Raw genomic sequence first — 55,231 nt, forward strand, 5'->3', positions numbered from 1 at the left:
ACGGTACGGGGCCCGCCCCTGCTCCCTCGTCGTCTGCCGCGGCTGCTGCTGCGGCGACGCCCGCAAGAACCCCGGCACCGACCACGCGGGCCAGCTCGCCCGGCTCCGCGAGGCCGCCGCGACCTCCGGCGGCCGGCTCGCCGTCCGTACGAGCGACTGCCTCGGCCCCTGCGCCCAGGCCAACATCGTCGTCGTCCAGCCCTCCACCGAGGGCCGCCGACGGGGCGGCCGGGCCGCCTGGATCGCCTTCACCCTCGACGACGACTGTCTTGACGACATCCTCACCTGGACGAAGGCGGGCGGCCCCGGCATCGCCGAACCCCCGGCCACCCTCACCCTCCAGATGATCGACCCCCCGAAGAACTGACCCCGTACCGCGTCGGGCGCGCCCCCGACTCCGCCTACACGGCGATCCGGTGCTCGCCCGCGTACACGTTCATGTCCGGCCCGCGCAGGAACCCGACCAGCGTCAGCCCCGTCTCGGCCGCCAGGTCCACCGCGAGCGAGGACGGCGCCGAGACCGCGGCGAGCACGGGGATCCCCGCCATCACGGCCTTCTGGGCCAGCTCGAAGGACGCCCGCCCCGACACCAGCAGCACCGCCCGCTCCAGGGGCAGCAGCCCCTCCCGCAGCGCCCGCCCCACGAGCTTGTCCACGGCGTTGTGCCGGCCCACGTCCTCCCGTACGTCGAGCAGCTCACCGTCCTCGGTGAACAGCGCCGCCGCGTGCAGCCCGCCCGTCGAGTCGAACACCCGCTGCGCCGCCCGCAACCGCTCCGGCAGCACGGACAGCAGCGCGGGCGCGAGCCGTACGGGAGGCGTGTCGGCGATCGGGAAACGCGCCGTCGTACGCACCGCGTCCAGACTGGCCTTCCCGCACAGCCCGCACGACGACGTCGTGTAGACGTTCCGCTCCAGCGAGATGTCCGGGACCACCACGCCCGGCGCCAGCTGCACGTCCACCACGTTGTACGTGTTCCGGCCGTCGTCCGTCGCCCCGGCGCAGTACACGATGTTCCGCACGTCCGAGGCGGCGGCGAGGACACCCTCGCTCACGAGGAAGCCCGCCGCGAGCGCGAAGTCGTCCCCCGGGGTCCGCATGGTGATGGCGATCGGCCGGCCGTTCAGCCGGATCTCCAGCGGCTCCTCCGCCACCAGGGTGTCGGGCCGGGCGTTCACCGCCCCGCCGCGGATCCGCATGACACGCCGCCGCTCGGTGACCCGTCCCATCGTGATCGCACTCGATTCTCTCGCGTGGAAGGCCGTGAGGCCGCGAAATCGCGACGGAATCGGCCCTGGTGGGGCCATTCTCCGTCACCGGGGACCCGTGCCCCACCCCGCCCCTTGTCATGGTCGGCCAAGCGGTACGGGTGAATGTTGGTGGTTTACGTCACCTGTTACCCATCAGTCGCTGGCAAGACTGGGGGATCCTGCCGGACGAACGAACCACCGAGGGGGTCCCGGTATGACGGGCACTCGCATCGCAGCGCTCGGGCACTACCAGCCCGCCAAGGTGCTCACCAACCACGACCTCGCGGAGCTGGTCGACACCGACGACGCCTGGATCACCAGCCGGGTCGGCATCCGCACCCGGCACGTCGCCGGACCGGACGAGCCCGTCGACGAGCTCGCCGCCCACGCCGCGGGCAAGGCCCTGGCCGCCGCCGGGCTCGCCCCCGAGGACATCGACCTCGTCCTCGTCGCCACCTCCACCGCGATCGACCGCTCGCCCAACACGGCCGCCCGTGTCGCCGCCCGCCTCGGCATGCCCTCGCCCGCGACCATGGACCTGAACGTCGTCTGCGCCGGCTTCACCCACGCCCTGGCCACCGCCGACCACGCCGTCCGGGCCGGGGGCGCCCGCCGGGTCCTCGTCATCGGCGCGGACAAGATGACCGAGGTGTGCGACTGGACGGACCGCACCACCTGCGTCCTCGTCGGCGACGGCGCCGGCGCCGCGATCGTCGAGGCCGTCGACGACGCCGAGGCGGGGGGCACCCCCGGCATCGGCCCCGTCCTGTGGGGCTCCGTCCCCGAGATGGGCAACGCCGTCCGGATCGAGGGCACCCCGCCCCGCTTCGCCCAGGAGGGCCAGTCCGTCTACCGCTGGGCCACCCAGCAGCTCCCGGCGCTCGCCCGCAAGGCCTGCGAGCGCTCCGGCCTCGCCCCCGAGGAGCTCGCGGGCGTGGTCCTGCACCAGGCCAACCTGCGGATCATCGAGCCCCTCGCCGCGAAGATCGGCGCCGTCAACGCGATCGTCGCCCGCGACGTCGTCGACTCCGGCAACACCTCCGCCGCCTCGATCCCGCTGGCCCTCGCCAAGCTCGTCGAGCGCGGCGAACTGCCCTCCGGCGCCCCGGTGCTGCTCTTCGGCTTCGGCGGCAACCTCTCCTACGCGGGACAGGTCATCCGGGTCCCGTAGGACCTGCCTTTCGGATCAGGCCGGGCTCGCGCGGAACACACGGCACGACCGGGCATCGGGGCCCGGGCCCCGACGCCCGGTCGTGCCCCGTTCGGCGGAGCCCGGTGGCGGCGCGCCGGGGGCGCACCTAGCTTCGATCGCGGTGAGGGTCGTCCAGCACCGGACGCGGAATCGCTCCGCCTCCGCACCCTCGCGTGACCGGGAGGACCGTCATGCGCGCGATACGTTCCGCTTCCGCCGCCCTGTTCGCCGCCGCGGCCCTGGGGCTCGCCGCGGCGCCGACGGCCCTGGCGGAGGAGAACGAACCGAACATCACGTCGTTCGGGTTCTCCGTCACGCCCGCGACGGTCGCCCCCGGCGGCACCGTCACCCTCACCTCCGACGGCTGCGAGGTGCCGACCGTGACGGTGACCTCCGGCGTCTTCGACACGGTGACCCTGAGCGAGGGCCGCTCGGGCACCGCCACGGTCGACGTCGACGCCGAGGCCGGCACCCGCTACGAGATCACCTTCGACTGCAAGGGCGAGCGCGGCACCACGAGCCTCACCGTCGCCGCGTCCGGAGGCCCGGTCCACGACACGGGGAACGTCGAGGGACCCGACACGTCCCCGGGTGCCCACAAGGGCGTGAAGGCCGGGTACGGCTCCGAGGCCGGCTCCGTCGACGAGGGACTCGGCGCCACCGAACTCGTCACGGGCGTCGTGCTGATCGTCGGAGCGCTCGGCGCGGCCGTCGTCCTGACCCGCCGCCGCGGCGCCGACGGCAGCCCCTGAGACTGCCCCTCCACCCCGGTGTGACGAGGACCGGGGCGGAGGGGCGCCACGACACCCACGCGGGAACGGCGGAACGGAGGAGCGCGGCGGTGCAGGGGTCGAACGGAACGGAGGCGGACCGGTCCGGGGCGGGGCGCGGGCCGGGTTCGCGCGGCGCCTGGGGCGTCATGGCCGTCGTCCTGCTGATCGGCGTCCACCTCGTGCGCGACGGCGCACAGGAGCTCCGGGCCGAAGGGCCCCCGCAGCCCCTCGCCGTCGCCGCGCCCGGCGTCGTCCGAGCGGCCGGCACCGGGCCCGCCCCCGGCTCCGTACCGGCACCGCTGGCCTCCTCACCGCCCGTCCGGGTCCGCGTCCCCGCGGTCGGGGTCGACGCGCCCGTCACGGAGGTCGGCCTCGACGCGGACGGCTGGATCGAGGCGCCGCCGCCCGAGGACGACCACCTCACGGGCTGGTTCACCGGCGCGGTGACCCCCGGCGAACGCGGCACCGCCGTCGTCGTCGGCCATGTCGACACCCCGGCCGGCCGGGCCGTCTTCTACGACCTCGGTGCCCTCACCGGGGGACAGCGGGTGGAGATCGTCCGCCGCGACGGACGGACCGCGGTCTTCGCGGTGTACGGGGTCGAGGTCGTCCCCAAGGAGGGCTTCCCCGCCGAACGCGTCTACCGCGACACCGGCCTCCCCGAGCTGCGGCTCATCACCTGCGGCGGCACCTTCACCCGGGAGGCCGGCTACGAGGGCAACGTGGTGGTCTCGGCCCGCCTCGTCGACGTCCGCTGACCTGACGGACTTCCGGGAAAGTATTGGCCTGGACCGCGTCGTGGTCGTCAGTGTGGCCTCCACGGAGCCGGCGTCGGGGGGCGTCGGGCTCCCACCAGGGCGCATCGCCACCATGTGTACGCGATGCGGAACGCATGGTGCACATCATCAGACAATTCGGACTGGATCATGGTGGCGTGGGTGACTCCACCCCGCTGACCAGGAAAACCCTGGTGAAGGGCACCTCAAACCCCTGGTAGAGTTATCTCTGTCGCCGCGGGGGAAACCCCAAAACGACAGACACCTGGTCCGGGTGGCGGAATGGCAGACGCGCTAGCTTGAGGTGCTAGTGCCCTTTATCGGGCGTGGGGGTTCAAGTCCCCCCTCGGACACCGAAGAGAAGTGGCGGGGGCTCTCGCAACGAACCCCCCCTCTCGTTTTTCACACGTGCCGCGGGGGCCCCCCGCGCCGCGGGTGGACTGGGCCCCCGCCCCCCCCCTGGTCGGGGCCCCCCCCCCCCCGGGGGGGGGGCCCCCCCGCCCCCCCCCCCCCCCCCGGGGGGGCCGCCCCCCCCCCCCCCCCCCCCCACTTCTCGTTTTCCACAGGCGAGCGGTCGACCCCCACGGCGGGGCCGTGCCGACACCTATCCTGGGGGAGTGATCGAGAACATTCCCCCCTGTCCTCAGTGCTCCAGCGAGTACACGTACGAGATGAACAACCTCGTGGTCTGCCCGGAATGCGGCCACGAGTGGGTCCCGGCCGCCGAAGGCGCGACGGACGGCGGCGACCCGGCCGCCGCGGGCGAGCGCGTGATCAAGGACGCCGTCGGAAACGTGCTGAACGACGGCGACACGGTCACCGTGGTCAAGGCCCTCAAGGTGAAGGGCAACCCCTCCGGCATCAAGGCGGGCACCAAGGTCCGCAACATCCGGCTCGTCGACGGCGTCGACGGCCACGACATCGACTGCCGGATCGACGGCTTCGGCGCGATGCAGCTCAAGTCCAGCGTGGTCAAGAAGGCCTGACCCGAGGCCTCCGCACGGCACCCCGGCCCAACACGTCCTAGGGCGTGTTGCGAAAGTCCCGCCTGCCCGACGGCGCCTGGCACGCACGCTCGCCGCGTTGTCGGGATCACCCCGATACATTCAGTATCGGGGCGACCCTCCGCCTTGCGATCGCACGCACCAGACGCCGTCGGGCCCGCCCTTCGGGCCCGCCCTTCGGGCGGCCGGCGCTACTTTCGCAACACGCCCTAGACCTTCCGGGCCACCACCAGGCGGCAGTGGGGGCTGCCGTCGGGGCGGGTGCCCAGGGTCGGGACCGGGGTCAGGGTGACCTCGAAGCCGGCCTCCTCCAGGCGGGTGCGGACGTCCCGGAGGCGGAACGTGCGGTAGTACATGACGAAGCGCGGGTGCCACAGGGCGTTCCGGACGCGCATGGCGGCGTCGAAGCCCCACAGCGCCCAGTAGAGGCGCGAGCCGACCCGGGGCGGGGCCGGGAGGGGGAAGGCGAAGGTGCCGCCGGGGCGGAGCGCGGCGTGGACCTGGGCGAAGAGGGTGCGCTGGGCGTCCGGGACGAAGTGGCCGAAGGCGCCGAAGCTGACCGCCAGGTCGAAGACCGGGGCGAAGGGCAGGGCCAGGGCGTCCGCGCGGACCAGGGTGGCCGTCGGGTGGGCCCGGCGGGCCCGGGCCAGCATGCCCGTACTGAAGTCGACCCCCGTGACGCGGCCCGCGCACACGGAGCGGAGGACGTCGAGTCCGGCGCCGGTGCCACAGCAGACGTCGAGCCCCGAGTCGAAGGGGCCGAGCTCCTCCAGGGTGTCGGCCACCGCGGTCAGGAGCCGGTCGGAGGTGCGGAAAGGGGTCGCGTCGAACTTGTCCGCGAGCAGGTCGTAACCGTGCTCGACCGAGGAGAGGGCCTGGACGGTCAGCTCACGGAGGCTGGGGCCCTGCGGGGTGAACATGGTCCCGAGCCTATGCCGTCACCGGCCCCGGACGTCAGAGCGCACTGCGCACGGGGGGCGCCGGGGGCGTGGACCACGCGGGGGCGATCCCGGTCAGCTGGCAGGTCAGCAGGTAGAGGGGGATCGGCGGCGTGTAGGGGGAGGTGCCGTCGGGGTGGTGGACGAGACGGGGGCCGCGGTCGGGGACCTCGGCGCCGCGCGCGTAACAGGCGGGCAGCGGCCAGGTGAGGTCCAGGTCGGAGCCGGCCGGGACGAGCCACCACCACCAGTCGGTGTCGGCGTACACGCAGCCCTTGGCGGGGAGGCGCGAGAGGATCTTGAAGCCGAAGCGGGCGGGGACCCCGACGGCGTCGCAACCGAGGCCCGTGCGCAGGCCGACGGGAACGGTCAGGCGCGTCGCGCCGAGTTCTGCGGAGTCGAGGGTCCCGGAGCCCGGCGAGGCCGTGCCCAGGGTCCTGGCCTGCGGTCCCTTGGGGTCCGAGGCGCCGCGCTGGCGCGGGACGGTGGTGTGGTCCGAGGGTTTGCGGGCCGAGCGGGGGATCAGCAGGGTGGCCATCGACCTCAGCACGGTTCCCCCATGCCGTGGGCCAGTTCCGCCCAGACGATCTGCGCCGTGCCGTGCCCGGTGCGCTCGGCGCCCCAGGCGGTGCACAGCGCGTCGACGATGAGGAGGCCGCGGCCGCGCTCCTCCTCGCCGCAGTCGCGCATCCGCGGGTCGGCCGGTCCGCCCTCGTCCCGCACGGCTATGCGAAGGGTGTCCTCGCCCTCGCGTATCTCGCAGATCACCCGGCCGCTCGCGGTGTGGACGACGGCGTTGGTGACGAGCTCGGAGACGACCAGCGCGACCGTGTCGCGAATGCCGGGGTCGCACCCCCAGAGGATGAGCCGCTCCTCCGACAGCAGGCGGGCGCGGGCCACCGACGAGGTCAGGGCCGGGAGCTCGAAGGCGAAGCGGCGCACGGAGTCGGCGCGGGTACCGGTCGTCCGGGTATCGGTCCGGGGTTCTGGGCGCTGAGCCATGACTCGGGGGCTCATGAGACCTGAAGGCTGCGCGTTACCAGAAGCCACGACCGGTTCCTCACAACAGTGGGCAGGACTGCCGTACGGCGCTGCCCCCATGGCGCGGTGGCGCGCGGCGGCAGCGTGTACTGGTTCACCGGAACACTGTCCTCCTGACTCGGACACTTGGCAAGTGGCACTCTGAAAATTGCAGAGTGCCGTGTTCTCTCTGGCTCGGCTTCGTGGCACACTCGTCGAAACAGTGCGTCGGGGAGGTCTGAGAGTGAGCGAGCCGCGGTCCGCCCCCACGGTGGGACAGGTCGTTCTCGGCAGGCGCCTGCAGGATCTGCGCGAGCGGGCCGGCCTGAAGAGGGAAGAGGCCGCCAAGATCCTCCGAGTGGCCCCGGCCACCGTCCGGCGCATGGAGACGGCCGAGGTCGCGCTGAAGATCCCGTACGTACAACTCCTGCTGAAGGAGTACGGGATCACGGACTCCGAGGCGGAGGCCTTCGTCGCCCTCACCGAGGAGGCCAACCTCCCGGGCTGGTGGCAGCGCTTCCACGACGTGCTGCCCGGCTGGTTCTCCATGTACGTGAGCCTGGAGGGGGCGGCCAGCCTGATCCGGGCCTACGAACCCCAGTTCATCCCCGGTCTCCTGCAGACCGAGGCCTACGCCCGAGCCATTCTGCGCAGCGGGGCGGTCGGCGGCAGCGACGCGGGGCGCCCCCAGGGTGCCGCCGCCGCGGAGCGCGCCGAGGAGACCGAGCGGCATGTAGCCCTACGGATGGAGCGGCAGTCCCTGCTCACGCGGGAGGACGCCCCGAAGTTCTGGGTGATCATGGACGAGACGGTGTTCCGCCGACCGGTCGGTGACGGGCCCGAAGTGATGCGCGACCAGCTCGACCGGCTGCTCGAAGCGTCCGAGTTGCCGAACGTCACCCTGCAGATCGCGGAGTTCGCGTCCGGCCACCACCCCGGCACCTACGGACCGTTCGTCCTCTTCCGCTTCGCCATGCCCGAACTCCCGGACATGGTCTACAGCGAGTACCTGACCGGCGCCGTCTACCTCGACGCGCGCCCCGAGGTGGCATCCCACCTGGAGGTCATGGACCGCATGGCGGCGCAGGCCGCGACTGCACAACGCACGAAGGAGATCCTCCGGGATCTCCGCAAGGAGCTGTGAATGGATCGCATATACAACGGCATGCCCGCCGCTGAGCTCGGTGCCGATGGCTGGCACAAGCCCTGGAGCGGCGGGAACGGGGGCAACTGCGTGGAGGCCATGAAGCTGGCCGACGGCAGAGTCGCCGTGCGACAGTCCGCAGACCCTGAAGGACCCGCGCTCATCTACACCCACGGGGAGATCGCCGCTTTCATCCAGGGGGCCAAATCCGGTCAGGCTGACTTTCTGCTCACCTGACCCTTCCGCCCCACCCGCTCCGTCGCGTAACTCTTGCTGAAATGCCACCCGTTCGTCCCGACCAGGAGAGCCGATGACCCAGGACCCCGCATCCGTGAGGATCGACACCAGCACGCCGCATCCCGCGCGCATGTACGACTGGTTCCTGGGCGGCAAGGACAACTACCCGGTCGACGAGGCCATGGCGAAGCAGCTGCTCACCGTCGACGCCCGGGGCCGTGACATGGCCCGCGTCAACCGGGCCTTCATGCACCGCGCCATCCGCTGGCTCAGCGCCAACGGCGTCCGCCAGTACCTGGACGTCGGCACCGGCATCCCGACCGAGCCCAACCTGCACCAGATCGCGCAGGACGCCGCGCCGGAGTCCCGGATCGTCTACTGCGACAACGACCCGATCGTGCTCGCGCACGCGGCCGCCCTGCTGCGCTCGACCCCGGAAGGGGCCACCGAGTACATCCAGGCGGACGCCCGCGACCCCGAGATCATCCTCGAAAGGGCCGGAAAGGTCCTTGACTTCGACCAGCCCATCGCGCTGTCGATGCTCGCCCTGCTGCACTTCGTCGGTGACGAGGACGGCGCCTACGAGCTGGTCGCCAAGCTCGTCGACAAGCTGGCCCCGGGCAGCTACGTCGTCCTCTCCCACGTCACCGGCGACTTCGACCCGGAGGGCGCGGCGAAGGCGAGCGCGATGTACAAGGCGCGCGGGCTGACCCTGCGGCCCCGCTCGCGTGACGAGCTGGCCGCGTTCTTCGAGGGCCTGGAGTTCGTCGAGCCGGGCGTCTCGCTCACCGCCGAGTGGCACCCGGAGCTGGGCGAGCCCGTCCCGGTCCAGGGCGACGACCCGATCCCGGGGTGGGCCGCCGTGGCCCGCAAGCCCTGACGGGACCTTTGAACAGCGCGACGCGAAGGCCCGCGGACCGTCAGGACGGTCCGCGGGCCTTCGTCTACGCGGGGCGCGACGGTCGGGTGAGCCCGCCGGTCACCGGGGACCGGCCGGTTCGAGCAGTGTCACGCGGAAGCTCCGGGCCGGGCTCACGTTGCCGGCCGCGTCAATCGTGCGGTGCTCGACCGTGTGCGTGCCGTAGTCCGGGGTGGCGTCGTCCCACGGCACCGCCCGGCTCCGGCCCAGTTTTCCGTACACGAGGCCGTCGATGACCGTGCCGCCCGGTGAGAAACGGAAGGGCGCGTCGGCGTCGGTCGGCCAGCCGTAGTACGTGTACCAGCCGTCGCCGTCGACACGGAACTGGCTCACCACGGCGCCCGCCCGGTCGTCGCGCGCGGTCAGCCGCATCGTGAACGGCCCGTCGTAGACGTACTCGACGGGGAGTCCGGGCCGGCGGACCGTGCGCAGCGGGGTGGACAGCTCGTACGAGGACGTCGCCGACCGGGCGTCCACCGTCCAGCTCAACTCCTCGGCCGTGCCCGGGATACGGGCCGTCAGCGTGTGCGTACCGGGTGAGAGGTCCAGCGAACCCAGGTCCAGGTCACGGTCGTTGCGGCCGGCCGGGTGGACAGGGCGGCCGTCCAGCCGCCAGTGCACGGCCAGGGTGCGGTCCGTCGGGTGCGTGGTGTCCGCGTGGACGACGGAACGGGCGCCGACCGGGTCGCCGGTGGGGGTGTGTCCGGTGAACGCGGCCTCCACCGGCGCCTTCCGGGTGGTGAGCGCGGTGTCCACGGTCCACTCGACCGTGCGGGTGAGCGCCGCCGAGGCGCGGACCGCCGGGTCGCGGACGAAGGGCGTCGGGTCGGTGACCGTCGCCGTGAGCGTGTGCCTGCCGGGGGAGAGGGTCTGCTTCCGCAGGTCGACCGTGCGGGCGCCGCGGGTCGCGAGGGCGCGGCCGTCCAGCCGCCAGGTCACGGCGAGCGCGCCGCCGACCGGGTGCAGGGTGTCCACCCACACGGTCCGGTCCGCGCCGATCGGCGCGGTGTCGGGCGTGTGGTCCTGGACCAGGCCGACCTTCGCGGAGATCGCCCGCACCATCACCTCGCGCTCCACCTGGTCGAAGGCGTAGCCGAGGGTCTTCATCAGGGAGTGCCGGCTGGGGCGCCAGACACCCTTCGTGCTGTACAGACCGCCCTCGTGGCGGCCGATGGTGCCGCCCGACTCGCTCTCCTCGCCGAGCCAGCGCCACCACTTGGCCCGCTGCTCCCGCATCCGGTCCTCCGTCAGGAGGGTGTGGTGGGCGGAGCCGGGTTCCGGTCCCGAGTAGGTCTCGCCCGGCACGCCGCGCGCGTAGTAGTCGTACTCGTCCTGGAGGCCGCCGAGCGAGTGCCCTATCTCGTGCGGGGTGATGAGGGAGGACAGGGCGTTGCCGCCGGACGCCGTGGCGTAACTCCCGCCCGCCCCGCCGTAGGTGGAGCTGTGGGCGAGGGCCACGATCTGCCGGTTGGCGCGGCTCGTGCCCGGGACGAGGTCGGCGAGCGCGCCGGCCTTCGCGCTGTCGACGGTGAGCAGCCGCTGCACGCTGCCGGGGTTGCACCCGCCCCAGAAGCCCATGTCGAGCGCGGTGTCGCGGGTGGGGGACCCCAGGCCGGGGTCGCAGTCGACGCCGGAGTCGGCCGAAGGGACCTCCACCGCCCACACGTTGACGTACGAGCGGTACGAGGCGAAGGGCTCGATGCTCCACAGCGTGTTCAGATGGCGTTCAAGGTCGGCCCGGAAGGCGGGCATCTCCGCGGCCGTGTAGCCGTCCCCCATGAACACCAGGTTGAACCGCCGGTCCGCCGGGCCGGTCGTCTGTACGGGGACGACGACCGGACCGTCGGCCGTCGTCGGGGTCTCGGCGGCCGCCGGTCCCGTTCCCACGAGTCCGGCGGCCAGCAGACAGACCGCGACGAGGCGGGCCAGGCCTCTCCGTGCTCCCTTGCGACGCTGTGAGGTCATGGGGCGCGAGCCTAGGCCGCGCCCCTGATCCCGTAAAGATGTTCGTCGGTCGTACGGCGGTCGTACACCGTGGTGTCAGCTCCGCAGGTAGGCCAGGCCCGGGTGCTCCGCCGTGTAGTTCTCCACGAGCCGCCGGGCCACCGACACCGAGTCGACCAGCGGATGCAGCGCGAACGCCTTGACCGCCGTCGCCCGCGAACCGCTCTCCACCGCCGAGAGGACCTCCCGTTCCACCGCCTTCACGGCGGTCACGAGACCGACGGCGTGGTACGGCAGCGGGGACACCGACACCGGATGGGCGCCGTTCGCGTCCACGAGGCACGGGACCTCGATCACGGCGTCCGCGTCGAGCGCGGCCAGCGTGGAGCCGTTGCGCACGTTCAGGATCAGCGTGGTCCGCTCGTCGCGCGCGATCGCCCGCATGAGGGCGAGCGCCACCTTCTCGTAGCCGCCCGACTCCAGGTCCTCCTCGTCGCGCTCACCGAGGCCGGCGGCCTCACGGTTGGCCGCCATGTACGTGGCCTCGCGGTCGGCGAGCGTCCGGTGCCAGGTGGCGAGGGCGGGCGTGTCCGGCTTGCCCATCTCCTCGTAGAAGCCGCCCTGTTGGTCGCGCAGATACGCGCCACGGGTGCGCTCGGCGGTCCGGTAGGCGTGCACCGCCTCCCGGTTGAAGTAGTAGTAGTGCAGATACTCGTTGGGGACGGCACCGAGCGTACGGAGCCACTCCGGGCCGAACAGCCTGCCCTCCTCGAAGGAGCCGAGCGCCTGCTCGTCGGCGAGGAGCCGGGGGAGTTCGTCGCGTCCGCCGATCCGCAGACCGCGCAGCCAGCCCAGGTGGTTGAGGCCCACGTAGTCGATCCACGCCTCGTCCGGGTCCGCGCCGAGGACACGGGCGACGCGGCGGCCGAGGCCCACGGGTGAGTCGCAGATCCCGACGACCCGGTCGCCGAGGATCCGTGACATGGCCTCCGTGACGAGCCCGGCGGGGTTGGTGAAGTTGATGACCCAGGCGTCGGGGGCGAGTTCGGCGACCCTGCGGGCGATGTGCTCCGCGACCGGCACCGTCCGCAGGCCGTAGGCGATGCCGCCCGCCCCCACGGTCTCCTGCCCGAGCACGCCCTCGGCGAGCGCGATCCGCTCGTCCGCGGCCCTGCCCGCCAGGCCGCCGACCCGGATCGCCGAGAAGACGAAGTCGGCCCCGCGCAGCGCCTCGTCGAGATCCGTCGTCGCCACCACCACGGGCGCGTCCGGCACCCCCGCGCCCTGCTCCACCAGCACCCTGGCGATGGCCGAGAGGCGGCCCTCGTCGAGGTCGTACAGGGTGACGTGGGTGACCCGCCCCTCGGCGTGGTCGCCGAGGAGAGCGCCGTACACCAGCGGCACCCGGAATCCGCCGCCTCCGAGAATCGTCAGTTTCATGCCCGTACGCTACTCGGGCGCACCCGCCCGGCAGCGGGACGACGGGCGGGCGTCCACCCCGCCGTCCACATGCCGGGCACGCCGCGGGCCCGATCGGCGGGCCCCGGGCCCGGCCCGGTCGGTGTGCCGGCACCTGAGGGAGAATGACGGCATGTCCCGACGCAAGACCCGCCCGTCCCCGGCCGCCGCCGTTCCGGCCGTCACCGCGGACTCCCCCTGCCCCTGCGGCCTCGACGCCGTGTACGGCGCGTGCTGCGGCCGTTTCCACAGCGGTACGGCGGGCACGGCACCGACGGCCGAGCTGCTGATGCGCTCCCGCTACAGCGCCTTCGTCGTCCGCGACGAGACGTATCTGCTGCGCACCTGGGCGCCGGAGACCCGTCCCGGCGAGGTCGACTTCGACCCGGCGCTGCGCTGGACCGGCCTGGAGATCCAGGCGGCCACCGACGGCACCCCCTTCCACCAGCACGGCACCGTCACCTTCACCGCGTCCTACGTCCACGGGGGCGAGACCGGCGCGATGCGCGAGCGGAGCCGCTTCGCCCGCCACGAGGGCGCCTGGGTGTACGTGGACGGCGACGTCGACGCGTAGGGGCTGTCCTTCGGATCGGGCCGTGGCCGCCGCCGACGTCACCGGAAGCCATGCGTCACGGCGTCGGGGCCGGACGGCCTCCCTGCCGCACCACGTCTCCGCCGTGCCCCGTCACCGCGTCACCGACACGGCCGTGTCCTCCCTCTCCCGCCTCGGAAGGCCGGTCGCCAGGTCCTCGGCCACGACCTTCTTGGCGATCGCGTCCGTCGCCACCCGCAGCTCCGGACCGCTCGGCCGGCCGCGCTCCTGCGCGATCCGGTCGGAGAGCCAGTCGCCCCAGGCCCGGGTGATCACCGTCGCCTCGCGCGCGCCCGCCGGGGTGTGGGAGAGCAGGCTGCCCTCCCGGGTCAGGAAGCCCTCGTCGACCATCCGGTCGAAGACCGGAAGGAGCACCTCGGGCGGCACCCGCCGGCCGGCCGAGATCAGGCCGAGGCTGGCGTGCCCGACCGTCCGGGTGTAGAGCTCGACCTGCATCACCGCCCAGGCGCCCGCCGTGTCGAGCCGGGTGTCGGAGGCGCGGACGATTCCGCGTGCGGTGTCCAGGTCGATGCGGCGCAGGAGCCTGCCGACGGAGAGTTCGAGAAGCTTCGCCGAGTCGCCGGACGAGGTGGGGGAGGCGAAGCCCTCGCCCATGTCCGGTGCGGAGGCACGGGCAGAGTCGCGGAGCGTCACCTGCTTGAGGAAGAGGGCCACGACGAAGCCGACGGCGGCCACCGGCACCGTCCACAGGAAGACGGTGTGGAGGGTGTCCGCGTAGGCCTGCACGATCGGTTCGGCGACCTCGTCGGGCAGTCCGTGCACCCCGGCCGGGCTCTGCGCGGCCTGGGCCAGGCCCGCCGGGTCGATGCCGAGGCCGTCGGCGACCGCCGCCGCCTCACCGACGCCGGTCGCGAGGTTGGGCGTGAGGGAGTTGACGTAGATCGTGCCGAAGACGGCCGTGCCGAAGGAGCTGCCGAGGGTACGGAAGAAGGTGACGCCCGAGGTCGCGGTGCCGAGGTCGGCGTAGTCGACGGTGTTCTGCACGGCGATCGTCAGGACCTGCATGCACAGGCCGATGCCGGTGCCGAGCACGAACATGTACAGCGACGCCAGCCAGGTGCTGGTCTCCGGCCCCATGAGCGAGAGCAGGAAGAGGCCGACGCCCATCACGAAGCAGCCCACGATGGGGAAGATCCGGTACTGGCCCGTCTTGCTGACGACGTTGCCGCTGAAGACCGAGGCGATGAGCAGTCCGACGACCATGGGCAGGGTCCGGATGCCGGAGACGGTCGCCGAGTCCCCGTCGACGTACTGGAGGTAGGTCGGCAGGAAGGTCATCGCGCCGAGCATCGCGAAGCCGACGACGAAGCTCAGCACGGAGCACACGGTGAAGACCGGGTTGGAGAACAGCCGCATGGGCAGCATGGGTTCGGCCGCCCGGGTCTCCACCCAGCAGAACAGGCCCAGTGCGAGGAAGCCGCCGACGAAGAGCCCGATGATGACGCCGGACGTCCACGCGTACTCGTTGCCGCCCCAACTGGTCGCGAGGATCAGGGCACTGGAGCCGACGGCGACGAACGCGATGCCGGCGTAGTCGATGACCGGGCGGCTCGCGGAGCGTACGGAGGGGATCGTGCGGGCGGCGGCGATCACCACGAGGATGGCGATGGGGACGTTGACGTAGAACGCCCAGCGCCAGCTCAGGTGGTCGGTGAACAGACCGCCGAGGAGCGGTCCGATGACGGTGGAGACGCCGAACACGGCGCCGATAGCGCCCTGGTACTTGCCGCGTTCGCGCAGCGGGATCACATCGGCGATGAGGGCCATCGAGGTGACCATGAGGCCGCCGGCGCCGACGCCCTGGAGGCCGCGCCAGACGATCAGCAGCGTCATGTTCGTGGCGAGGCCGCAGAGGAACGAGCCGGTGATGAAGACGACGGCCGAGATCTGGAAGACCACCTTGCGGCCGAAGAGGTCGCCGAACTTGCCGACGAGGACGGTCGCGACCGTCTCGGCCAGCAGATAGGCGGTGACCACCCAGGACATGTGGGCGGCGCCGCCGAGATCCGAGACGATCGTGGGCAGGGCGGTGCCGACGATCGTCTGGTCGAGGGCGGCGAGGAGGACACCCAGCATGATCGTGCCGAACACGATGTTGCGGCGGCGCTTGTCGAGCACGGGTGGCTCGACGGCGGCCGGGGGCGCGGGCACTGCGTCGCTGGTCGTGGTCACCTTCGCAGCGTCACACCGCCACCGGCCGCATGCATGCGGGGGACGGCCGAACAGGTGTACTGGGTCAGGGGGTGACGGTCAGCTGGGGATGGTGCCTGGCGAGGATCTTGTTGGCCCGCGCCAGGGCCGCGAGGGCGTGCTCGCGGTCCGCCCGGTCCTCCGCGCAGAGCGGGCCCCGGAACCGGTACACCTCGCGCGCCGCGCAGTCCGCGTCGACCTCGGCCTGGAGGACGTGCAGCGGGAGACAGGCGCCGATCAGAGCGGCGACGCTGTCGGGGATCGGTACGGGGACGAGGGGCGAGGGCGAGGCGATCACGGGGCAGTCCTTGTCGGTGCGGGGAGGGTGCGGAGTGTCTCCTCCTCCAATACGTACCGGATCGCGGTACGGGTTCCGGCACCGGGCTGCCGCGCCGACATGACGGCGGGACGCCCCGCCGACGGGGAAGCCGGCGGCAGGGGGAGCGGGGGACGCGCCGACGGCGGGTGCCCCGGGAGGCGTTCCCGCAGGTGCGGGGGCGGCCGACGGCTCACGCGCGGAGCGACGGCCCTCGCGCATCGAGAAGACGTTCGATGAACGTCTTCTCGATGGAGGGGTGTTGGGGAGATCATCGGACCGCGGAATGTGAAGCATCTCACTCGTCGCTCCGACGGGTTCCGCTCGCGACCGTTCCGTGGTCCGGGCGTCCGCGCGTCCTAGGGCGTGTTGCGAAAGTCCCGCCTGCCCGACGGCGCCTGGCACGCACGCTCGCCGCGTTGTCGAGATCACCCCGATACATCCAGTATCGGGGCGACCCTCCGCCGTGCGATCGCACGCACCAGACGCCGTCGGGCCCGCCCTTCGGGCGGCCGGCGCTACTTTCGCAACACGCCCTAGGCGAGGACCTCGGCCAGGTCGTACGAGACGGGCTCGTCCAACTGACCGTACCCGCAGGACCCGGGCGTCCGGTCGGGGCGCCAGCGCTTGAACTGGGCCGTGTGCCGGAAGCGGTCGCCCTCCATGTGGTCATACCCGACCTCGCACACCCGCTCCGGCCGCAGCGCCACCCACGACAGGTCCTTCTTGCCCGACCAGCGGCTCGGCGCACCCGGCAGCCGGGCCCCCTCGTGCGCGGACTCCTCCGTCCACGCCGCCCAGGGGTGCCCGTCCGGCGGGTCCATCCGCAGCGGCTCCAGCTCCTCGATCAGCTCGGCGCGCCGGGCGGCGGTGAAGGCCGCGCACACGCCGACGTGCTGGAGGGCGCCCCCGGCGTCGTACAGGCCGAGCAGCAGTGAGCCGACGACCGGGCCGCTCTTGTGGAGGCGGTAGCCGGCCACGACCACATCGGCCGTCCGCTCGTGCTTGATCTTGTACATGAGCCGGGCGTCCGGCCGGTACGGCAGGTCGAGCGGCTTGGCGATCACGCCGTCGAGCCCCGCGCCCTCGTACTGCTCGAACCAGCGGGCGGCGACCTCCGCGTCCCGGGTCGCCGGCGCCAGATGGACCGGCGCGTCGACCCCGTCGAGGACCCGCTCCAGGGCCGCCCGTCGCTCGCTCAGCCCCACCTCCAGCAGGGACTCGTCCCCGAGGGCGAGCAGGTCGAAGGCGACGAACCGCGCCGGAGTGGTCTCCGCGAGCATGCGGACCCGGGATTCGGCCGGATGGATCCGCTCGCTGAGCCGGTCGAAGTCGAGATGCCCGTCGTGCTCGATCACGATCTCGCCGTCGACCACGCAGCGCTCCGGCAGCCGGGCCGCGAGGGCCTCGACCAGCTCGGGGAAGTACCGGGTCAGAGGCTTGCCCGTCCGGCTCCCGATGACGAGCTCCGGCCCGTCGCGGTGGACGATCGCGCGGAACCCGTCCCACTTCGCCTCGTACTGCATCCCGGGCGGGATCTTCTTCACGGCCTTGGCGAGCATCGGCTTCACGGGCGGCATCACCGGCAGATCCATGGGGTCGATTGTCCGGTATGCGGGACTTGTCGGCGAACCCTAGGCTTGCCCGCATGGCAGGCAAGGCGGCAGCGGTGGAACTCGAAGTCGGCGACCGGACCGTGCGCGTGTCCAATCCGGACAAGGTGTACTTCCCCGAACCCGGCTACACGAAGCTCGACATGGTCAGCTACTACCTGGCCGTCGGGGACGGCGTCACCCGCGCCCTGCGCAACCGTCCCACCACCCTGGAGCGCTACCCCGACGGGGTGACCGGCGAGTCCTTCTTCCAGAAGCGCGCCCCCAAGTACCTCCCCGACTGGATCCCGACGGCCCACATCACCTTCCCCAGCGGTCGGTCGGCCGACGAGATGTGCCCCACCGAACCGGCCGCCGTCCTGTGGGCCGCCAACCTCGGCGCCGTCACCTTCCACCCCTGGCCGGTACGCCGGGAGGACACCGACCACCCCGACGAACTCCGCATCGACCTGGACCCGCAGCCCGGCACGGAGTACGCCGACGCCGTTCGCGCCGCCCACGAGCTGCGCTCCGTGCTCGACGAGCACGGGCTCCGCGGCTGGCCGAAGACCTCCGGCGGGCGAGGCCTCCACGTCTTCGTCCCGATCCTGCCGAACTGGACGTTCACGCAGGTCAGGAGGGCGGCCATCGCCTGTGGGCGGGAGCTGGAGCGACGCATGCCGGAGGAGGTCACCATCAAGTGGTGGAAGGAGGAGCGCGGGGAGCGGATCTTCGTCGACTACAACCAGACCGCCCGCGACCGGACCATCGCCTCCGCCTACTCCGTACGCCCGCGCCCGCACGCCCCGGTCTCGGCGCCGCTGCGGTGGGACGAGATCGACGACGCCGTGCCGCGCGACTTCGACATCAGGACGATGACGGCCCGCTACGCCGAACTCGGCGACGTCCACGCCGACATGGACGACGAGCGGTTCAGCCTGGAGTCCCTGCTCGAACTGGCGCGGCGGGACGAGGCGGACCACGGCCTCGGCGACCTGCCGTACCCGCCGGAGTACCCGAAGATGCCGGGTGAGCCGAAGCGGGTCCAGCCGAGCCGCGCGAAGAAGGAGCCGGGGGAGGCCTCCTCCGAGGGGGAGTCGCCCCGGGCGTGACGGGGCGGGCCGACCGTTCCGGGTGGGGTCGGCCCGCCCGCCTCTTCGACCATAAAACAACACGAACGGTCGTGCTAGCATTTTCTCGCATCCAGGCCGACCGAGGAGATCCGGCATGTATCCGATGGCTCCGCTCGTACGCACCGTCCTGAACACCGCCGCCCGCGTCGCCCCCGGGCCCGCCGGACACATGGCCTTCCACCTCTTCGTCCGCCCGCTCGGCCGGGCCCGGCCGCGACAGGAGGAGCAGGCGCTCTTCGCCGCCGCCCGCACCGGACGCCTCCGCGTCCGGGGCAAGGAGGTCGTCACGTACGCGTGGGGCGACGGCCGCCGGCCGGTCCTGCTCGTCCACGGCTGGTCCTCGCGCGCCTCACGGCTCACCGCCTTCGCCGAGGCCCTGCTCGAACGCGGCTACAGCCCGGTCGCCTTCGACGCCCCAGGGCACGGCGAGTCGCCGGGAAGGGCGAGCAACATCGTCGAATACCGGGACATCATCAGGGAGTTGCACGCCGAGCACGGGGACTTCGACGCCGTCGTCGCCCATTCCTTCGGCGTCCTCGCCACCCACCTCGCCCTCCGCGACGGCGTCGGCGAGGGTGAGGGCGCCCGTGCCGGGATCCGGGCCGGTCGCCTCGTGGGCCTCGGCGGGGTCGGCTCCTTCGGCATGCTGCTCGCGGGTTTCCGGGCCGGACTCGGCGTGGACGACCTGGTGGTCCGGCGCATGCGCGCACATGTCGAGCGGAAGGTCGCGCCGGACGAGCCCGGCGTCTGGGACCGGTTCGACGCCGAGGGGGCGGCCGCCGAACTCGGCCTCCCCGTCCTGCTGTTCCACGACGAGGACGACGACATGGTCCCCGTCGTCCAGGGCCGCCGGCTGGCCCGCGCCCACGGCGACCGGGCCCGGCTGGTGGTCACCCGGGGCCTCGGCCACCGCCGCATCCTGACCGACCCGGGGGTGGTGGCCGAGGCCGTGGAGTTCGTGACCGCCGGGCCCGGGCCGGAGCCGGCGGTCACCGTGCCCGCGATCAGGCCTGTTCGCCCTGGTCGGTCAGTGCCGCGCGGCCCCGGTCCGTGGCGGAGGAGCGCAGCCGGGTCGTGACCCCCCGCTCGGCGCGGTCGTACGCGCGGACGTCGCCGAGCAGTACGGACCGGGCGTTGGCCGCCTCCATGAGGGCGATCACCTCGAAGGCCAGCTGCTCCACGTCCAGGTCCTCGGTGAAGTCCCCCACGGCACGGGCCTCCGACAGGGTCCGCTCCATGTACGCGGACCAGTCGAGGCGCGCCCGGGCCACCGCGTCGTGGACCGGACCCGTACGGGCGTCGAACTCGGCCGAGACCGCGTAGAAGAAGCAGCCGCCCGAGAAGACCCGGTCCGAGGAGTACGCGAGCCAGTTCCGGCACAGCGCGCGCACACGCCCCGCTCCCGGGGGCACGTCCTTCAGGGGGGTGACGACCTGCTCCGCGAAGACGGCGACGGCGGCTCTGAGGGTGGCGAGCTGGAGCTCCTCCTTGGAGCCGAAGAGGGCGAAGACGCCGCTCTTGCTGAGCTCCAGCTCGGTCGCGATCCGGCCCAGGGACAGGCCTTCGAGCCCTTCGACGGATGCGATGTCCATGGTCCGGCCGAGCACGAGCCGCCGCGTCTGGTTGCCGCGCTCGACCCGTCCGTCCGGCTTGGTGTCGGTGCCGGCACCCGTGGTGCCGCGTCCGGTGCTGCCGCTCATGCCCTCATCGTACTGAACGCACGACCGTGCGGAAATCTCCGCCGGGCGCGTCCGGAAGCGGGGGCCGCCGTCAGCCCCGCTCCCCGGGGTCGCGCCGTTCCGTCGGGGCGAGCAGGAGGACCTCCAGCGCCCTGGCGCACTCCCGGGCCTGCGCCAGGTACCAGCCGAGCCGCGCGTCGGTGATCGACTCCGGCGCCGCGCGGACAGCGAGCGCGAACCGCGCGTGTCCCGCCCGCTCCAGGACCGGCACGGCCACGGTCCGCACCCCGTGGCCCGACTCGCCGTCGCCGAGGGCGTACCCCGTCTCCCGCACCCGCGCCAACTCCACGGCCAGGGCGGGGGGTTCGACGAAGAACCGGTCGGCGACCGCGGCCGGCGCCGGCAAGGAGGCCGACAGTGCGCGGGGGCCGTCCTCGCCCGAGCGCGGCCAGGCGAGCAGCACCTTCCCCAGCGCCGTGGAGTGCAGCGGCCGCCGCAGGCCGACCTTGGGCGTCACCGGACCGCCCGCCACGATCACCACGTGCGGACCGCTGCGCAGCGCCAGATCGGCGGTCGCGCCCGTGCGTTCGGCGAGATCGGCGAGCTCGGGCGTGGCCAGGTGCAGCCCCCGCTGGTGGTACGCGAGACGGCCGAGCTCGGTCATCGCCGGGCCGAGCCGGTAGCGGGCGGTCCGCGCGTCCTGCTCCAGGAAGCCCGCGCCGAGCAGGGTCCGCGCCAGCCGGTGCGCCGTGGAGGTGGCGAGCCCGAGCCGGCGCGCGAGGTCGGAGGCGCTGAGGTCGGGACCGTTGTCGTGGAAACAGTGCAGCACGTCCAGCGCGCGGCGGACCGCCTGGGCGCCGGCCGGGGGTCGGACGATGCCGGCCTCGGTCGTCATAGGGTTCGCTCCCCGTGGGTGATCGGGCTCCCACGCTGCCACATGACGGGAGCCGAACCGGGTGGCCTACGGGGTCGGAAACACTTTGTTCATCGACGGGCGGCGGTCGGGCGTCTGTCCGGTGCCGCGTATACGCCATTGATCGAACGTTGATGGCCTGTTTACGCCCGGCGGGCAACGTGTCGGTCATGCAGACGGATACCGACGTGCTGACCGCTCCCGACTTCTCCTGGCGTGAGAACGCCCTGTGCGCCCAGGCGGGCCCTGAGTTCTTCTTCCCGGCCCCCGGCTCGTCGACGCGCGAGGCCAAGCAGCTGTGCGGGGCGTGCGAGGGGCGCGTGGCGTGCCTGGAGTACGCGCTGGACCACGACGAACGCTTCGGGGTGTGGGGCGGGCTCTCCGAGAAGGAGCGCGTGCGGCTCAAGCGGCAGCAGGGCCGCCGCTGAGCCGCACGCGCTCCTCACCGGGACGCCGCGGGGTGGGTCAGCCGGCGGCGCGGGCCGCCATGCGGGCCTTGCGGGCCGCGAGCTTCTCGTCGAACTTGGAGGCCTCGCTGTCCAGGCCGTTCATGTACAGACCCAGCTCGTCCTGGGCCTGGAGGCCCTCGGGGCCGAGCCCCTCGATCTGCAGGACCTTGAGGAAGCGCAGGACGGGCTGGAGCACGTCGTCGTGGTGGATGCGCATGTTGTAGATCTCGCCGATCGCCATCTGCGCCGCGGCCCGCTCGAAGCCCGGCATGCCGTGTCCGGGCATCCGGAAGTTCACGACCACGTCCCGCACGGCCATCATGGTCAGGTCCGGGGCGAGCTCGAAGGCCGCGCCCAGCAGGTTCCGGTAGAAGACCATGTGCAGGTTCTCGTCGGTGGCGATACGGGCCAGCATCCGGTCGCAGACCGGGTCGCCCGACTGGTGGCCGGTGTTCCGGTGCGAGATGCGGGTCGCGAGCTCCTGGAAGGCGACGTACGCCACGGAGTGCAGCATCGAGTGCCGGTTGTCGGACTCGAAGCCCTCGCTCATGTGCGACATCCGGAACTGCTCCAGCTTGTCCGGGTCGACGGCGCGCGAGGCCAGGAGGTAGTCGCGCATCACGATGCCGTGACGACCCTCCTCGGCGGTCCAGCGGTGCACCCAGGTGCCCCAGGCGCCGTCGCGCCCGAAGAGACTGGCGATCTCGTGGTGGTAGCTCGGGAGGTTGTCCTCGGTGAGCAGGTTGACGACGAGGGCGATCTTGCCGATCTCGGTGACCTTGGACTGCTTCGGGTCCCAGGCCTCGCCGTCCTCGAAGAAGCCGGGGAAGTTCCGGCCGTCGGACCACGGCACGTACTCGTGCGGCATCCAGTCCTTGGTGACCTTCAGGTGCCGGTTGAGCTCCTTCTCCACGACCTCTTCCAGCGCGTAGAGCAGGCGCGCGTCGGTCCACTCCGCCGAGCTGCCGAGGTGGGGAGAGGTGAGCGTCACGGGGACTCCTGGGGACGGAGAGAAGGGCATACGGGATTACCTACGGATTCGTAGGTTACGAGACCGTAGGTTAAGGCTCCGTAAGGCGTCGGCCAAGCCCGTTCGGACGATGTCCGATTACGTTCCGTTATGCGCGCTGCTCCGTGCGGGTGGTGGAGACGCAGGTCACGTCCCGGCAGGTCGCTCCCCGGTCACTCCTGGTCGTGTGCCCGGCTACTCAGAGCAGGTGGTCGGCCGCGCCGGCCTTCACCGCGGAGATCAGGGCGCGGAGCGCCTCCACCGAGTCGCTGACGTACTCGCCGGGGGCCAGGGTCGAGCCGATGTACGCCCGCCCGGAGTCGTCCAGGCCGAACCGGAAACAGTTCGCGCCCTCGCTGCAGAAGGCCTCGTCCCAGTCGATGGAGACGGCCGGTGGCGCGGCGGCGCCGGGCGGGGTGGCGGTGGGGGTGGCGGCGGTGTGGGGGGTGGTGAAGTTCATGGTGCGGCGGTCCTTCACAGATCCTGGGCGATGGTGCGTATGAACGCGTGCGAGTCGGTCGTGGACAGGGCGAGCCCGCGCAGCCGGTCCAGGAGCCCCCGGTAGCGGCGGAGCTGCATGTCGGCGTCGAGGAGGATCGAGCCGTGGGAGGAGTCGAGCTGCACGGTGTCGAGCTGCGGCACGGGCGCGGACACATAGGTGAACGACTGGCCCGCTCCCGGGAAACCCCCCGCCGCGAAGGGGATGACGCGGACGGTCACGGTGTCCCGCTCGGAGCGCGCCAGGATGTGCTCCAGCTGCGCGCGCGCGACCTTCGGCCCGCCGAACTGCATGCGCAGCGCCGCCTCGTGGATCACGGCCTCGTAGAGCACGGGCCGGTCCCGCTCCAGGACCTCCTGGCGGCGCAGCCGCAGGGCGAGGCGGGCCTCCAGGTCGGGCCCCGGGAGGGGCGGGACGGCGGTGTCGAAGACGGCCCGCGCGTGCTCCTCCGTCTGCAGGAGACCAGGGATGTGCGTGGTGACGGCACTCTGCAACTCCGAGGCGTGGAACTCCAGTTCCGCGATGTCGGTGAGGGCCGGCGGCAGCAGGCCGCGGTGCTCCTCCCACCAGCCGCGGTCCCGCTCCTGGGCGATGCCGGCGAGCAGGTCGACGAGTGCCGTGTCGGGACAGCCGTAGTTGAAGGCGAGGGTGCGGACGCGCTCGGCGCTGATGCCGAAGCGGCCCGATTCGATGTTGGGGATACGGGTGCGGTCGACGCCCAGGAGGGCGGCGGCCTGCTGCGCCGACATGCCCGACTGCTCGCGCAGTCGGCGTAGTTCGCTCCCGAGGCGCTGCTGGCGTGCGGTCGGGCTGCTCCTGGGTGGCACGCGCGATCTCCCCTTGCGTTGCGTGACGGCGGCGAACCCCGTGGATCGCCGTTTCGGCCGGAATGGCACGACTACCCGCAAGTAGTAGCACTGTGCTCCGCTCGTGCGCTACGGTCGGTAGCGCAAGTCTCACACGGGGCAACCGAATCCGTGTGTGCGTACCCCCCCAATGCGCAAGAAATGTGAGCAACCCGATGAAGGGCGCACTGCGTTGCCACCCGTCCGCCGTCGCGGCCGGGCCCATACCTCCCGCCACGGAGAACCTCAGCTACTCGATGCTCCTCCCCGGAGGCGCCTACTGCGCCGGACTCGCCCGCGAGTCGGTCAGCACCCTCCTGGCGCGCCACGGCCTCTCCGAGCTCTGTGAGACCGCCGCGCTCGCCACCTCGGAACTCGTCGCCGCCGCGTACCGCTTCACACCCGACCGCGAGATGATCCTCCGCGTCCGCTGGCAGTACGAGGCGCTGCGGATCGTGCTCTACGACCAGCACCCGGCCCACGCCTCGCCCACCACCGCCGAGGAATGCCGCGACCGCCGGAGCCGCAGCATGTGGCTGCTGGCCGCGGCGGTCGACGCGCACGGAGGCGACTGGGGCCTCGCCCCCGTACTGACACCGGGCGGCGGCACCAAGTCCTGGGCGTTACTGCACCGTTGAGCAACCGGCACTCTGCCCCACCTGGACCGCCCGCCGCCCCGTCCCGGCGGCCTACGCCCTGGCGGTCACTCCCCGCACCTCCTCCGCCGTCGTCGGTCGCAGCTCACCGTCGAGCAGCAGCCAGCGCGTGATGCCCAGCGACTCCAGGAACGCCACGTCGTGGCTCGCCACGATCAGCGCCCCCTCGTACGCGTCGAGGGCGGCCGTCAGTTTCCGGACCGACGCCATGTCCAGGTTGTTCGTCGGCTCGTCCAGCATCAGCAGCTGCGGAGCCGGCTCCGCCAGGAGCAGCGCCGCGAGCGTCGCCCGGAACCGCTCCCCGCCCGAGAGGGTGCCCACGGGCTGATCCGCCCGTGCCCCCCGGAACAGAAACCTCGCCAGCCTCGCCCTGATCGCGTTCCCCGTCGCCGTGGGCGCGAAGCGGGCCACGTTCTCCACCACGCTCAGCCCGTCGTCGAGGACGTCGAGCCGCTGCGGCAGGAAGCGGAGCGGTACCCGCGCGTCCGCCTCGCCCGACAGCGGCTCCATCTCCCCCGCGATCGTCCGGAGCAGCGTCGTCTTGCCGGCGCCGTTCCGGCCGACGAGCGCGATCCGCTCCGGACCACGCAGCGCGAACTCGCCGCCGACCCGGGCCCCGTACCGCAGCTCAAGCTCACGCAGGAACAGCACCTCACGACCCGGCGGCACCGAGGTGCGGGGCAGTTCGACGCGGATCTCGTCGTCGTCCCGCACCGCCTCCACCGCCGCGTCGAGCCGCTCCTTCGCCTCGGACAGACGCTCCGTGTGCAGGGTGCGGTGCTTCCCGGCCGCGACCTGGGCATCGCTCTTGCGGCCGTTCGCCACGATCTTCGGCACGACCTTGTTGTCGTAGCTCTTCTGTGCGAACCGCTTACGGCGCGCCAACTTCGTCTGCGCGTCGCTCAGTTCACGCTTCTGGCGCTGGACGTCCGCCTCGGCGACCCGCACCATCCGCTCCGCCGCCTCCTGTTCGGCGGCGAGCGCCGTCTCGTACGCCGACCAGGGGCCGCCGTACCAGGTGACCTCGCCGTCCCGCAGGTCGGCGATCTGGTCGACGCGCTCAAGGAGTTCACGGTCGTGGCTGACCACGACCAGGACCCCGGACCAGCCCTCCACTGCCTCGTACAGACGGGCTCGGGCGTGCCGGTCCAGATTGTTCGTCGGCTCGTCGAGCAGCAGGACGTCCGGCCGGGCCAGCAGCAGCGCCGCGAGGCGCAGCAGGACGGACTCGCCGCCCGAGACCTCGCCGACGGTCCGGTCGAGACCGACGGCCGAGAGCCCCAGCTGGTCGAGGGTGGCGCGGGCGCGCTCCTCGACGTCCCAGTCGTCGGCGAGCGCGGTGAAGTGCTCCTCGGCCGGATCGCCCGCCTCGATGGCGTGCAGCGCGGCACGCTTCGCCGCGATGCCGAGAATCTCGTCGACCCGCCGCGAGGTGTCCAGGACGACGTTCTGCGGGAGGTGTCCGAGCTCACCCGTGACGCGGACCGTCCCCTCCGCAGGGGACAGCTCGCCCGCGAGCAGCTTCAGCAGGGTCGACTTGCCGGAGCCGTTGAGCCCGACGAGCCCGGTACGGCCGGGGCCGACCGTGAGGCGGAAGTCGTCGAAGACCTCGGTGCCGTCCGGCCAGGAGAAGGAGAGAGAAGAGCAGGTGAGAAAAGTAGGGTGATGCGCCATGGAGGCCTCCCGGTTGCGCTGGCGCGAGCATGGATGGGCGACGCGAGAACACCGGGGCGCGGGCAGTCGAAAGAACGGCTCGTACGCCGAGGTCGAGAACGGCACACGCGGCACAGGGGGCACGCGCGGCGCGGTGTCTCGCAACCTCAGACGAGCAACGTCCTTCTCCGATCAACGACAACAAGGTCAGGTACGACCGTACGACGTGGGCCTGACGGGGGCAAACGAATTAAGGGTGCTCGCGCAGGAGCTCCGCCAGGTCGTGGTCCCAGTCCAGGTAGTCGCGCTCGCTCCCGGCCGGCACCAGGTGCTCCGAGCGCGCCAGGAAACGGCGCAGCTCCGAGGTCCGGACGTGGACCATCGCCACCCCTTCCGGGGCGTGGAACTCGACGACCGTGCGGTCGTACCCGTACGGGCGCAGGCGGACGTCGCCGACCCCCGCCGGGCGGTCGACGCCCTGGACGAGCAGCTCTCGGGCGAAGGCCCAGGAGACCTCGACGCCCTCCAGGGTCGCCGGTGGCGGGAAGGCCATGCTCACGGCGTACGGGTCCTCGCGGTCGTACCGCAGGGTGGCGGGGACCGTCTCCATCCGGGGGGCGGATGCGACCAGACGGGCCTGGACGGACTGCTCGATGACGGCGGGCAAGACCGGCTCCTCTCGCGCGGGTTTCGGATCCTGTGCGTCTCCCCGACACCAGGGCACCTCACACAAGGGAAGACGAGCGGCGCGGCCGGAACGTGCACTCCGGAACCACGTGACCTGCGTCACCGATCCGGAGCGTCCGAGGTCAGCGCCGCTCGGCGTCGTCGTCGTCCGGCTCGGCGCAGGGGCCCGAGTGGTCGCAGTACGGCTGGTTCGCGGAGGCGCCGCAGCCGCACAGCATCACCCGGGTCTCGTGCCGGTCCCCGTACGGGCCGGCCACGAGCAGGTCCCCGCGCAGAACGAGCTGGCCGGAGGGGGTGCGGCGCACAGAGGTGGGGGAGTCCGGGGGCTCGGCGGCGGCCTCCGCGGGGTGGTGGTGGTACTGGAGCGCCCCCGACGGACAGCGCCGGATCACCTCGGCGACGAGGCCGGGATCGGCGGCGTCGGGCAGCACCCACGGGCGCCGGGACAGATCGAAGACCTCGGGCAGACCGCGTACGCACTCGGCCGCGTGCAGACAGCGACGTGGCTCGAAAGTGACGGTGATGCCCTCGCCGTCGTACTCCTTGAGCCTCGGCTTCTCCTCGGCCGGCGCACGCTCGTCCGCACGCTCGCGATCGCTCACGCGTCCCAGCCTAGGCCCTGTCGTCACACTCCCGCCTGCCCTGCGGGCGGACGACGGGAGTGTGACGACAGGACTAGGAACGCCCGGGCGGGTGCGCACCCGGGGAGGCTCCCGCGGACTTCGCGGCGTGCCCGGGGAGGCACTCTGGACGGGGACCGGCCGGGGGCACTAGCTTCCGGCGCCATGACGTCCATGGGGAAGACGAGACGAATGATGTCGGTGGGGCTGATCGGGGCGGCGCTCGCGCTGAGCCTGGCGGCCCCGGCGCGCGCCGGGGAGACCCCCACGGCGGCGGCCGGCTGGCAACTGACACCGACCGGCACCGACGCCCGCTTCCGCGGGCTCGCGGCGGTCGACCGCAGGACCGCCTGGGCCGCGGGCTCCAAGGGCACGGTGCTGCGCACCACGGACGGCGGCCGGAGCTGGCGAAACGTCTCGCCACCCGGTGCGGGCGAGCTCGAGTTCCGCGACGTCGAGGCCTTCGACGCCCGCCGGGCCGTCGTCCTGGCCATCGGGGAGGGCGAGGCCTCGCGCCTGCTGCGCACCGAGGACGGCGGCGCCACCTGGACCGAGTCCTTCCGGAACACCGACCCGCGCGCCTTCTACGACTGCGTCACCTTCTTCGACCGGCGGCACGGACTCGCCATGAGCGACCCCGTCGACGGGAAGTACCGCATCCTCTCCACCAGCGACGGAGGCCGCTCCTGGCGGGTGCTGCCGAGCGCCGGGATGCCGGACGCGCTCCCCGGCGAGGCCGGCTTCGCCGCGAGCGGCCAGTGCCTGGTGTCCTCCGGACCCCGGGACGTCTGGCTCGCGACGGGCGGCGGCGCCACGGCCCGCGTGCTCCACTCCGCGGACCGGGGGCTGACCTGGACCGCGACCGCCACGCCGATCCCCGCCGGGGACCCGGCCCGGGGTGTCTTCGGCCTCGCTTTCCGGGACCGCACGCACGGCATCGCGGTCGGCGGCGACTACCGCAAGGACCAGCCGTCCCCGCGGGCCGCCGCCGTGACGAGGGACGGGGGCCGCACCTGGCACGCCTCGGACGCGCCGCCGCCGGCCTACCGCTCCGGCGTCGCCTGGCTCCCGCACAGCAGGACGGCCGCACTCGCCGTCGGCCCGACCGGCACGGACCTGACGACCGACGGCGGCCGCACCTGGCGCACGCTCGACACCGGCTCGTACGACACCGTGGACTGCACGAACGACGGCTCGTGCTGGGCCTCCGGAGAGAAGGGCAGGATCGCCCGCCTCGGCCACGGCTAGGACCTGTCCGGTCGATCAGGGTCGGCAAGGCCGCGCCGGCCGCCGCGGCCACGGCCACGATCGACCGGACAGGTCCGAGAGGTCGGCCGGCTGTCGGCGTCGGCCGGCCATCGGCGTCGGACAGGCCCTTCGGCCCGCGGCCGGGAGCCACCGCCCCGGCCGCGGTCAGGAGGGCAGCTGCTCCCGGTACGCGGCGAGTTCGTCGGCCGTCTTCGTCGCGTAGAACTCCGTGATCCGGTACGCGCACACGCCCTCGGCGCTGAACGGGTCGGCCGCCGCGATCTCCTCGATCTCCGCGCGGCCGACCCCGGCGGCCAGGATCACCCCGCCGTCACGCGGGTTCTTGCGCCCCGAGGCGATGAACACCCCGGCGGCGTACTGCTCGTCCAGCCACTCGATGTGCGCGTCGAGCAGCGCGTCCACCCGCTCGACGGGCGCGGTGTAGGTCAACTCCAGTACGAACATGATCGCCAGGCTACCCGGCACCCGGCGGACCCCGGCCAGGCGTTCCGGCCCTCGCAACGGGGGCCGTAAGGTGGCTGGCACCATGACGATCATCGGCGTTCCGGCGGACTGGCCCGCCGACGAGGACACCGCACGGCACGTCCAGCGGGAACTGCGCGGGCGGATCGTGCTCGACGAGCCCGGGCCGCCCGTCGGCGAAGGACACGTCACCGGACTCGACGTGGCCTACGACGACGAGCGCGACCTCGTCGCCGCCGCGGCCGTCGTCCTCGACGCCCGCACCCTCGACGTGGTCGAGGAGGCCACGGCGGTCGGCCGCGTCTCGTTCCCCTACGTCCCCGGGCTGCTCGCCTTCCGCGAGATCCCGACCGTGCTCGCCGCACTCGGCTCGCTGACCGCCGACCCCGGCCTGCTCGTCTGCGACGGCTACGGCCTCGCCCACCCCCGCCGCTTCGGCCTCGCGAGCCATCTCGGGGTGCTCACCGGACGGCCGTCCATCGGCGTCGCCAAGAACCCCTTCACCTTCTCGTACGGGCAACCCGGCCCCGCACGCGGCGACTTCGCCCCGCTCCTCGCCGAGGGCGAGGAGGTGGGACGGGCCCTGCGCACCCGGCACGGGGTGAAGCCGGTCTTCGTCTCCGTGGGCCACCGGATCTCCCTCGACAACGCCTGCGCCCACACCCTGCACCTCGCCCCGCGCTACCGCATCCCCGAGACCACCCGCCACGCCGACGCGCTCTGCCGCAGCGCCCTGAAGGAGGCGCTCGGCGAACCCGGCGAGGGAGTCGAGGGGCTCAGGAAGCTCTGAGTACGCGTACGGATGCCGGAGCCCGGCGCGGCCCGGCATAGTGGGGTTCATGACAACACCCCATTCCCCGTACGCCCCCGCCGTCCGGAGCCGCGTGTGATCGGACGGCTGCGGAGCCTGGTGCTCGACTGCCCGGACGCGCGGGAACTCGCCGAGTTCTACCGCCAGTTGATCGGGGGTCAGGTGGAGAGCCCGGAGGCCCGGTGGGCCGTCGGCGAGGGCTCCGCCGTGCTGCGCGGCGAGCGGGGCCGTCCGGTGCTCACCTTCCAGAGCGTGGCCGACCACCGGCCGCCCGTCTGGGGCGCGCCCGAGCAGCAGTTCCACCTCGACGTGCGGGTCGAGGACCTGGGCGCCGCCCACGAGGCCGTCCTCGCGCTCGGGGCCGTACCGCTCGACGGCGGGCGGGGTGACGCGGCCTGGCGGGTCTACGCCGACCCGGCCGGTCACCCCTTCCGTCTCGTACGGCTCTGAGGCCGGGGCCGCCCGTCCGAACCCGGGTCCGCCCGTTCGAGGACGGTTCCGGCCAGCGCGGCCCCGCGGCCCCGCGCCGTCGTGCGGATCGGCTCAGCCCCGGTGCGCCACCCGGAAGCCGATGCCCGCCGCGCGGAGCCGCTCGATCAGCGCGTCGCCCATCGCGACCGCCGTCGTCACCTGGCCCGCCGTCTTCGGCAGGGCGTCGAAGGCCAGGCAGAGCGCCGACTCGGCGAGCATCTTGGCCGTCTCGCCGTACCCCGGGTCGCCGCCGGACACCTCGGTGAACACCCGCCTCCCGCCGCCCTCGCCGACGAACCGCACCGAGAACCAGCTGCGGGCACGCCGCTCCTCCGTCGGTCCCTCGCCCGGACGGTAGCGGTCCATCAGCCAGCGCCGTACCGGCGGGAGTTGGGCCGCGGCCACGCCCGCGCCGACGGCCGCCGTGCCGCCGAGGGCCATCGGGAGCGTCTTCACGGAGGCGTAGTGGCGGTAGCGGAAGTCCGGGCCGTACCGGTCGAGGGCGGCGGCCGAGCGGGCCACGACCTGTGGGTCGAGCGTCGGCAGCGGCAGGGCCCAGGTGCCCGTCTCCCGGCTGAAGCGGGGGGCGCCCAGCGGCGCCCGGGCCCGCCGTCCCACCAGCCTCGGCGCGTACAGGCGCCGCTCGCGGGCGGCCTCAAGGACCTGCCGGCCGCGGCCGAGCGCGGTGAGCGCCGAGGCGAACGTGCCGCCGGAGAAGGTGGCGCCGACCCGTACGAAGCCGTCGACGCGGAGCGGCACGTCCGCCGGGAGCTGCTGGACGGTGAAGTACGCGCCCAGGTCGTGGGGTACGGAGTCGAAGCCGCAGGCGTGCACGATCCGGGCCCCGGTCTCACGGGCGCGCGCGTCGTGGCGCACGTACATGAGGTCCACGAACTCGGCCTCGCCCGTCAGGTCGACGCAGTCCGTGCCGGCCTCCGCGCAGGCGGCGACCAGGCCCTCCCCGTACCAGACGTAGGGGCCGACGGTCGTCGCCACCACCCGCGTCGACTCGGCGAGCGCGCGCAGCGCGTCCGGATCGCCGGCGTCGGCGACGAGCAGAGGCAGCTCCGCGCAGTGCGGCCACCGGGCGGCGAGCCGCTCGCGCAGCGCCGTGAGCCCGGTGCGGCTCCGGCCGGCGAGCGCCCAGCGGCACTCGGCGGGGGCGTGCTCGGCCAGGTACGCGGCGGTGAGCTCGCCGACGAAGCCGGTGGCCCCGAAGAGCACGACGTCGTACGCCCGCCCGGCCTCGTCCCGGCCCGCGGAACCGGCCTCGTCCCGGCCCACGGAACGGGGTCGGTCAGCGGCTCCCGAGCCGTCCCCGGCCGGCCCTCCGCTTGCGGCACCGTGCTCCGCGTGTCCCACGCCGTCCCCCGTTCCCGTGCCGTCCGCCGCGTCCCCCGGGTCCGCTCCGGCCCCGTGTCCCGCGCCCGCCCCTGTCTCCATACAGCCCCTCGTTTCGGCCGTACCGCGCCGCCGCGCGCGGTTGTCGTCGGCGGAGAATAGCGGAACTCGGCACCGAAGCGATTTCCAAGCGCTTGCTCGGCTCGGGGGCTTGTGCCGAGTGGAACACGTTCCTAGCATCTCCGGTGTTACATCATTGGTGTCACACACTCCTGGGGGCTCGATGAGCACGACCCACACCGCCCGGAACGGCCCGCTCGCCGGGGTGCGCGTGGTCGAACTGGCCGGCATCGGCCCCGGCCCCTTCGCCGCGATGCTCCTGGCCGACCTCGGCGCGGACGTCGTGCGGGTCGACCGCCCCGGCGGCGCCGGCCTGGGCATCGACCCGGCCGTCGACCTCACCAACCGCAACAAGCGCTCCGTCCTCGTCGACCTCAAGGCCGAGGACGGGCCCGCCACCGTGCTCGACCTCGTCGCCCGCGCCGACGTCCTCGTCGAGGGCTACCGCCCCGGCGTCGCCGAACGCCTCGGCGTCGGCCCCGAGGCCTGCCTCGCCCGCAACCCCCGGCTCGTCTACGGCCGGATGACCGGCTGGGGCCAGGACGGGCCGCTCGCCAGGGCCGCGGGGCACGACATCGGGTACATCGCGATCACCGGTGCCCTCGGCATGATCGGACCCGACCCGGACGGCCCGCCCACCGTCCCCGCCAACCTCGTCGGCGACTACGCGGGCGGCTCCCTCTACCTCGTCATCGGCGTCCTCGCCGCCCTCCAGCACGCGCGCACGCACGGCGAGGGCCAGGTCGTCGACGCCGCCATCGTCGACGGCACCGCCCACCTCACCACCATGATCCACGGCATGCTCGCGGCCGGCGGCTGGCAGGACCGCAGGGGGGTCAACCTCCTCGACGGCGGCTGCCCCTTCTACGGGGTCTACGAGACCTCCGACGGCGGCCACATGGCGGTCGGCGCCCTGGAGGGACAGTTCTACGCGGAGTTCGCCCGCCTCCTCGGCATCGAGGAGGCCGCCGCCCTGCGCGGCGACCTCGCCCGCTGGCCCGAACTGCGCGCGGCCGTCGCCGAGCGCTTCCGGAGCCGTACCCGCGAGGAGTGGACGTCCGTCTTCGAGGGCACCGACGCCTGCGTCTCCCCGGTCCTCTCGCTCCGCGAGGCCCCCGCCCATCCGCACCTCGCGGCCCGCGGCACCTTCGCCGAGCACTCCGGCCTCACCCAGCCCGCGCCCGCACCCCGCTTCTCCGTCACCCCCGGCACCCTCCGCACGGGCCCCGCCCTGCCCGGTGCCGACACAGCCGAGGTCGCCCACGACTGGGCCGTACCCGCCCTCGGGAATGCGGCCCCGACCGCGACCGCAGCGGCTGCCCCGGCCCCGGCCCCGACCCCGCCCCTGACTCCGCCGACTCCGACCCAGGAGACCGAAGCATGAAGCGTCAGCTCTACACCGCCGACCACGAGGCCTTCCGGGCGACCGTCCGCACCTTCCTGGAGAAGGAGGTCCTGCCGCACTACGAGCAGTGGGAGAAGGACGGCATCGTCTCCCGCGAGGTCTGGCTCGCCGCCGGACGCCAGGGGCTGCTCGGGCTCGCGGTCGACGAGGAGTACGGCGGCGGGGGCAACCCCGACTTCCGCTACGGGGCCGTCCTCGCCGAGGAGTTCACCCGGGCCGGCGCCCCCGGACTCGCCATCGGCCTGCACAACGACATCATCGGCCCGTACCTCACCTCGCTCGCCACCGACGAACAGAAGCGGCGCTGGCTGCCCGGCTTCTGCTCCGGCGAGACCGTCACCGCCATCGCCATGACCGAACCCGGCGCCGGCTCCGACCTCCAGGGCATCCGCACCACCGCCGAGGACCACGGCGACCACTGGATCCTCAACGGCTCCAAGACCTTCATCTCCAACGGCATCCTGGCCGACCTCGTGATCGTCGTCGCCCGGACCACCCCGGAGGGCGGCGCGCACGGGCTTTCCCTCCTCGTCGTCGAGCGCGGTGCCGAGGGCTTCGAGCGCGGCCGCAACCTCGACAAGATCGGCCAGAAGTCCCAGGACACCGCCGAGCTCTTCTTCCACGACGTCCGCGTCCCCAAGGAGAACCTGCTCGGCGAGCTCAACGGCGCCTTCCTGCACCTGATGACCAACCTCGCCCAGGAGCGCCTGGCCATCGCCGTCGCCGGCATCGCCGGGGCCGAGCACCTCCTGGAGATCACCAGCCGGTACGTCAAGGAGCGCGAGGCCTTCGGCCGGCCGATCGCCAAGCTCCAGCACGTCCGCTTCGAGATCGCCGAGATGGCCACCGAGTGCGCCGTCACCCGGACCTTCGTCGACCGCTGCGTCGAGGAGCACGCGAGCGGCTCCCTGGACGCTGTCCACGCCTCCATGGCCAAGTGGTGGGCGACCGAGCTGCAGAAGCGCGTCGCCGACCGCTGTCTGCAACTGCACGGCGGATACGGCTACATGAGCGAATTCCCGGTCGCCCGCGCCTACACGGACGGCCGGATCCAGACCATCTACGGCGGCACCACCGAGATCATGAAGGAGATCATCGGCCGCTCCCTCCTCGGCTGACGCCGTCCCCCTCCCGCTCGACCACCCTCATCGCGAAAGGCTTTACGTGAGCACCGAAGCGTACGTGTACGACGCGATCCGCACCCCGCGCGGACGCGGCAAGGCCAACGGCTCCCTGCACGGCACCAAGCCGATCGACCTGGTCGTCGGCCTCATCCGGGAGATCCAGGCCCGTCACCCCGGGCTCGACCCGGCGGCCGTCGACGACATCGTCCTCGGCGTCGTCGGCCCGGTCGGCGACCAGGGCTCCGACATCGCCCGGATCGCCGGCATCGCCGCGGGCCTCCCCGACACCGTCGCCGGCGTCCAGGAGAACCGCTTCTGCGCCTCCGGCCTCGAAGCGGTCAACATGGCCGCGATGAAGGTCCGCTCCGGCTGGGAGGACCTCGTGCTCGCCGGCGGCGTCGAGTCCATGTCGCGGGTGCCCATGGCCTCCGACGGCGGCGCCTGGTTCGCCGACCCGATGACCAACCTGGAGACCAACTTCGTCCCGCAGGGCATCGGCGCCGACCTCATCGCCACCATCGAGGGCTTCAGCCGCCGCGACGTCGACGAGTACGCCGCGCTCTCCCAGGAGCGGGCCGCCGCCGCCGTCAAGGACGGCCGCTTCGCCCGCTCGATCATCCCCGTGAAGGACCGCGCCGGACTCACCGTCCTCGACCACGACGAGTTCCTGCGCCCCGGCACCACCGCCGACTCCCTCGCCCGCCTCAAGCCCTCCTTCGCCGACATCGGCGAGCTGGGCGGCTTCGACGCCGTCGCCCTGCAGAAGTACCACTGGGTCGAGGAGATCGACCACGTCCACCACGCGGGCAACTCCTCCGGCATCGTCGACGGCGCCTCCCTCGTCGCCATCGGCTCGAAGGAGGTCGGCGAGCGGTACGGACTGACCCCGCGCGCCCGGATCGTCTCCGCCGCCGTCTCCGGCTCCGAGCCGACCATCATGCTCACCGGCCCCGCCCCGGCCACCCGCAAGGCCCTCGCCAAGGCCGGCCTCACCATCGACGACATCGACCTGGTCGAGATCAACGAGGCCTTCGCGGCCGTCGTCCTGCGCTTCGTCAAGGACATGGGCCTCTCGCTGGACAAGGTCAACGTCAACGGCGGCGCCATCGCGCTGGGCCACCCGCTCGGCGCCACCGGCGCGATGATCCTCGGCACCCTCGTCGACGAGCTGGAGCGCCAGGACAAGCGCTACGGCCTGGCCACCCTCTGCGTGGGCGGCGGCATGGGCATCGCCACCATCGTCGAGCGCGTCTGACGGTCCCGTCCGAACCCCTCTTCACGGATCCACGGAGAAGCAGAGACATGAGCGAGAGCACCACCATCCGCTGGGAGCAGGACGCGACCGGGATCGTCACCCTCGTCCTCGACGACCCGAACCAGTCCGCCAACACCATGAACCAGGCCTTCCGGGCCTCGATCACCGCGATCGCCGACCGCCTGGAGGCCGAGCAGGACTCGGTCCGCGGCATCATCTACACCTCCGCGAAGAAGACCTTCTTCGCGGGCGGCGACCTCAAGGACATGGTCCAGGCGGGCCCCGAGCACGCCCAGGACATCTTCGAGGGCGCCCTGGAGATGAAGGGCGCGCTGCGCCGCATCGAGACCCTCGGCAAGCCCGTCGTCGCCGCCCTCAACGGCGCGGCCCTCGGCGGCGGCTACGAGATCGCGCTCGCCTCGCACCACCGCGTCGCGCTCGACGCCCCCGGCTCCAAGATCGGCCTCCCCGAGGTCACCCTCGGCCTGCTGCCGGGCGGCGGCGGCGTCACCCGCACCGTACGCCTCATGGGCATCACCGACGCCCTGCTCAAGGTGCTGCTCCAGGGCACCCAGTACACCCCGAAGCGCGCCCTCGACAACGGCCTCGTCCACGAGGTGGCCGCCACTCCCGAGGAGATGATGGCCAAGGCCATCGCCTTCATCGACGCGCACCCCGAGTCCCGTCAGCCCTGGGACGTCGCCGGCCACCGGATCCCCGGCGGCACCCCGTCCAACCCGAAGTTCGCCGCCAACCTGCCGGCCTTCCCCGCCAACCTGCGCAAGCAGCTGAACGGCGCGCCCTACCCGGCGCCCCGCGCCATCATGGCCGCCGCCGTCGAGGGCTCCCAGGTCGACTTCGAGACCGCGAGCACCATCGAGAGCCGGTACTTCACCGAGCTGGTCGTCGGGCAGACCGCGAAGAACATGATCCAGGCGTTCTTCTTCGACCTCCAGGCCGTGAACTCGGGCGCGAGCCGCCCGAAGGGCGTCGAGAAGCGGCAGGTCCGCAAGGTCGCCGTCCTCGGCGCCGGCATGATGGGCGCCGGCATCGCGTACTCCTGCGCCCGCGCCGGCATCGAGGTCGTCCTCAAGGACGTCTCCGCCGAGTCGGCGGCGAAGGGCAAGGCGTACTCCGAGAAGCTCTGCGCCAAGGCCGTCGCCCGGGGCCGCACCACCCAGGAGAAGGCCGACGCGCTCCTCGCCCGCATCACCGCGACCGACGACGTCCAGGCCCTGGCCGGCTGCGACGCCGTGATCGAGGCGGTCTTCGAGGACACCTCGCTCAAGCACAAGGTCTTCCAGGAGATCCAGCACGTCGTCGCCCCCGACGCCCTCCTGTGCTCCAACACCTCGACCCTCCCGATCTCCGTCCTCGCCGAGGGCGTGGAGCGCCAGGCCGACTTCATCGGCCTGCACTTCTTCTCGCCCGTCGACAAGATGCCGCTCGTCGAGATCATCAAGGGCGAGCGCACCGGCGACGAGGCCCTGGCCCGCGCCTTCGACCTGGTCCGGCAGATCAACAAGACGCCGATCGTCGTCAACGACTCGCGGGGCTTCTTCACCTCCCGCGTCATCGGCCACTTCATCAACGAGGGCGTCGCCATGGTCGGCGAGGGCATCGAGCCCGCCTCGATCGAGCAGGCAGCCGCACAGGCCGGCTACCCGGCGAAGGTCCTCTCCCTCATGGACGAGCTGACCCTGACCCTCCCGCGCAAGATCCGCAACGAGACGAAGAAGGCGGTCGAGGAGGAGGGCGGCACCTGGACCACCCACCCGGGCGAGGCCGTCATCGACCGCATGGTCGACGAGTTCGGCCGCCCCGGCCGCAGCGGCGGCGCGGGCTTCTACGACTACGCGGAGGACGGCAAGCGCGGCGGGCTCTGGCCGGGCCTGCGCGAGCACTTCACGAAGCCGGGATACGAGATCCCCTTCCGCGACATGCAGGAGCGGATGCTGTTCTCCGAGGCGCTGGACACCGTCCGGCTCCTGGAGGAGGGCGTCCTGACCTCGGTCGCCGACGCCAACATCGGCTCCATCATGGGCATCGGCTTCCCGGCCTGGACCGGCGGCGTGCTCCAGTACGTCAACGGCTACGAGGGCGGTGTCGCCGGCTTCACGGCCCGCGCCCGCGAACTGGCGGAGACGTACGGCGAGCGCTTCACCCCGCCGGCCCTCCTCGTCGAGAAGGCCGAGCGCGGCGAGGTCTTCACCGACTCCTGAACGCGGCGCGCAGCTCCTCGCGGAGCGAGCGCTGGAAGGCAGTGACCAGGGCCTGGACCACCATCGGCTGCATATGGGCCGAGAGCGACCGCATGGCGCTCAGGTGGTCCGGGTCCTCGGCGCTCTCCCGGTACGGGTTCCACACCTCGTCCCGGAAGAGCCGGGAGAGCTCCTGGGCGGCGGAGCGCGCGTGCTCCACGAGGACCGTGCGGGAGGCGAGGATCGTCTCGTGCTCGATCGGCACGTCGAGCAGCTCGACCCCGAGCCGCAGCAGCGTCCCGTCGAGCCGGAAGGCCTCGCTCCCCTCGATCGGCTCCAGCACGCCCATCGCGGCGAGCCGCTCGACGTCCTGCCCGGTCAGGGCCCGCCCGGCCCGCCGCTCCAGCTCGCGCAGCGTGATCTCCTCGGCGGACTCGGGCGCCCAGGAGGCCACCAGGGCCCGGTGGATGGCCAGGTCCTGCTCGCTGAGGTCGGCCGGCAACTGCTCCAGGTACCGCTCGATCGCGGCCAGCGTCATGCCCTGCCGCTGCAACTCCTCGATGAGCGCGAGCCGCGCCAGGTGCCCGGCCCCGTAGTGCCCCACCCGCCGCGCACCGATCACGGGCGGCGGCAACAGCCCCCGCGTCCCGTAGAACCGCACGGTCCGCACCGTCACCCCGGCCCGCGCGGCCAGCTCGTCGACCGTATACCTCGGCTCGTGCTCCTCGTCGCTCACTTGGACAGTATTGCTGTCTCACCAGGACTGTAAAAGACCCGCGACCCTTGTCAGTGGCTGCCCGTAGCGTGATCGACATGAACGGGATCACGTACGTCCAGGGCGACGCGACCGCCCCCCTCGGCGAGGGCGTCAGGATCATCGCCCACGTCTGCAACGACGCCGGCGTTGGGGCAGAGGCTTCGTCGTCGCGCTCACGCGCCGCTGGCCCGAGCCGGAGAGGGCCTTCCGGCAGTGGCACCGCGACCGGGCGGGGAACGACTTCGGGCTGGGCGCCGCCCAGTTCGTGCGGGTCGACCCCGACACGTGGGTGGCCAACCTCGTGGGCCAGCACGGGATACGGACGGTCCGCAACCAGGCCGTGCCCGTGCGGTACGGGGCGATCGACACCGCGCTCGGGCTGCTCGGCGACCGGGCGGCCCAGCTCGGCGCGTCCGTCCACATGCCGCGGATCGGCTGCGGGCTGGCGGGCGGTACCTGGGACGAGATCGGACCGTTGGTCGAGCGCAGGCTGGTGGACCGGGGGATACCGGTCACCGTGTACGACTTCGACGCGTAAGGGGCGTCGGGGCGGGGCATCGCCGACGTCGTGGGCGGTGGGGACTAGAGTCGGCGGCTGTTCGAATCGGGGGAACGGCAACAGGGGAGTCGGATGTACGTGCAACTCAGGGAGACGGCCGACGAGTTGGCTCGTGTCCTGTGGCGGGAGCACACCGTGTACCGGGAGCGGGGCGGTGGGGTGGTCATCCGGGGCGAGCACGTGCGCCGCTGGATCAGTCTCGCGCCGACCGGGGGCAAGGACCGGGCGCTGCTGCGCGCCGGGCGGATCCTCGACGGGGGGACCACCGCGCCGGCCCGGAGCGAGGTCGTGGTCGATCTGACGGCCGGGACGTCGGAGCTGGCGACGATCTGCCGGCGACTGCTCGCCGACGTCGCGGCCGGCGCCGACACGCCCCTCGGGCCGTCCCGCGCGGGACGGCCCGAGGAGAAGGCGAAGGGGAAGAAGGGGAAGAAGGGGAAGGCGGGCAGGCCCGGCAAGCGGGCGGAGCCGGGGCGACCCCGCAGATCGCGGCACACGAGCCCCGGCTCCTGGTTCGTCCTGCTCTGCGTCGCCGGAGTCCTCGGCGTCTGGCTGTACAGCCTCTTCGGCCGGGCCGGGTACTAGGCCCTGGGGCTACTGCCGGCCGCCGGTCCGGATCAGGAGCCGGTGACCGGGTAGTGGTCGGAGAGGTTGGTGTACGTGTAGCGCGTGCCCCAGCTGGTGACCGTCCACGGGGCGCTCTGCTCCAGGACCACGTGGTTGGTCCAGCCGGCGGGGCGGGCGTTCCCGGCGCGGTGGAGGACGTAGTCGAGGTCCTCGCGCGGGTCGTCCGGGTAGCGCTCGGAGGCGATCGAGTTCAGCTCGGTGTCGAAGGAGTACGGGTGGCCGGTGCGGGCGTCGGCCCCCGTCAGGCCCGCGTCGGCGAGCATCGTGCCGTACTCGGGCGTGTGCGAGTCGACGTTCATGTCGCCCGCGACGATCACCTGCTCGTTCGCCGGGATGTTCTTGGCGTCGAGGAAGGCGTCCATCGCCTTGAACTGGCGGCTGCGCATCTGTGCCGCCTCGCCCGCCGAGCAGCCCGGGTCGGTGGACTGCGCGTGGGTGCCGACGACGTGGACGCGGGTGCCGTTCACGTCGAGGACGGTGTAGACGAAGCCCTTGTTCGAGTACCAGTCGGCGCCGCAGGCGTCCTTGTAGACGTACTGCTCCTTGCGGACGATCGGCCACTTGCTGAAGATCGTCACCCCGCCGTCCTCGGGCGTGGTGGCCGAGTAGGCGCCGCTGGTGGCGTCCCAGCCCGTCTTGGACCGACCCATGACGGGCGTCTGGTGCGGGTACTGCGCGGCGGCGTTCGCCTTGAGCGCGTCGGAGGAGGAGTTGTCGAAGGCCTCCTGGATCACGACGACGTCCTGCCCCTGGAAGAAGGAGGCGGCGGGTATCGCCTTGGCCCGGTGGTCCTGTCCCCAGTTCGGGTACAGCGTCTTGGAGAAGAGGAAGGCGTTGTACGAGAGCACCTTGAGGCGCGGGGTCTCGGCGGTCGCCGCGGAGGCGGCGGCTCCGGCGGCCGGTGCGGTGGCCGCCAGGGTGGCGCCGGCGAGCGCGAGCGAGAGGGCGGCGCCGGAGGCGCGGCGGAGCGCGGCGAAGGACACAGGAACTCCCATGGTGACGTGGGGGGTTGGACTGGCGCCGCACATACAATCAGCCGTGGTTACCTTCCGGTAGCCTTTGGGTGCCGGGAATCTTGCCGATCTCGCACAAGCGCGCCAACTCTCCTCCCGGTGTCTGAATTGTCCTTATTTGGACCAGGTAGAATGCGCGCATGACCCTCGCCAATAACCCCACTGTCTTCGAAATGGACCTTGGTCCCCTCAACCCCGTCTGGGCCGAGCTCATTCTCGGCGTGGTGTTGTTCGCGCTCACCTTCCTGATCCTGGCCAAGGGGATCCTGCCGAAGATCCGCCGCACGCTCGACGAGCGTGAGGACGCCATCGACGGCGGCACCGAGCGCGCCGACGACCTGCGCTCCGAGGCCACCCAGATCCGTGAGCAGTACGAGTCGGAGCTCGCCGAGGCCCGCCACGAGGCCGCCCGCATCCGCTCCGCCGCCATCGAGGAGGGCTCGGCCGCCATCGCCGCCGCCCGCGCCGAGGGCAGCGCCGAGCGCGACGCCATCCTCGCCGCCGGTGCCGAGAAGATCGCCGCCGAGCGCGCCGCCGCCGAGCGTGAGCTCACCGCCGACGTCGACGCCTGGGCGCACGCCCTCGCGGCCCGCATCGTCGGCGAGCCGGTCGGGGCCGACCGCTCCTGACCCATCCGGTCCTCGCGAAGGGGCCGTCGCCCGGGCAGCAGTACACCTGCCCGGGCGGCGGCCCCTTCGTCGTGCGGCGGGGTGCAGCCTGGAAGTGTGAGACCGGTCGCCCACGGCCGGACGTACGAGGAGAGCGACCGCATGAGCCACCCGCAGGAGCCCGCCGCCCGGACCCCGGCCGACGACCCCGCGCCCCCGCCCGTCGGCGGCGTGCTGTGGAGCGTCGCCGGGGACGTCCGGGCGCTCCTGATGCTGCCCGCCGCCCTCACCATGCAGGTCGCCCACCCCGCGATCGGTGCCGGCGTCGACGAGCACTCCGTCTTCCGCACCGACCCCTGGGGCCGCGGCGAGCGCTCCCTGCGTTCGGTCCAGCTCTGGGTGTACGGAGGCGAGGCCGCCGCCGAGGAGGGCCGCCGGCTCCGCCGGCTGCACCGCGACATCCAGGGCACCGACGCCCACGGCCGCGCGTACCACGCCCTCACCCCCGCCTGCTACTCGTGGGTGCACGCGACCGGCTTCCCCGTCTACCGGTACGGGCTCGGCCTCCTCGTCCGCCCCCTCACCGACGCCCAGGAGCGGCAGCTGTACGCCGAGTGGCTCCAGGTCGGCCGCGTCCTCGGCATCCACGACCGGGACATGCCCCAGACGATCGAGGAGTTCTGGCCGTACTACCGGAAGATCCTGGCCGACGAGCTGGAGGCGACCGTCGTCGTCCGGGAGCTGCTCGACCCCGACCTGCCGGTGCCCGCCCCGGACCGGGGCCCGCTGCCCCTCCGCCTCGCCCTCCGGCTCCTCTGGCCCGTGCTCCGCCGCCCGTTGCTGCGGCTGAGGGCCTTCCTCACCGTGGGCCTGATGCCACCGGACGCCCGCGAGGCCATCGGCCTGGAGTGGACGGACGCGCAGGAGCGCGCGCTGCGCCGGTTCGCCCGGGTCGTCCGGACCGTGGTGCCCGTCCTGCCCGAGCGGCTGCGCTACCTCCCCCTGGCCCGGCAGGCGCGCAGGGCCGCCCGCCGCGCGAAGCGCTGACGCACGGCCCCCGGCCCGGCTCAGTGCTTGTCGTGGCCCTTGTGCTCGTCGTGCTCGTGGACCGTGTTCGTCGCCGCGATCTTCTTCCACGACTTCGGCTGCACGGGCTTGGGAGCCGCCGACCGGGCCTCCGACCGCGCGGCGGGACCGGACGCCGGCGCGGCCGCCTCGGGCGCGGACAGACCGGCCGCGGCCGCCGTCGACGCGGCCGGCTTCGACGGCTGGTACAGCCACGTGTCGAAGAGCCCGGCCAGCGGCTTGCCGGAGACCCGCTCCGCGTACCGCACGAAGTCGCCCACGCGCGCGTTGCCGTAGGCGAACTCCTGCGGCCAGCCCTTCAGGATCGCGAAGAAGTCCTCGTCGCCGATCTCGTTGCGCAGGGCCTGGAGCGCCAGCGCACCCCGGTCGTAGACGGCGATGTGGAACTGGTTCTCCGCGCCAGGGTCACCCGGCTTGACCGTCCAGAACGGGTCCTCGGCCGTCCGCGTGGCGTACACGTAGTCCGCCAGCTCCTGGGCCGTGCCCTCGCCCTCCTTCTCCGACCACAGCCACTGGCTGTAGCGGGCGAAGCCCTCGTTGACCCAGATGTCCTTCCAGTCCCGGACGGACACGCTGTCGCCGTACCACTGGTGGGCCAGCTCGTGGACGACGACCGACACGTTCGCGCCGTTGGCGAACTGCCGTGGGCTGTAGAACGGACGGGTCTGCGTCTCCAGGGCGAAGCCGCTCGTCACGTTCGGCACGTACCCGCCGAGGGCGTTGAAGGGGTACGGTCCGAAGACCCCCTCCAGCCACTCCGCGACCTCGGTCGTGCGCTCGATCGAGGCGCGCGCCGCGCCCGCGTTGTCGCCGAGGTCCTTGCTGTACGCGTTGAGGACGGGCAGTCCGTTGGCCGTCCTGTCCGTGGTGATGTCGAACTTGCCGACGGCGAGCGTGGCCAGGTACGTGGCCTGCGGCTTGTTCGAGCGCCAGTTGAAGCGCGTCCAGCCGAGCCGCGAGGACTGCGACTGGAGCACGCCGTTGCTGATGGCCTGGGTGCCGTCCGGCACCGAGACGGAGACGTCGAAGGTCGCCTTGTCCAGCGGGTGGTCGTTGGACGGGAACCACCAGACGGCGGAGTCCGGCTCCTGCGCGGCGACGCCGCCGTCCGGGGTGCGGGCCCAGGCCGACCAGCCGTCGATCCTGAACTCGGAGGGCTTGCCCGCGTAGCGGACGACGACCGAGACCGCCTTGTTCTTCTCCAGCGGGACGGCCGGGGTCACCTCCAGCTCGTGGTCGCCCGAGGTGGCGAACTTCGCGAGGCGCCCGTTCACCCGGACCTCGCTGACCTTCAGGCCGAGGTCCAGGTTGAAGCGGGACAGGTTCTGCTTCGCCGTGGCGACGATCGTCGCCGTGCCTTCGAGCAGATCCGTCTCCGGCTGGTACTTCAGCCGCAGGTCGTAGTGGGAGACGTCGTAGCCGCCGTTGCCGCTGGCGGGGTAGTAGGAGTCGCCGATGCCCGGGGCCCCGGGAGAGAAGTCGGCCGCCGATGCCGGGATCGCCAGCAGCAGGGAGGCCGCGAGGGCGCTCGGAACGATGATTCTGCGGTGCAAGGGTGCTCCCCAAGTCATAAGAAACGTAAGACGCGCGGATGGTCGTCGGTCCTTAACCGGGACCCTATTCAGCCCGCCGACGCACCGTCACGTCCAGAGGACCCCGTGTCACACGATCGCCATTCGGCCGACATGAACCCCTCCGTCCCCGGGATCACCCCGAATCACCCCTGATTGCCTCCGGCACTCTTTTGCACGGGAGTTGACCGGGGTACGTTCCCGCCCATGCCGATGCGAAAGCGGAGAACCCGCGGAGCCCGACTGCCGTACGGAACCCTCGTGGCCGCGGCCACGGCCGCCCTGCTCGCGACCCTGGTCACCCCGGCGGGCGCGGGCCCGGACCCCTCGGCGCCCACCGCGCCGCTCTCGTCCGCCGCGGGGTCCCCGCGCGAGTCACGGCCCGTCCACTCCTACGCCGACGCCGTCCGCGAGTCCGTCTGGGTCGACACCGGCCTCGACGGGGACGCGGACGGCCGCACCGACCGGGTCGCCGTCGACATCATCCGGCCCCGGGAAGCCGCCGCCGCGGGCCGGAAGGTCCCGGTCATCATGGACGCCAGCCCGTACTACGCCTGCTGCGGGCGGGGCAACGAGAGCCAGAAGAAGACGTACGACGCCGACGGTAACCCCGTGCAGTTCCCGCTCTTCTACGACAACTACTTCGTCCCGCGCGGCTACGCCTTCGTCGGCGTCGACCTCGCCGGCACCAACCGCTCCGACGGCTGCGACGACGTCGGCGGACGCTCCGACGTCCGGTCCGCCAAGGCCGTCGTCGACTGGCTGAACGGCCGCGCCCGCGGCTACACCACCCGCACCGGCACGACCCGGGCCGGGGCCACCGGATGGAGCACCGGCAACGTCGGCATGATCGGCAAGAGCTGGGACGGCACCGTCGCCAACGGCGTCGCCGCCACCGGTGTGGAAGGGCTGAAAACGATTGTTCCGATCGGCGCCATCTCGTCCTGGTACGACTACTTCCACTCCCAGGGCGCCCCGCTCTACAACGCCAACCCGAGCTGGCTCTCCGACTACGTGGGCAGCCCCGAAGCGCGGACCCGCTGCGCGGCCGTCCAGGAGCGGATCGCCGCGGGCACCCCGTACAGCGGCGACTGGACGCCCGCCTGGAGCGAGCGGGACCACGTGCGGGACGCCGGGAAGGTGAAGGCGAGCGTCTTCGTCGTGCACGGACAGCAGGACCTGAACGTCCGCGCCAAGCAGTTCGGGCAGTGGTGGGACGCGCTCGCCGCGCAGGGCGTCGAGCGGAAGATCTGGCTCTCCCAGACGGGCCACGTCGACCCCTTCGACTTCCGGCGCGCCGACTGGGTCCGCACCCTGCACCGCTGGTTCGACCACTACCTGCTCGGATACGACAACGGCATCGACCGCGAGCCGGTCGCCGACATCGAGCGCGCCCCGGACCGCTGGACCACCGACCGCCACTGGCCGCCGCGCGGCACCGCGGCCACCACCCTGCGCCCCGCCCCGGGCGACGGGCCCGGCGCCGGCACCCTCGGCCGGACACCCGCGGCCCCCGGCGCCACCGCGACCTTCACCGACGACCCCGCCCTCGGCGAACTGGACTGGGCCGCCCGCATCGACTCCCCGACCCCCGAGAAGGCGGGGTTCGTGACCCGGCCGCTCTCCCGCGACCTGCGGATCTCCGGCTCCTCCGAGGTGACGGTCACCGCCACCCCGACGACCACCACCGCCCACCTCTCCGCCGTCCTCGTCGACCTCGGCCCCGACACGATCCGCGACTACGGAGCGGCGGGGGAGGGCATCACGACCCTGACCGACCGCACCTGCTGGGGCGCGAGCACCCTCGGCGACAGCGCCTGCTTCAAGGAGACCCGGGCCAGGACGGCCGACGTCGGGTACACGGTCGTCAGCCGTGGCTGGGCCGACCTCGGCACCTGGGCCGACCCGCGCCAGGAGCGGCCGCTGACCCCCGGCAGGGCGTACGCCCTCACGCTCGACCTCGCCGCGACCGACCACGTCGTCCCGGCGGGCCACCGCCTCGCGCTGATCGTCGGCGGCACCGACCGGGACCTCATCGACCCTCCGTCGACCACGCCGACACTGACGCTCGACCTCGCCCGTACACGGGCGAAGCTGCCCCTGGTCGGCGGCCCGGCCGCCTTCGCCCGGGCGACGACGGGAACGGCCCCGGCCCTGCCCGCGCCCACCGTCCGGCCGTCCCTGACCGGCCCCGTACCCCCGGCCGCCGTCGACGGCCTGCGCCTCCCGGCGTCAGGAGCCGACCGGTGACGCGGGCGAGTTTCACTGCCGCGCACCGGAGTTCGCGCCGGGTGCTCGCCCTCGCGGCGGGCGCGGCCGCCCTCACCCTGCCCCTCGTCACCGTCCCCGCCAAGGCGGCGGACAGCGCGCCCCCGCGCCCCGTCCCGCGCACCGGGTTCGAGACGAGCCTCGGGGCCCGGTGGACGACGGAGGCCGAGGAGGGGGAGTTCCTGGCGGCCGTCGACCGGGGGAGCGACCGGGTGTCGCTGCGCACGATCGGCACCACCGCGCAGGGCCGGCCGCTGCGGCTCGCCACCCTCGGCACGGGCCGCACCACCGTGCTCCTCGTCTGCAGCCAGCACGGCGACGAGCCGGCGGGCCGCGAGGCCTGCCTGAGCACGCTGCGCGACCTCTCCACCGCCCGGGACGCGGAGACCGCGCGCCTCCTCGCCCGGACCACCCTCCTCGTCGTCCCCACCGCGAACCCCGACGGACGGGAGGCCGACACCCGGGGCAACGGCGACGGCATCGACGTCAACCGCGACCACATCGCCCTGCGCACGGCCGAGGCCCGGGCCGTCGCCGCCGTCATCCGCGACCGGCGCCCCGAACTCGTCTACGACCTCCACGAGTACGGGGCCACCCCCCGCTACTACGACAAGGACCTGCTCGCCCTCTGGCCCCGCAGCCTCGACGCCGACCCGCACGTGCACGAGGAGTCCCGGACGCTCTCGGAGTCCTACGTCCGGCCCGCGGCCGGGCTCGCCGGCTACAGCACCGGCATCTACGGCATCTGGACCGACCCCCTCACCGGCAAGCCGCTCAAGCAGGTCGCGGGAGACGGCCAGGAGCGGATCCTTCGCAACACCGCGGGCATCAAGCACGCCGTCGGCCTGCTCGTCGAGACCCGGGTGGACGCTCTCGACGAGGTCGAGCAGGACGACCCGGCGCGCAGCCACCGGCGCCGGGTCGCCACCCAACGCGTCGCGCTGCAAGGCGCGTTCGACTACCTCGACGAGCGGCGCGGACCGCTCACGGCGGCCACGGCGGCCGCCCGGCTCCGGGGCCTCGCCGACCGGGGCCCGGTCTACCTCGGCGGCGCCGACAACGACCCGCCGGAGCCCGGGGAGATCCTCGCGGACCCGCCCTGCGGCTACCGGCTGGACGCCGCCCAGTACGCCGAGGCGGGCGACGAGCTCGCCCTGCACGGCATCCTCGTCCGGCCGGACGGCGCCGGGGTGTTCGTCCCGCTGCGCCAGTCACAGCGTGCCCTGGTCCCGCTCCTCCTCGACGGACGTGCGACCTATCACCTCGTCAGTGGGAGTCCTGTGAAGGAATGTTGACGGTTCGACACCCAAGCCGCGCAATGGCGTGAAACGGACGTGCGGGCCGGTAAAGTTACCGGTCGGTATTGACCATGCCTCAAACCGGCGGTCCACGCCGGGAAGTTGGAGAACCACCATGCGCCACACGCTGCCCCTGCGCCGCACCCTGACGGCAGTGCTCACCACGACGCTGCTCGCCGGGGGCGTGCTGCTCGGACAGACCGTGACCGCGGAGCCCGCGGCCGCGGCCAGGATCACCTGCAACATCGCCCAGCTGAAGTCGGACGCGCACAAGGAGCGCGCCCGCGCCGCCCAGCTCCGCCGCCTCGGCGCCCGGGCGGAGGCCAACAGGGCCGCCGCCCGCGCCGACGCCCTGGAGCGGCGCGCGCAGCAGTGCCACGACGCGGAGAACAACAACCGCCCGCCGCTCTGGAAGTAGCGGCTCGCGCGGGGCGGGCGCGGTCCGAAAGGACCGCGCCCGCCCCGCGGCCGTTCCCGGCCCGGCGCCCGCCGACCCCTTTCGCGGCCCGCCGCACCCGCCCGACCCTTCCGCGGCCCGCTGCCTACCGGACCCCTTTCGCGGCCCTCCGCGCCCGTCCGTCCCCTTTCGGGGGGCGCCGGTCGCGCCCCCTCTCGCGGGCCGTCAGCCGCCCGGCCCCCGTTCCCGCCTCAGCCGCCCACCAGTTCGGCGGCTCGTTCCGCGCAGCCCCAGGCGACCGTCACCCCCGCGCCCCCGTGCCCGTAGTGGTGCACCAGCCGCCCGCCGCCCGGCAGCGTCACCGCCTCGATCCGGACACCGCTCGCCCGCGCCGGCCGCAGGCCCACCCGGTGCCCCAGCACGCGTGCCCCCGCGATCTCCGGCCGCACCCGCGCGCACCGCGCGACGATGGCCTCGGCCGTCGCCGGGTCGGCGTCGAGCCGCTCCGACCCCTCCTCGGCCGTCCCGCCGAGCACCAGCCGCCCCGGCTGCGGGAAGAAGTACGTCGTCTCGCCCGCCTCCTCGTCCGCCGCCGTGAACCACTCCTCGACGCCCGGGTTCTCCACCAGCACCAACTGCCCCCGCACCGGCAGCAGCCCGGCGTCCGGCGCGAGCTCCCGCGCCCCGAGCCCCGTGCAGTCGACGACCACCCACGCCCGCGCCGCCGCCTCCGCGAACCCCGTGACCGTACGCCGCTCGAAGACCCCGCCCGCGGCCTCGAACCGGCCCCGCAGCCACTGCAGATGGACCGGCATGTCGATCAGCGGGAGCCGCGCCGCGAGACCCGTGCCGTAGGCCCCCGGCACCTCCTCCGGAGCCAGCTGCCGCAGCCCCGGCACCTCCTTCGCCCACGGGCCCAGCGCGTCCAGGACCACGTCCGCGTGGACCCCGGCCACCCACCGCACCCCCGTCCGCTCCGGATCGGCGGCCAGCTCCCCGTACACCCGGAGCGAGGCGAGCGCCCAGGCCCCGGCCTCCGCCGCCGGCTCGATCCGGTACGGCCACCACAGGGCGCCCGCCACGGCGGACGTCGTCGCCGTCACCTCGTCCCGAGACCAGATCCGTACGCGCAGTCCGCGCTCCGCCAGGGTCACGGCCGTCGTCAGCCCGACGACTCCGCCGCCCACCACGATCACGTCGCTGTCCATGGCCGGGACCGTACCGGGACCGGGACATTTCCGGGACCTCACAGCCATGGAACGGGGCCGGGACCGGCGAAATACTTCAGGCATGCCCGCCGCGTACACCACTCTCGACCTCACCGGCCCTCACCGCGACACCCCCGATCTCGTGGTCGACGGCAGGCCCCTGCTCCACCGGCTCGACGAGGTGGACGGCGTCGACGCCGTCTCGCCCCTGGCCGCGGACCTCCCGCCCACGCTCCGTGCCGACTCGGTCCGCACGCTCCTCCACGCCACCGGCCGCCGCGTCCTCCACTCCTGCCCCGACTGCGAGGACCCGGGCTGCGGCGCCGTCACCGTCGTCGTCGAACACGACGGCGAGGACGTCGTCTGGCGCGACTTCGCCTGGCAGACCCGCGCCCTCGGCCACCCCGTCGACCTGGACCGCGACGGCTACCCGGGCGTCGGCCCGTACCGCTTCCGCGGCGACGCCTACCGGGCGGTCCTGCTCCGCCTCCTCGACGGCGCGACGACCGGCGCCCACGCGGCCCGCCTCACCGCGGCCTGACCCAAGCCCACGAGGTCCGCCGCCCGCCCGGGCCCACGAGGCCGGCCGGCCGGCCGGCCCGCCCCGCCCCGGCCCGGCGGCAGGCCGCCCGGACCGCCCGCGTCGCGCGGCTCCGGCCGGGCGGAACCGCGGCCGCGCGGTCGCCTAGGATTCGTACCCTCATGACTGCAACCCTCGTCGCCAAGGACCTCGCCGCCGGCCACGGCGAACGCACCCTCTTCGCCGGGCTCGACCTCGTCGTCGCCCCCGGAGACGTCATCGGCCTCGTCGGCGTCAACGGCGCCGGGAAGTCGACGCTGCTCCGGCTGCTCGCCGGGCTCGACACCCCGGAGGAGGGCGAGCTGCGGCTCTCCCCGCCCACCGCGAGCGTCGGCCACCTCCCGCAGGAGCCCGAGCGCCGCCCCGGGGAGACCGTGCGCGAGTTCCTCGCCCGGCGCACCGGCGTCTCCGCCGCCCAGACCGCCATGGACGAGGCCACCCAGGGCCTCGTCGACGGCACGCCCGGCGCCGACGACGCGTACGCGACGACGCTGGAGCGCTGGCTGAACCTCGGCGGCGCCGACCTCGACGAACGCGCCGAGGAGGTGGCCGGCTCCCTCGGCCTCACCGTCGGCCTCGACCAGCCGATGACCTCGCTCTCCGGCGGCCAGGCCGCCCGCGCGGGTCTCGCCTCGCTGCTCCTCTCCCGCTACGACGTCTTCCTCCTCGACGAGCCCACCAACGACCTGGACCTCGACGGTCTGGAGCGGCTGGAGGCCTTCGTGAAGGGGCTGCGCGCGGGGACGGTCGTCATCAGCCACGACCGCGAGTTCCTCACCCGCACCGTCACCAAGGTCCTCGAACTCGACCTCGCCCAGCAGCAGATCACCCTCTACGGCGGCGGCTACGACGCGTACCTCGAAGAGCGCGACACCGCCCGCCGGCACGCCCGCGAGGACTACGAGGAGTACGCGGGCAAGAAGGCCGCCCTCGAAGCGCGCGGCCACATGCAGCGCTCCTGGATGGCGCAGGGCGTCAGGAACGCCCGCCGCAAGGCCACCGACGGCGACAAGCTCGGCCGCAACGCCCGCAGCGAGGCCAGCGAGAAGCAGGCGGCCAAGGCCCGGCAGACCCAGCGCATGATCGAACGGCTCGACGTCGTCGAGGAGCCCCGCAAGGAGTGGGAGCTGCGCATGGAGATCGCCTCCGCCCCGCGCTCCGGCTCGGTCGTGGCGACCCTGCGCGAGGCCGAGGTCCGCCGCGGCGACTTCTCCTTCGGCCCCGTCACGCTCCAGATCGACTGGGCCGACCGGGTCGCCGTCACCGGGGCCAACGGCGCCGGGAAGTCCACGCTGCTCGCCGCCCTGCTCGGCCGCCTCCCGCTGGACTCCGGCGACACCGTCGTCGGCTCGGGCGTCGTCGTCGGCGAGGTCGACCAGGCCCGCAAGCTCTTCCACGGCACCGAGACGCTCCTGGAGGCGTTCTGCGCGGCCGTGCCCGACACCGAGCCCGCCGAGGTCCGCACCCTCCTCGCCAAGTTCGGCCTGAAGGCGGAGCACGTCCTGCGGCCCGCGACCACGCTCTCCCCGGGCGAGCGGACCCGCGCCGCGCTCGCGCTGCTCCAGGGCCGGGGCGTGAACCTGCTCGTGCTCGACGAGCCGACCAACCACCTCGACCTGCCGGCCATCGAGCAGCTGGAGTCCGCCCTCGACTCGTACACCGGCACCCTGCTCCTGGTCACCCACGACCGGCGCATGCTCGACGCCGTCCGCACCACCCGCCGCATCGAGGTCGCCGACGGCAAGGTGACCGAGCTCTGATGGCGACCGCGTGACGATCTCCTTCGGGTGGGGCCCCGTCGAGGCACGGGCCCTAGGGGGTGCCTGCGTCGTCGTGGTCGACGTCCTCTCCTTCACCACCTCCGTCGGCGTCGCCGTCGAGGCCGGCGCGGCGGTCCACCCGTACCGCTGGCGGGACGCCACCGCCGCCGCGTACGCGGAGCGCGTCGGGGCGGTCCTGGCCGTCGGCCGCCGCGAGGCGACCCCCGAGCACCCGTGGACGCTCTCCCCAGCCGCCCTGCGCGCCGCGCCGATGCCGCCCCGCCTGGTCCTGCCCTCCCCGAACGGCTCCACGATCGCGGCGGAGGCCGCGGGGTCCGGCGCGGCCGTGGTCGCAGCCTCGCTGCGCAACCGCACGGCCGTCGCCCGCTGGCTCACCGACCGGGGCTACGGCTCCGCCGACCGCCCGCTCGCCGTCATCGCCTCCGGCGAGCGGTGGCCCGACGGCTCGCTGCGCCCTGCGCTGGAGGACCTGCTGGGTGCGGGAGCGGTGCTCGCCGCCCTCTCGGGCACGGGCGCCCCGACCCCGGAGGCGTGCGCGGCGGCCACGCTGTGGACGGCGACGAAGGACCCGGCCGCCGCCTTGCACGGCTGCGACTCGGGCCGTGAACTGTACGAGTACGGCTATCCGCAGGACGTGGCCGTGGCCGCCGAGACCGACAGCTCGACGACCGTCCCCGTCCTCGTGGACGGCGCATTCCAGGAGGCAGCAGCACCATGACCGACCTACTGACCCGGCTCACCGAGATGCTGGACGATCTCGACGCGGACGTGGACGAGACGATCGACCTCGCCGACGAGATCGCCGCCTCGGGTGACGCCGCTCTCCTGCCCCGCCTCCAGGCGGAGCTCGACCGCGCCCTCACCGACCGGAACGCCTACGCCCGTGAGCTCCTCGGCGGGGTCCTCGCGGCCATCGGCGGCCCCGACGCCCTCCCGACCCTGATCCGTGCCTCGGCCGTCGACCTCGGCGACGACCAGGACGGCCTGGCCGCCGAGATCGTCGACCTGGTCCAGGCGGACCCGAAGACGGCGGGCCGCGTCCTGCGGCCCCTGACGGAGGACGACGACCTCGACGTCGCCAACCGCGCCGAGTGGGCGCTGCGGTTCGTGCCGTAGAAGGCGCTGACGTGACGGCGCTCCTGTGGGCGGCGCCCGGGCCGTCTACGTGGACGCCGCCCACGTGGACGGTGCTGCCGCCACCGACGACGTGGGCGCCGCTGACGTCGACGGTGCCGACGTGGACGCCGCTCCCGTCGACGGCCCGTGACGTACGGCCGAGGCCGCGACCCGGGTGGGTCGCGGCCTCGGCCGTACGGTCAGGGGGACCGGTGCCTACTTGCGCTTGCCGCCGCCCTCGCCCAGGAGGCCGGCCTTGCGCAGGGCGTCCGCCATCGCACTGTTGCCCGGCGCCGGGGCCGACGAACGGTCCCGGCCGCCGCGGTCGTCCCGGCCGCCGCGCTCGCCCCGACGGCCACCGCCGCCGTTGCCGCCACCGGCTCCGCCGCCCTGCCGCTGCTGCGGCGGACGGCCGCCCCGGTCGCCGCGGTCTCCGCCCCGCTCGCCACGCCTGGGCGCGCCGCCCTGCGCGTCCGAGCCCGCCTCGTCGTCCAGGCGCAGGGTCAGGGAGATCCGCTTGCGCGGGATGTCCACGTCCATGACCTTGACCTTGACCACGTCACCGGGCTTCACGACCTCGCGCGGGTCCCTGACGAAGGTCTTCGACATGGCCGACACGTGCACCAGACCGTCCTGGTGCACACCGATGTCGACGAAGGCGCCGAAGGCGGCCACGTTCGTGACGACGCCTTCCAGGACCATCCCCGAGGCCAGGTCGCCGATCTTCTCGACGCCCTCCTTGAAGGTGGCCGTCTTGAACGCCGGGCGCGGGTCGCGGCCGGGCTTCTCCAGCTCGCGCAGGATGTCCGTCACGGTCGGGAGACCGAAGGTCTCGTCGACGAAGTCGGCGGCGCGCAGCGAGCGCAGCGTGCCCGTGTCGCCGATCAGCGCCGCGACCTGGCCGCCCGTCGACTTCGCCATCCGGCGCACCACGGGGTACGCCTCCGGGTGCACGGACGAGGAGTCGAGCGGGTCGTCGCCGCCCCGGATGCGGAGGAAGCCCGCGCACTGCTCGTACGCCTTCGGGCCGAGCCGGGCCACGTCCTTGAGCGACTTGCGGGAGCGGAAGGGGCCGTTGGCGTCCCGGTGCGCGACGATGTTCTCGGCGAGGCCGGAGCTGATGCCGGAGACCCGTGAAAGCAGCGGAGCGGAGGCGGTGTTGACGTCCACGCCGACACCGTTCACACAGTCCTCGACCACGGCGTCCAGCGAGCGCGAGAGCTTCACCTCGGCCAGGTCGTGCTGGTACTGGCCGACACCGATCGACTTCGGGTCGATCTTCACCAGCTCGGCCAGCGGGTCCTGGAGGCGCCGGGCGATCGACACGGCGCCGCGCAACGACACGTCGAGCTCGGGGAGTTCCTGCGAGGCGAAGGCGGAGGCCGAGTAGACCGAGGCGCCGGCCTCCGAGACCATCACCTTCGTCAGGTTCAACTCGGGGTGCTTGGCGAGGAGTTCGGCGGCCAGCTTGTCGGTCTCCCGGGAGGCCGTGCCGTTGCCGATCGCGACCAGCTCGACCGCGTGCTGCTTCGCGAGGCGCGCCAGCCTGTCGAGGGCCTGGTCCCACTTGTTGGCGGGGACGTGCGGGTAGATCGTGTCGGTGGCCACGACCTTGCCGGTCGCGTCGACGACGGCGACCTTCACGCCCGTACGGAAACCGGGGTCGAGGCCGAGCGTCGCCCGGGTCCCGGCCGGCGCGGCGAGCAGCAGGTCACGCAGGTTGGCCGCGAAGACGCGGACCGCCTCGTCCTCGGCGGCCGTCCGCAGCCGCAGCCGCAGGTCGATCCCGAGGTGCACCAGGATGCGGGTCCGCCAGGCCCAGCGGACCGTGTCCTGGAGCCACTTGTCGCCGGGGCGCCCCCGGTCGGCCACGCCGAAGCGGTGCGCGACGATCCCCTCGTACGAGGACGGGCCGGGCGTCTCGGACGGCTCCTCCGGTTCGAGGTCGAGGCTGAGGACGTCCTCCTTCTCGCCGCGCAGCATGGCGAGCACCCGGTGCGAGGGCAGCGCGGTGAACGGCTCGGCGAAGTCGAAGTAGTCGGCGAACTTCGACCCCGCTTCCTCCTGCCCCTCGCGCACCTTGGCGGCCAGCCTGCCCCGGCCCCACATCCGCTCGCGCAGCTCGCCGATGAGGTCGGCGTCCTCGGAGAACTTCTCGGTGAGGATCGCCCGCGCGCCCTCCAGGGCGGCGGCGGCGTCCGCGACGCCCTTGTCGGCGTCGACGAAGGCGGCCGCGGCGGCCGTCGGCTCCACCGAGGGGTCGACGAGCAGGCCCTCGGCCAGCGGGGTCAGCCCGGCCTCGCGGGCGATCTGGGCCTTCGTCCTGCGCTTCGGCTTGAACGGCAGGTAGATGTCCTCCAGGCGCGCCTTGGTGTCGGCGCCCAGGATCCGGCC

General features: G+C 73.1%; 55 protein-coding genes, 1 tRNA gene and 1 pseudogene (2 of these 57 only partly in view). 33 read left to right on the forward strand and 24 right to left on the reverse strand.

Annotated features, from left to right (window positions below; translation table 11 throughout):
• A protein-coding gene (locus ACF08F_RS17385; RefSeq protein WP_392299348.1) for a (2Fe-2S) ferredoxin domain-containing protein crosses the window boundary here: on the forward strand, positions 1-367 show its 3' portion. The gene continues 17 nt to the left of window position 1, outside the view; 367 of the gene's 384 nt are visible here — the last part of the coding sequence; its start codon lies off the left edge, out of view; the stop codon is at positions 365-367.
• A 34-nt stretch (positions 368-401) separates the two neighbouring features.
• Here ACF08F_RS17385 and fdhD read toward each other — a convergent pair whose 3' ends face one another.
• Positions 402-1,229, reverse strand: coding sequence for a formate dehydrogenase accessory sulfurtransferase FdhD (fdhD, locus tag ACF08F_RS17390; RefSeq protein WP_392299349.1), 828 nt, complete (start codon positions 1,227-1,229; stop codon positions 402-404).
• 235 nt (positions 1,230-1,464) lie between these two features.
• On the opposite strand from fdhD, the gene ACF08F_RS17395 reads away from it, so the two are divergent.
• The 5 genes from ACF08F_RS17395 to ACF08F_RS17415 all read left to right on the forward strand — a co-directional run bounded on the left by ACF08F_RS17395 (position 1,465) and on the right by ACF08F_RS17415 (position 4,977).
• Positions 1,465-2,421: a beta-ketoacyl-ACP synthase III gene (locus ACF08F_RS17395; protein WP_392299350.1), complete on the forward strand. Its 957-nt coding sequence runs from the start codon at positions 1,465-1,467 to the stop codon at positions 2,419-2,421.
• 212 nt (positions 2,422-2,633) lie between these two features.
• Complete coding sequence (locus tag ACF08F_RS17400) at positions 2,634-3,194, forward strand: hypothetical protein (protein WP_392299351.1); 561 nt, start codon at positions 2,634-2,636, stop codon at positions 3,192-3,194.
• Between the two features lie 167 nt (positions 3,195-3,361).
• A complete protein-coding gene (locus ACF08F_RS17405) occupies positions 3,362-3,973 on the forward strand; it encodes a class F sortase (RefSeq protein ID WP_392299532.1) in 612 nt (203 codons plus the stop codon).
• A 286-nt stretch (positions 3,974-4,259) separates the two neighbouring features.
• A tRNA-Leu gene (locus ACF08F_RS17410) sits at positions 4,260-4,344 on the forward strand.
• Positions 4,345-4,608: 264 nt separating this feature from the next.
• A complete protein-coding gene (locus ACF08F_RS17415) occupies positions 4,609-4,977 on the forward strand; it encodes a zinc ribbon domain-containing protein YjdM (protein WP_392299352.1) in 369 nt (122 codons plus the stop codon).
• A 227-nt stretch (positions 4,978-5,204) separates the two neighbouring features.
• Here ACF08F_RS17415 and ACF08F_RS17420 read toward each other — a convergent pair whose 3' ends face one another.
• Genes ACF08F_RS17420 through ACF08F_RS17430 form a run of 3 tightly spaced genes read right to left on the reverse strand, consistent with a single transcriptional unit; the run spans position 5,205 to position 6,935 of the window.
• A complete protein-coding gene (locus ACF08F_RS17420) occupies positions 5,205-5,915 on the reverse strand; it encodes a class I SAM-dependent methyltransferase (protein ID WP_392299353.1) in 711 nt (236 codons plus the stop codon).
• Between the two features lie 34 nt (positions 5,916-5,949).
• Positions 5,950-6,483: a hypothetical protein gene (locus ACF08F_RS17425; RefSeq protein WP_392299354.1), complete on the reverse strand. Its 534-nt coding sequence runs from the start codon at positions 6,481-6,483 to the stop codon at positions 5,950-5,952.
• Entirely contained in the window at positions 6,477-6,935 is a 459-nt protein-coding gene (locus tag ACF08F_RS17430; RefSeq protein WP_392299355.1) for an ATP-binding protein, read from the reverse strand. The genes ACF08F_RS17425 and ACF08F_RS17430 overlap by 7 nt, the downstream gene beginning before the upstream one ends.
• Positions 6,936-7,197: 262 nt before the next feature.
• Here ACF08F_RS17430 and ACF08F_RS17435 point away from each other — a divergent pair, with 262 nt between their 5' ends.
• The 3 genes from ACF08F_RS17435 to ACF08F_RS17445 all read left to right on the forward strand — a co-directional run bounded on the left by ACF08F_RS17435 (position 7,198) and on the right by ACF08F_RS17445 (position 9,214).
• Positions 7,198-8,097, forward strand: coding sequence for a helix-turn-helix domain-containing protein (locus ACF08F_RS17435; RefSeq protein ID WP_392299356.1), 900 nt, complete (start codon positions 7,198-7,200; stop codon positions 8,095-8,097).
• Positions 8,098-8,334, forward strand: coding sequence for a DUF397 domain-containing protein (locus ACF08F_RS17440; protein WP_055640502.1), 237 nt, complete (start codon positions 8,098-8,100; stop codon positions 8,332-8,334).
• A gap of 73 nt (positions 8,335-8,407) precedes the next feature.
• On the forward strand, positions 8,408-9,214 hold the full coding sequence (locus ACF08F_RS17445; RefSeq protein WP_392299357.1) for an SAM-dependent methyltransferase: 807 nt from the start codon (positions 8,408-8,410) through the stop codon (positions 9,212-9,214).
• Between the two features lie 99 nt (positions 9,215-9,313).
• Here the strand turns inward: ACF08F_RS17445 and ACF08F_RS17450 are convergent, their stop codons facing one another.
• Together ACF08F_RS17450 and ACF08F_RS17455 are read right to left on the reverse strand one after the other, a co-directional pair.
• The gene (locus ACF08F_RS17450; protein WP_392299358.1) at positions 9,314-11,218 is read right to left on the reverse strand and encodes a M64 family metallopeptidase; all 1,905 of its coding nucleotides are present in this window, start codon (positions 11,216-11,218) and stop codon (positions 9,314-9,316) included.
• Positions 11,219-11,293: 75 nt separating this feature from the next.
• Positions 11,294-12,637 (reverse strand): 6-phospho-beta-glucosidase, encoded by a 1,344-nt coding sequence (locus tag ACF08F_RS17455; RefSeq protein WP_392299359.1) that lies wholly within the window; start codon positions 12,635-12,637, stop codon positions 11,294-11,296.
• 151 nt (positions 12,638-12,788) lie between these two features.
• Here ACF08F_RS17455 and ACF08F_RS17460 point away from each other — a divergent pair, with 151 nt between their 5' ends.
• Positions 12,789-13,229, forward strand: coding sequence for a YchJ family protein (locus ACF08F_RS17460; RefSeq protein WP_392299360.1), 441 nt, complete (start codon positions 12,789-12,791; stop codon positions 13,227-13,229).
• 111 nt (positions 13,230-13,340) lie between these two features.
• Here ACF08F_RS17460 and ACF08F_RS17465 read toward each other — a convergent pair whose 3' ends face one another.
• From ACF08F_RS17465 to ACF08F_RS17475, 3 genes are all read right to left on the reverse strand, one after another.
• Complete coding sequence (locus tag ACF08F_RS17465; protein WP_392299361.1) at positions 13,341-15,440, reverse strand: MDR family MFS transporter; 2,100 nt, start codon at positions 15,438-15,440, stop codon at positions 13,341-13,343.
• 64 nt (positions 15,441-15,504) lie between these two features.
• Positions 15,505-15,756: a hypothetical protein gene (locus ACF08F_RS17470; protein WP_392299362.1), complete on the reverse strand. Its 252-nt coding sequence runs from the start codon at positions 15,754-15,756 to the stop codon at positions 15,505-15,507.
• A 554-nt stretch (positions 15,757-16,310) separates the two neighbouring features.
• Complete coding sequence (locus ACF08F_RS17475) at positions 16,311-17,369, reverse strand: ATP-dependent DNA ligase (protein WP_392299363.1); 1,059 nt, start codon at positions 17,367-17,369, stop codon at positions 16,311-16,313.
• 53 nt (positions 17,370-17,422) lie between these two features.
• Between ACF08F_RS17475 and ligD the strand changes: the two genes are divergently transcribed.
• Positions 17,423-18,478 carry a non-homologous end-joining DNA ligase gene (gene ligD / locus ACF08F_RS17480; RefSeq protein ID WP_392299364.1) on the forward strand — a complete coding sequence of 352 codons (1,056 nt, stop codon included), beginning with the start codon at positions 17,423-17,425 and terminating at the stop codon, positions 18,476-18,478.
• Between the two features lie 115 nt (positions 18,479-18,593).
• Positions 18,594-19,577 (forward strand): alpha/beta hydrolase, encoded by a 984-nt coding sequence (locus ACF08F_RS17485; RefSeq protein WP_392299365.1) that lies wholly within the window; start codon positions 18,594-18,596, stop codon positions 19,575-19,577.
• Here ACF08F_RS17485 and ACF08F_RS17490 read toward each other — a convergent pair.
• Positions 19,504-20,199, reverse strand: coding sequence for a TetR/AcrR family transcriptional regulator (locus ACF08F_RS17490; RefSeq protein WP_392299366.1), 696 nt, complete (start codon positions 20,197-20,199; stop codon positions 19,504-19,506). The two genes, ACF08F_RS17485 and ACF08F_RS17490, sit on opposite strands and share 74 nt — an antisense overlap.
• A gap of 70 nt (positions 20,200-20,269) precedes the next feature.
• Positions 20,270-21,073 (reverse strand): IclR family transcriptional regulator, encoded by an 804-nt coding sequence (locus ACF08F_RS17495; protein WP_392299367.1) that lies wholly within the window; start codon positions 21,071-21,073, stop codon positions 20,270-20,272.
• A 188-nt stretch (positions 21,074-21,261) separates the two neighbouring features.
• On the opposite strand from ACF08F_RS17495, the gene ACF08F_RS17500 reads away from it, so the two are divergent.
• Positions 21,262-21,519, forward strand: coding sequence for a WhiB family transcriptional regulator (locus ACF08F_RS17500; RefSeq protein ID WP_392299368.1), 258 nt, complete (start codon positions 21,262-21,264; stop codon positions 21,517-21,519).
• Positions 21,520-21,556: 37 nt separating this feature from the next.
• Here ACF08F_RS17500 and ACF08F_RS17505 read toward each other — a convergent pair whose 3' ends face one another.
• The 3 genes from ACF08F_RS17505 to ACF08F_RS17515 all read right to left on the reverse strand — a co-directional run bounded on the left by ACF08F_RS17505 (position 21,557) and on the right by ACF08F_RS17515 (position 23,875).
• Positions 21,557-22,531: an acyl-ACP desaturase gene (locus ACF08F_RS17505; protein ID WP_150264674.1), complete on the reverse strand. Its 975-nt coding sequence runs from the start codon at positions 22,529-22,531 to the stop codon at positions 21,557-21,559.
• A 217-nt stretch (positions 22,532-22,748) separates the two neighbouring features.
• Positions 22,749-23,009, reverse strand: a complete 261-nt coding sequence (locus ACF08F_RS17510) for a hypothetical protein (RefSeq protein WP_392299369.1) — start codon at positions 23,007-23,009, stop codon at positions 22,749-22,751.
• 14 nt (positions 23,010-23,023) lie between these two features.
• Positions 23,024-23,875 (reverse strand): helix-turn-helix domain-containing protein, encoded by an 852-nt coding sequence (locus tag ACF08F_RS17515; protein WP_392299370.1) that lies wholly within the window; start codon positions 23,873-23,875, stop codon positions 23,024-23,026.
• A 182-nt stretch (positions 23,876-24,057) separates the two neighbouring features.
• Between ACF08F_RS17515 and ACF08F_RS17520 the strand changes: the two genes are divergently transcribed.
• Positions 24,058-24,531, forward strand: coding sequence for an ATP-binding protein (locus ACF08F_RS17520; protein ID WP_392299371.1), 474 nt, complete (start codon positions 24,058-24,060; stop codon positions 24,529-24,531).
• Positions 24,532-24,582: 51 nt separating this feature from the next.
• Here ACF08F_RS17520 and ACF08F_RS17525 read toward each other — a convergent pair whose 3' ends face one another.
• The 3 genes from ACF08F_RS17525 to ACF08F_RS17535 all read right to left on the reverse strand — a co-directional run bounded on the left by ACF08F_RS17525 (position 24,583) and on the right by ACF08F_RS17535 (position 27,491).
• A complete protein-coding gene (locus tag ACF08F_RS17525; RefSeq protein WP_392299372.1) occupies positions 24,583-26,223 on the reverse strand; it encodes an ABC-F family ATP-binding cassette domain-containing protein in 1,641 nt (546 codons plus the stop codon).
• A gap of 229 nt (positions 26,224-26,452) precedes the next feature.
• Positions 26,453-26,869 (reverse strand): SsgA family sporulation/cell division regulator, encoded by a 417-nt coding sequence (locus tag ACF08F_RS17530; RefSeq protein ID WP_392299373.1) that lies wholly within the window; start codon positions 26,867-26,869, stop codon positions 26,453-26,455.
• A gap of 142 nt (positions 26,870-27,011) precedes the next feature.
• Complete coding sequence (locus tag ACF08F_RS17535) at positions 27,012-27,491, reverse strand: (4Fe-4S)-binding protein (RefSeq protein ID WP_392299374.1); 480 nt, start codon at positions 27,489-27,491, stop codon at positions 27,012-27,014.
• A gap of 183 nt (positions 27,492-27,674) precedes the next feature.
• Between ACF08F_RS17535 and ACF08F_RS17540 the strand changes: the two genes are divergently transcribed.
• On the forward strand, positions 27,675-28,757 hold the full coding sequence (locus ACF08F_RS17540; protein WP_392299375.1) for a WD40/YVTN/BNR-like repeat-containing protein: 1,083 nt from the start codon (positions 27,675-27,677) through the stop codon (positions 28,755-28,757).
• 165 nt (positions 28,758-28,922) lie between these two features.
• Here the strand turns inward: ACF08F_RS17540 and ACF08F_RS17545 are convergent, their stop codons facing one another.
• A complete protein-coding gene (locus tag ACF08F_RS17545) occupies positions 28,923-29,222 on the reverse strand; it encodes a YciI family protein (RefSeq protein WP_392299376.1) in 300 nt (99 codons plus the stop codon).
• An 82-nt stretch (positions 29,223-29,304) separates the two neighbouring features.
• Between ACF08F_RS17545 and ACF08F_RS17550 the strand changes: the two genes are divergently transcribed.
• Together ACF08F_RS17550 and ACF08F_RS17555 are read left to right on the forward strand one after the other, a co-directional pair.
• Positions 29,305-30,030 (forward strand): endonuclease V, encoded by a 726-nt coding sequence (locus ACF08F_RS17550; RefSeq protein ID WP_392299377.1) that lies wholly within the window; start codon positions 29,305-29,307, stop codon positions 30,028-30,030.
• A 96-nt stretch (positions 30,031-30,126) separates the two neighbouring features.
• Complete coding sequence (locus tag ACF08F_RS17555) at positions 30,127-30,501, forward strand: VOC family protein (protein ID WP_392299378.1); 375 nt, start codon at positions 30,127-30,129, stop codon at positions 30,499-30,501.
• A 93-nt stretch (positions 30,502-30,594) separates the two neighbouring features.
• Here the strand turns inward: ACF08F_RS17555 and ACF08F_RS17560 are convergent, their stop codons facing one another.
• Entirely contained in the window at positions 30,595-31,806 is a 1,212-nt protein-coding gene (locus tag ACF08F_RS17560) for a saccharopine dehydrogenase family protein (RefSeq protein ID WP_392299379.1), read from the reverse strand.
• A 340-nt stretch (positions 31,807-32,146) separates the two neighbouring features.
• Here ACF08F_RS17560 and ACF08F_RS17565 point away from each other — a divergent pair, with 340 nt between their 5' ends.
• Genes ACF08F_RS17565 through ACF08F_RS17580 form a run of 4 tightly spaced genes read left to right on the forward strand, consistent with a single transcriptional unit; the run spans position 32,147 to position 37,989 of the window.
• Complete coding sequence (locus ACF08F_RS17565) at positions 32,147-33,367, forward strand: CaiB/BaiF CoA transferase family protein (protein WP_392299380.1); 1,221 nt, start codon at positions 32,147-32,149, stop codon at positions 33,365-33,367.
• Positions 33,364-34,506, forward strand: coding sequence for an acyl-CoA dehydrogenase family protein (locus ACF08F_RS17570; RefSeq protein ID WP_392299381.1), 1,143 nt, complete (start codon positions 33,364-33,366; stop codon positions 34,504-34,506). Before ACF08F_RS17565 ends, ACF08F_RS17570 begins: the two co-directional genes overlap by 4 nt.
• A 46-nt stretch (positions 34,507-34,552) precedes the next feature.
• Positions 34,553-35,767, forward strand: coding sequence for an acetyl-CoA C-acetyltransferase (locus ACF08F_RS17575; RefSeq protein WP_392299382.1), 1,215 nt, complete (start codon positions 34,553-34,555; stop codon positions 35,765-35,767).
• A gap of 47 nt (positions 35,768-35,814) precedes the next feature.
• Positions 35,815-37,989, forward strand: a complete 2,175-nt coding sequence (locus ACF08F_RS17580) for a 3-hydroxyacyl-CoA dehydrogenase NAD-binding domain-containing protein (protein ID WP_392299383.1) — start codon at positions 35,815-35,817, stop codon at positions 37,987-37,989.
• On the opposite strand, the gene ACF08F_RS17585 is transcribed toward ACF08F_RS17580, so the two are convergent.
• Positions 37,976-38,704, reverse strand: a complete 729-nt coding sequence (locus tag ACF08F_RS17585) for a MerR family transcriptional regulator (protein WP_392299384.1) — start codon at positions 38,702-38,704, stop codon at positions 37,976-37,978. The genes ACF08F_RS17580 and ACF08F_RS17585 overlap by 14 nt on opposite strands.
• A 77-nt stretch (positions 38,705-38,781) precedes the next feature.
• Here ACF08F_RS17585 and ACF08F_RS17590 point away from each other — a divergent pair.
• A pseudogene (locus ACF08F_RS17590) lies at positions 38,782-39,263 on the forward strand (macro domain-containing protein).
• A 93-nt stretch (positions 39,264-39,356) separates the two neighbouring features.
• The gene (locus tag ACF08F_RS17595) at positions 39,357-39,869 is read left to right on the forward strand and encodes a hypothetical protein (protein WP_392299385.1); all 513 of its coding nucleotides are present in this window, start codon (positions 39,357-39,359) and stop codon (positions 39,867-39,869) included.
• A 32-nt stretch (positions 39,870-39,901) separates the two neighbouring features.
• On the opposite strand, the gene sph is transcribed toward ACF08F_RS17595, so the two are convergent.
• Complete coding sequence (sph, locus tag ACF08F_RS17600; protein WP_392299386.1) at positions 39,902-40,906, reverse strand: sphingomyelin phosphodiesterase; 1,005 nt, start codon at positions 40,904-40,906, stop codon at positions 39,902-39,904.
• 158 nt (positions 40,907-41,064) lie between these two features.
• On the opposite strand from sph, the gene ACF08F_RS17605 reads away from it, so the two are divergent.
• Both ACF08F_RS17605 and ACF08F_RS17610 read left to right on the forward strand, forming a co-directional pair.
• The gene (locus ACF08F_RS17605) at positions 41,065-41,553 is read left to right on the forward strand and encodes a hypothetical protein (RefSeq protein ID WP_392299387.1); all 489 of its coding nucleotides are present in this window, start codon (positions 41,065-41,067) and stop codon (positions 41,551-41,553) included.
• A gap of 141 nt (positions 41,554-41,694) precedes the next feature.
• Positions 41,695-42,579 (forward strand): oxygenase MpaB family protein, encoded by an 885-nt coding sequence (locus ACF08F_RS17610; protein ID WP_392299533.1) that lies wholly within the window; start codon positions 41,695-41,697, stop codon positions 42,577-42,579.
• A gap of 20 nt (positions 42,580-42,599) precedes the next feature.
• Here the strand turns inward: ACF08F_RS17610 and ACF08F_RS17615 are convergent, their stop codons facing one another.
• The gene (locus ACF08F_RS17615) at positions 42,600-44,171 is read right to left on the reverse strand and encodes a M1 family metallopeptidase (protein WP_392299388.1); all 1,572 of its coding nucleotides are present in this window, start codon (positions 44,169-44,171) and stop codon (positions 42,600-42,602) included.
• 225 nt (positions 44,172-44,396) lie between these two features.
• On the opposite strand from ACF08F_RS17615, the gene ACF08F_RS17620 reads away from it, so the two are divergent.
• From ACF08F_RS17620 to ACF08F_RS17630, 3 genes are all read left to right on the forward strand, one after another.
• Positions 44,397-46,439, forward strand: a complete 2,043-nt coding sequence (locus ACF08F_RS17620) for a Xaa-Pro dipeptidyl-peptidase (RefSeq protein WP_392299389.1) — start codon at positions 44,397-44,399, stop codon at positions 46,437-46,439.
• Entirely contained in the window at positions 46,436-47,752 is a 1,317-nt protein-coding gene (locus tag ACF08F_RS17625) for a M14 family metallocarboxypeptidase (protein ID WP_392299390.1), read from the forward strand. Before ACF08F_RS17620 ends, ACF08F_RS17625 begins: the two co-directional genes overlap by 4 nt.
• A gap of 118 nt (positions 47,753-47,870) precedes the next feature.
• The gene (locus ACF08F_RS17630; RefSeq protein WP_392299391.1) at positions 47,871-48,173 is read left to right on the forward strand and encodes a hypothetical protein; all 303 of its coding nucleotides are present in this window, start codon (positions 47,871-47,873) and stop codon (positions 48,171-48,173) included.
• A 230-nt stretch (positions 48,174-48,403) separates the two neighbouring features.
• On the opposite strand, the gene ACF08F_RS17635 is transcribed toward ACF08F_RS17630, so the two are convergent.
• A complete protein-coding gene (locus ACF08F_RS17635) occupies positions 48,404-49,360 on the reverse strand; it encodes an NAD(P)/FAD-dependent oxidoreductase (protein ID WP_392299392.1) in 957 nt (318 codons plus the stop codon).
• A gap of 82 nt (positions 49,361-49,442) precedes the next feature.
• Here ACF08F_RS17635 and ACF08F_RS17640 point away from each other — a divergent pair, with 82 nt between their 5' ends.
• The 5 genes from ACF08F_RS17640 to ACF08F_RS17660 all read left to right on the forward strand — a co-directional run bounded on the left by ACF08F_RS17640 (position 49,443) and on the right by ACF08F_RS17660 (position 52,988).
• A complete protein-coding gene (locus tag ACF08F_RS17640; protein WP_392299393.1) occupies positions 49,443-49,901 on the forward strand; it encodes a hypothetical protein in 459 nt (152 codons plus the stop codon).
• A gap of 161 nt (positions 49,902-50,062) precedes the next feature.
• Positions 50,063-51,700: an ABC-F family ATP-binding cassette domain-containing protein gene (locus tag ACF08F_RS17645; RefSeq protein ID WP_392299394.1), complete on the forward strand. Its 1,638-nt coding sequence runs from the start codon at positions 50,063-50,065 to the stop codon at positions 51,698-51,700.
• A 10-nt stretch (positions 51,701-51,710) separates the two neighbouring features.
• Complete coding sequence (locus ACF08F_RS17650; protein ID WP_392299395.1) at positions 51,711-52,439, forward strand: 2-phosphosulfolactate phosphatase; 729 nt, start codon at positions 51,711-51,713, stop codon at positions 52,437-52,439.
• The gene (locus ACF08F_RS17655; RefSeq protein WP_392299396.1) at positions 52,436-52,837 is read left to right on the forward strand and encodes a hypothetical protein; all 402 of its coding nucleotides are present in this window, start codon (positions 52,436-52,438) and stop codon (positions 52,835-52,837) included. The genes ACF08F_RS17650 and ACF08F_RS17655 overlap by 4 nt, the downstream gene beginning before the upstream one ends.
• A gap of 25 nt (positions 52,838-52,862) precedes the next feature.
• A complete protein-coding gene (locus ACF08F_RS17660) occupies positions 52,863-52,988 on the forward strand; it encodes a hypothetical protein (protein ID WP_392299397.1) in 126 nt (41 codons plus the stop codon).
• Between the two features lie 65 nt (positions 52,989-53,053).
• Here the strand turns inward: ACF08F_RS17660 and ACF08F_RS17665 are convergent, their stop codons facing one another.
• Positions 53,054-55,231, reverse strand: partial view of a Tex family protein gene (locus ACF08F_RS17665; protein WP_392299398.1) — the 3' portion only. Its footprint extends 261 nt past the window's final position; only the last 2,178 of its 2,439 coding nucleotides appear in the window; its start codon lies off the right edge, out of view — the gene reads right to left on this strand; the stop codon is at positions 53,054-53,056.

It is taken from the genome of Streptomyces sp. NPDC015130, from assembly GCF_043080005.1.
Lineage (GTDB): Bacteria > Actinomycetota > Actinomycetes > Streptomycetales > Streptomycetaceae > Streptomyces.

Bases quoted from the DNA above. Each gene is read 5' to 3' on its own strand.
- ACF08F_RS17485 (WP_392299365.1), top strand. From the start codon at position 18,594: ATGTATCCGATGGCTCCGCTCGTACGCACCGTCCTGAACACCGCCGCC.
- ACF08F_RS17540 (WP_392299375.1), top strand. From the start codon at position 27,675: ATGACGTCCATGGGGAAGACGAGACGAATGATGTCGGTGGGGCTGATC.
- ACF08F_RS17605 (WP_392299387.1), top strand. From the start codon at position 41,065: ATGACCCTCGCCAATAACCCCACTGTCTTCGAAATGGACCTTGGTCCC.
- ACF08F_RS17640 (WP_392299393.1), top strand. From the start codon at position 49,443: ATGCCCGCCGCGTACACCACTCTCGACCTCACCGGCCCTCACCGCGAC.
- ACF08F_RS17595 (WP_392299385.1), top strand. From the start codon at position 39,357: ATGTACGTGCAACTCAGGGAGACGGCCGACGAGTTGGCTCGTGTCCTG.
- ACF08F_RS17440 (WP_055640502.1), top strand. From the start codon at position 8,098: ATGGATCGCATATACAACGGCATGCCCGCCGCTGAGCTCGGTGCCGAT.
- ACF08F_RS17405 (WP_392299532.1), top strand. From the start codon at position 3,362: ATGGCCGTCGTCCTGCTGATCGGCGTCCACCTCGTGCGCGACGGCGCA.
- ACF08F_RS17475 (WP_392299363.1), bottom strand. From the start codon at position 17,369: ATGGATCTGCCGGTGATGCCGCCCGTGAAGCCGATGCTCGCCAAGGCC.
- ACF08F_RS17565 (WP_392299380.1), top strand. From the start codon at position 32,147: ATGAGCACGACCCACACCGCCCGGAACGGCCCGCTCGCCGGGGTGCGC.
- ligD (WP_392299364.1), top strand. From the start codon at position 17,423: ATGGCAGGCAAGGCGGCAGCGGTGGAACTCGAAGTCGGCGACCGGACC.
- ACF08F_RS17630 (WP_392299391.1), top strand. From the start codon at position 47,871: ATGCGCCACACGCTGCCCCTGCGCCGCACCCTGACGGCAGTGCTCACC.
- ACF08F_RS17495 (WP_392299367.1), bottom strand. From the start codon at position 21,073: ATGACGACCGAGGCCGGCATCGTCCGACCCCCGGCCGGCGCCCAGGCG.
- ACF08F_RS17400 (WP_392299351.1), top strand. From the start codon at position 2,634: ATGCGCGCGATACGTTCCGCTTCCGCCGCCCTGTTCGCCGCCGCGGCC.
- ACF08F_RS17610 (WP_392299533.1), top strand. From the start codon at position 41,695: ATGAGCCACCCGCAGGAGCCCGCCGCCCGGACCCCGGCCGACGACCCC.
- ACF08F_RS17525 (WP_392299372.1), bottom strand. From the start codon at position 26,223: ATGGCGCATCACCCTACTTTTCTCACCTGCTCTTCTCTCTCCTTCTCC.
- ACF08F_RS17635 (WP_392299392.1), bottom strand. From the start codon at position 49,360: ATGGACAGCGACGTGATCGTGGTGGGCGGCGGAGTCGTCGGGCTGACG.
- ACF08F_RS17490 (WP_392299366.1), bottom strand. From the start codon at position 20,199: ATGAGCGGCAGCACCGGACGCGGCACCACGGGTGCCGGCACCGACACC.
- ACF08F_RS17580 (WP_392299383.1), top strand. From the start codon at position 35,815: ATGAGCGAGAGCACCACCATCCGCTGGGAGCAGGACGCGACCGGGATC.
- ACF08F_RS17460 (WP_392299360.1), top strand. From the start codon at position 12,789: ATGTCCCGACGCAAGACCCGCCCGTCCCCGGCCGCCGCCGTTCCGGCC.
- ACF08F_RS17570 (WP_392299381.1), top strand. From the start codon at position 33,364: ATGAAGCGTCAGCTCTACACCGCCGACCACGAGGCCTTCCGGGCGACC.
- ACF08F_RS17655 (WP_392299396.1), top strand. From the start codon at position 52,436: ATGACCGACCTACTGACCCGGCTCACCGAGATGCTGGACGATCTCGAC.
- ACF08F_RS17620 (WP_392299389.1), top strand. From the start codon at position 44,397: ATGCCGATGCGAAAGCGGAGAACCCGCGGAGCCCGACTGCCGTACGGA.
- ACF08F_RS17550 (WP_392299377.1), top strand. From the start codon at position 29,305: ATGACGATCATCGGCGTTCCGGCGGACTGGCCCGCCGACGAGGACACC.
- ACF08F_RS17450 (WP_392299358.1), bottom strand. From the start codon at position 11,218: ATGACCTCACAGCGTCGCAAGGGAGCACGGAGAGGCCTGGCCCGCCTC.
- ACF08F_RS17445 (WP_392299357.1), top strand. From the start codon at position 8,408: ATGACCCAGGACCCCGCATCCGTGAGGATCGACACCAGCACGCCGCAT.
- ACF08F_RS17455 (WP_392299359.1), bottom strand. From the start codon at position 12,637: ATGAAACTGACGATTCTCGGAGGCGGCGGATTCCGGGTGCCGCTGGTG.
- ACF08F_RS17395 (WP_392299350.1), top strand. From the start codon at position 1,465: ATGACGGGCACTCGCATCGCAGCGCTCGGGCACTACCAGCCCGCCAAG.
- ACF08F_RS17420 (WP_392299353.1), bottom strand. From the start codon at position 5,915: ATGTTCACCCCGCAGGGCCCCAGCCTCCGTGAGCTGACCGTCCAGGCC.
- ACF08F_RS17500 (WP_392299368.1), top strand. From the start codon at position 21,262: ATGCAGACGGATACCGACGTGCTGACCGCTCCCGACTTCTCCTGGCGT.
- sph (WP_392299386.1), bottom strand. From the start codon at position 40,906: ATGGGAGTTCCTGTGTCCTTCGCCGCGCTCCGCCGCGCCTCCGGCGCC.
- ACF08F_RS17510 (WP_392299369.1), bottom strand. From the start codon at position 23,009: ATGAACTTCACCACCCCCCACACCGCCGCCACCCCCACCGCCACCCCG.
- ACF08F_RS17430 (WP_392299355.1), bottom strand. From the start codon at position 6,935: ATGGCTCAGCGCCCAGAACCCCGGACCGATACCCGGACGACCGGTACC.
- ACF08F_RS17645 (WP_392299394.1), top strand. From the start codon at position 50,063: ATGACTGCAACCCTCGTCGCCAAGGACCTCGCCGCCGGCCACGGCGAA.
- ACF08F_RS17545 (WP_392299376.1), bottom strand. From the start codon at position 29,222: ATGTTCGTACTGGAGTTGACCTACACCGCGCCCGTCGAGCGGGTGGAC.
- fdhD (WP_392299349.1), bottom strand. From the start codon at position 1,229: ATGGGACGGGTCACCGAGCGGCGGCGTGTCATGCGGATCCGCGGCGGG.